Annotated in this window: 51 protein-coding genes (2 of these 51 cut by a window edge); 29 read left to right on the top strand and 22 right to left on the bottom strand. The window is 63.2% G+C overall.

Annotated elements, in window-relative coordinates:
• From xseA to leuA, 3 genes are all read left to right on the top strand, one after another.
• On the top strand, window positions 1-11 hold the end of the coding sequence (xseA, locus tag ACQKPS_RS09320) for an exodeoxyribonuclease VII large subunit (protein ID WP_427603737.1). It extends 1,369 nt beyond the left edge of the window; 11 of the gene's 1,380 nt are visible here — the last part of the coding sequence; its start codon lies beyond the left edge, outside the window; the stop codon is at window positions 9-11.
• A gap of 3 nt (window positions 12-14) precedes the next feature.
• Window positions 15-842: a peptidoglycan DD-metalloendopeptidase family protein gene (locus tag ACQKPS_RS09315; protein WP_283725492.1), complete on the top strand. Its 828-nt coding sequence runs from the start codon at window positions 15-17 to the stop codon at window positions 840-842.
• A gap of 414 nt (window positions 843-1,256) precedes the next feature.
• Window positions 1,257-2,930, top strand: coding sequence for a 2-isopropylmalate synthase (gene leuA, locus ACQKPS_RS09310; protein WP_254483452.1), 1,674 nt, complete (start codon window positions 1,257-1,259; stop codon window positions 2,928-2,930).
• 152 nt (window positions 2,931-3,082) lie between these two features.
• Here the strand turns inward: leuA and ACQKPS_RS09305 are convergent, their stop codons facing one another.
• Genes ACQKPS_RS09305 through zwf form a run of 3 tightly spaced genes read right to left on the bottom strand, consistent with a single transcriptional unit; the run spans window position 3,083 to window position 5,950 of the window.
• Window positions 3,083-3,763, bottom strand: a complete 681-nt coding sequence (locus ACQKPS_RS09305) for a bifunctional 4-hydroxy-2-oxoglutarate aldolase/2-dehydro-3-deoxy-phosphogluconate aldolase (RefSeq protein ID WP_427603734.1) — start codon at window positions 3,761-3,763, stop codon at window positions 3,083-3,085.
• Window positions 3,764-3,780: 17 nt separating this feature from the next.
• Window positions 3,781-4,494, bottom strand: a complete 714-nt coding sequence (pgl, locus tag ACQKPS_RS09300; protein ID WP_427603732.1) for a 6-phosphogluconolactonase — start codon at window positions 4,492-4,494, stop codon at window positions 3,781-3,783.
• Window positions 4,481-5,950, bottom strand: coding sequence for a glucose-6-phosphate dehydrogenase (zwf, locus tag ACQKPS_RS09295; RefSeq protein WP_283725489.1), 1,470 nt, complete (start codon window positions 5,948-5,950; stop codon window positions 4,481-4,483). Before zwf ends, pgl begins: the two co-directional genes overlap by 14 nt.
• Window positions 5,951-6,161: 211 nt before the next feature.
• On the opposite strand from zwf, the gene hexR reads away from it, so the two are divergent.
• Window positions 6,162-7,025: a DNA-binding transcriptional regulator HexR gene (gene hexR, locus ACQKPS_RS09290; protein WP_176510233.1), complete on the top strand. Its 864-nt coding sequence runs from the start codon at window positions 6,162-6,164 to the stop codon at window positions 7,023-7,025.
• Here hexR and ACQKPS_RS09285 read toward each other — a convergent pair.
• The 11 genes from ACQKPS_RS09285 to edd all read right to left on the bottom strand — a co-directional run bounded on the left by ACQKPS_RS09285 (window position 7,018) and on the right by edd (window position 20,164).
• Window positions 7,018-7,872 carry a D-hexose-6-phosphate mutarotase gene (locus tag ACQKPS_RS09285; RefSeq protein ID WP_427603730.1) on the bottom strand — a complete coding sequence of 285 codons (855 nt, stop codon included), beginning with the start codon at window positions 7,870-7,872 and terminating at the stop codon, window positions 7,018-7,020. The two genes, hexR and ACQKPS_RS09285, sit on opposite strands and share 8 nt — an antisense overlap.
• 117 nt (window positions 7,873-7,989) lie before the next feature.
• Window positions 7,990-9,333 carry a carbohydrate porin gene (locus ACQKPS_RS09280; RefSeq protein WP_254483447.1) on the bottom strand — a complete coding sequence of 448 codons (1,344 nt, stop codon included), beginning with the start codon at window positions 9,331-9,333 and terminating at the stop codon, window positions 7,990-7,992.
• Between the two features lie 41 nt (window positions 9,334-9,374).
• Window positions 9,375-10,529 (bottom strand): ABC transporter ATP-binding protein, encoded by a 1,155-nt coding sequence (locus ACQKPS_RS09275; protein ID WP_254483446.1) that lies wholly within the window; start codon window positions 10,527-10,529, stop codon window positions 9,375-9,377.
• A gap of 3 nt (window positions 10,530-10,532) precedes the next feature.
• Entirely contained in the window at window positions 10,533-11,378 is an 846-nt protein-coding gene (locus ACQKPS_RS09270; protein WP_254483445.1) for a carbohydrate ABC transporter permease, read from the bottom strand.
• Window positions 11,371-12,279 (bottom strand): carbohydrate ABC transporter permease, encoded by a 909-nt coding sequence (locus ACQKPS_RS09265; protein ID WP_085673494.1) that lies wholly within the window; start codon window positions 12,277-12,279, stop codon window positions 11,371-11,373. The genes ACQKPS_RS09270 and ACQKPS_RS09265 overlap by 8 nt, the downstream gene beginning before the upstream one ends.
• Before the next feature lie 130 nt (window positions 12,280-12,409).
• Window positions 12,410-13,696 carry an ABC transporter substrate-binding protein gene (locus ACQKPS_RS09260; protein ID WP_427603726.1) on the bottom strand — a complete coding sequence of 429 codons (1,287 nt, stop codon included), beginning with the start codon at window positions 13,694-13,696 and terminating at the stop codon, window positions 12,410-12,412.
• Between the two features lie 104 nt (window positions 13,697-13,800).
• Complete coding sequence (locus ACQKPS_RS09255; RefSeq protein WP_313201381.1) at window positions 13,801-15,051, bottom strand: AGE family epimerase/isomerase; 1,251 nt, start codon at window positions 15,049-15,051, stop codon at window positions 13,801-13,803.
• Window positions 15,052-15,152: 101 nt separating this feature from the next.
• Window positions 15,153-16,607 carry an ATP-binding protein gene (locus ACQKPS_RS09250; protein WP_254483440.1) on the bottom strand — a complete coding sequence of 485 codons (1,455 nt, stop codon included), beginning with the start codon at window positions 16,605-16,607 and terminating at the stop codon, window positions 15,153-15,155.
• Entirely contained in the window at window positions 16,588-17,313 is a 726-nt protein-coding gene (gltR, locus tag ACQKPS_RS09245) for a two-component system response regulator GltR (RefSeq protein WP_254483438.1), read from the bottom strand. Before gltR ends, ACQKPS_RS09250 begins: the two co-directional genes overlap by 20 nt.
• A 68-nt stretch (window positions 17,314-17,381) precedes the next feature.
• Window positions 17,382-18,341 carry a glucokinase gene (locus ACQKPS_RS09240; RefSeq protein WP_254483436.1) on the bottom strand — a complete coding sequence of 320 codons (960 nt, stop codon included), beginning with the start codon at window positions 18,339-18,341 and terminating at the stop codon, window positions 17,382-17,384.
• The gene (gene edd, locus ACQKPS_RS09235; RefSeq protein WP_313201378.1) at window positions 18,338-20,164 is read right to left on the bottom strand and encodes a phosphogluconate dehydratase; all 1,827 of its coding nucleotides are present in this window, start codon (window positions 20,162-20,164) and stop codon (window positions 18,338-18,340) included. The genes ACQKPS_RS09240 and edd overlap by 4 nt, the downstream gene beginning before the upstream one ends.
• Before the next feature lie 265 nt (window positions 20,165-20,429).
• On the opposite strand from edd, the gene gap reads away from it, so the two are divergent.
• The 6 genes from gap to ACQKPS_RS09205 all read left to right on the top strand — a co-directional run bounded on the left by gap (window position 20,430) and on the right by ACQKPS_RS09205 (window position 27,132).
• On the top strand, window positions 20,430-21,431 hold the full coding sequence (gene gap / locus ACQKPS_RS09230; RefSeq protein ID WP_427603722.1) for a type I glyceraldehyde-3-phosphate dehydrogenase: 1,002 nt from the start codon (window positions 20,430-20,432) through the stop codon (window positions 21,429-21,431).
• A gap of 226 nt (window positions 21,432-21,657) precedes the next feature.
• Window positions 21,658-22,170 (top strand): RNA polymerase sigma factor, encoded by a 513-nt coding sequence (locus ACQKPS_RS09225; RefSeq protein WP_254483432.1) that lies wholly within the window; start codon window positions 21,658-21,660, stop codon window positions 22,168-22,170.
• 90 nt (window positions 22,171-22,260) lie between these two features.
• Window positions 22,261-23,223: a FecR family protein gene (locus ACQKPS_RS09220; protein WP_427603719.1), complete on the top strand. Its 963-nt coding sequence runs from the start codon at window positions 22,261-22,263 to the stop codon at window positions 23,221-23,223.
• Window positions 23,224-23,349: 126 nt separating this feature from the next.
• Window positions 23,350-25,935: a TonB-dependent receptor gene (locus ACQKPS_RS09215; RefSeq protein WP_427603718.1), complete on the top strand. Its 2,586-nt coding sequence runs from the start codon at window positions 23,350-23,352 to the stop codon at window positions 25,933-25,935.
• A gap of 136 nt (window positions 25,936-26,071) precedes the next feature.
• Entirely contained in the window at window positions 26,072-26,665 is a 594-nt protein-coding gene (locus tag ACQKPS_RS09210; protein WP_427603716.1) for a biliverdin-producing heme oxygenase, read from the top strand.
• Window positions 26,666-26,718: 53 nt separating this feature from the next.
• Window positions 26,719-27,132, top strand: coding sequence for a YbaN family protein (locus ACQKPS_RS09205; RefSeq protein WP_254483428.1), 414 nt, complete (start codon window positions 26,719-26,721; stop codon window positions 27,130-27,132).
• Here the strand turns inward: ACQKPS_RS09205 and arcD (ACQKPS_RS09200) are convergent.
• On the bottom strand, window positions 27,112-28,539 hold the full coding sequence (gene arcD, locus ACQKPS_RS09200) for an arginine-ornithine antiporter (protein WP_283725477.1): 1,428 nt from the start codon (window positions 28,537-28,539) through the stop codon (window positions 27,112-27,114). The two genes, ACQKPS_RS09205 and arcD (ACQKPS_RS09200), sit on opposite strands and share 21 nt — an antisense overlap.
• A gap of 431 nt (window positions 28,540-28,970) precedes the next feature.
• Here arcD (ACQKPS_RS09200) and arcD (ACQKPS_RS09195) point away from each other — a divergent pair, with 431 nt between their 5' ends.
• From arcD (ACQKPS_RS09195) to ACQKPS_RS09135, 13 genes are all read left to right on the top strand, one after another.
• A complete protein-coding gene (gene arcD / locus ACQKPS_RS09195) occupies window positions 28,971-30,398 on the top strand; it encodes an arginine-ornithine antiporter (RefSeq protein WP_176508667.1) in 1,428 nt (475 codons plus the stop codon).
• A gap of 33 nt (window positions 30,399-30,431) precedes the next feature.
• Entirely contained in the window at window positions 30,432-31,685 is a 1,254-nt protein-coding gene (gene arcA, locus ACQKPS_RS09190; protein WP_176508668.1) for an arginine deiminase, read from the top strand.
• A gap of 70 nt (window positions 31,686-31,755) precedes the next feature.
• On the top strand, window positions 31,756-32,766 hold the full coding sequence (locus ACQKPS_RS09185; RefSeq protein WP_254483422.1) for an ornithine carbamoyltransferase: 1,011 nt from the start codon (window positions 31,756-31,758) through the stop codon (window positions 32,764-32,766).
• A 180-nt stretch (window positions 32,767-32,946) separates the two neighbouring features.
• Complete coding sequence (arcC, locus tag ACQKPS_RS09180) at window positions 32,947-33,876, top strand: carbamate kinase (RefSeq protein ID WP_054885982.1); 930 nt, start codon at window positions 32,947-32,949, stop codon at window positions 33,874-33,876.
• A 55-nt stretch (window positions 33,877-33,931) separates the two neighbouring features.
• Entirely contained in the window at window positions 33,932-34,300 is a 369-nt protein-coding gene (locus tag ACQKPS_RS09175) for a DUF5064 family protein (RefSeq protein ID WP_427603712.1), read from the top strand.
• An 84-nt stretch (window positions 34,301-34,384) separates the two neighbouring features.
• Window positions 34,385-35,893 (top strand): sigma-54-dependent transcriptional regulator, encoded by a 1,509-nt coding sequence (locus ACQKPS_RS09170; protein WP_283725476.1) that lies wholly within the window; start codon window positions 34,385-34,387, stop codon window positions 35,891-35,893.
• Window positions 35,894-36,004: 111 nt separating this feature from the next.
• The gene (gene gltS, locus ACQKPS_RS09165) at window positions 36,005-37,210 is read left to right on the top strand and encodes a sodium/glutamate symporter (RefSeq protein ID WP_254483417.1); all 1,206 of its coding nucleotides are present in this window, start codon (window positions 36,005-36,007) and stop codon (window positions 37,208-37,210) included.
• A 277-nt stretch (window positions 37,211-37,487) separates the two neighbouring features.
• Entirely contained in the window at window positions 37,488-37,871 is a 384-nt protein-coding gene (gene gcvH / locus ACQKPS_RS09160) for a glycine cleavage system protein GcvH (RefSeq protein ID WP_254483415.1), read from the top strand.
• 11 nt (window positions 37,872-37,882) lie between these two features.
• The gene (gene gcvP, locus ACQKPS_RS09155) at window positions 37,883-40,738 is read left to right on the top strand and encodes an aminomethyl-transferring glycine dehydrogenase (RefSeq protein ID WP_283725474.1); all 2,856 of its coding nucleotides are present in this window, start codon (window positions 37,883-37,885) and stop codon (window positions 40,736-40,738) included.
• 155 nt (window positions 40,739-40,893) lie between these two features.
• Window positions 40,894-42,270 carry an L-serine ammonia-lyase gene (locus ACQKPS_RS09150; protein WP_313201368.1) on the top strand — a complete coding sequence of 459 codons (1,377 nt, stop codon included), beginning with the start codon at window positions 40,894-40,896 and terminating at the stop codon, window positions 42,268-42,270.
• A gap of 25 nt (window positions 42,271-42,295) precedes the next feature.
• Window positions 42,296-43,417, top strand: coding sequence for a glycine cleavage system aminomethyltransferase GcvT (gene gcvT, locus ACQKPS_RS09145; protein WP_427603709.1), 1,122 nt, complete (start codon window positions 42,296-42,298; stop codon window positions 43,415-43,417).
• 357 nt (window positions 43,418-43,774) lie between these two features.
• Window positions 43,775-43,987, top strand: a complete 213-nt coding sequence (locus ACQKPS_RS09140) for a cold-shock protein (protein WP_003257941.1) — start codon at window positions 43,775-43,777, stop codon at window positions 43,985-43,987.
• A 90-nt stretch (window positions 43,988-44,077) separates the two neighbouring features.
• Window positions 44,078-44,566: an RDD family protein gene (locus ACQKPS_RS09135; protein WP_186603609.1), complete on the top strand. Its 489-nt coding sequence runs from the start codon at window positions 44,078-44,080 to the stop codon at window positions 44,564-44,566.
• A 48-nt stretch (window positions 44,567-44,614) separates the two neighbouring features.
• On the opposite strand, the gene lptG is transcribed toward ACQKPS_RS09135, so the two are convergent.
• Window positions 44,615-45,676 (bottom strand): LPS export ABC transporter permease LptG, encoded by a 1,062-nt coding sequence (lptG, locus tag ACQKPS_RS09130; RefSeq protein ID WP_254483407.1) that lies wholly within the window; start codon window positions 45,674-45,676, stop codon window positions 44,615-44,617.
• Window positions 45,669-46,784: an LPS export ABC transporter permease LptF gene (gene lptF, locus ACQKPS_RS09125; protein WP_254483405.1), complete on the bottom strand. Its 1,116-nt coding sequence runs from the start codon at window positions 46,782-46,784 to the stop codon at window positions 45,669-45,671. The genes lptG and lptF overlap by 8 nt, the downstream gene beginning before the upstream one ends.
• 289 nt (window positions 46,785-47,073) lie before the next feature.
• On the opposite strand from lptF, the gene ACQKPS_RS09120 reads away from it, so the two are divergent.
• The 5 genes from ACQKPS_RS09120 (at window position 47,074) to rlmF (ending at window position 53,512) form a co-directional block, all read left to right on the top strand.
• Window positions 47,074-48,567 carry a leucyl aminopeptidase gene (locus ACQKPS_RS09120; RefSeq protein ID WP_254483403.1) on the top strand — a complete coding sequence of 498 codons (1,494 nt, stop codon included), beginning with the start codon at window positions 47,074-47,076 and terminating at the stop codon, window positions 48,565-48,567.
• A gap of 50 nt (window positions 48,568-48,617) precedes the next feature.
• Window positions 48,618-49,046: a DNA polymerase III subunit chi gene (locus ACQKPS_RS09115; RefSeq protein ID WP_254483401.1), complete on the top strand. Its 429-nt coding sequence runs from the start codon at window positions 48,618-48,620 to the stop codon at window positions 49,044-49,046.
• A gap of 5 nt (window positions 49,047-49,051) precedes the next feature.
• Entirely contained in the window at window positions 49,052-49,423 is a 372-nt protein-coding gene (locus ACQKPS_RS09110) for a DNA polymerase III subunit chi (protein ID WP_254483400.1), read from the top strand.
• Between the two features lie 130 nt (window positions 49,424-49,553).
• Window positions 49,554-52,400 carry a valine--tRNA ligase gene (locus ACQKPS_RS09105; RefSeq protein ID WP_254483398.1) on the top strand — a complete coding sequence of 949 codons (2,847 nt, stop codon included), beginning with the start codon at window positions 49,554-49,556 and terminating at the stop codon, window positions 52,398-52,400.
• A gap of 161 nt (window positions 52,401-52,561) precedes the next feature.
• The gene (rlmF, locus tag ACQKPS_RS09100) at window positions 52,562-53,512 is read left to right on the top strand and encodes a 23S rRNA (adenine(1618)-N(6))-methyltransferase RlmF (RefSeq protein WP_313201363.1); all 951 of its coding nucleotides are present in this window, start codon (window positions 52,562-52,564) and stop codon (window positions 53,510-53,512) included.
• Between the two features lie 51 nt (window positions 53,513-53,563).
• Here the strand turns inward: rlmF and ACQKPS_RS09095 are convergent, their stop codons facing one another.
• Window positions 53,564-53,845, bottom strand: coding sequence for an HU family DNA-binding protein (locus ACQKPS_RS09095; RefSeq protein ID WP_027920195.1), 282 nt, complete (start codon window positions 53,843-53,845; stop codon window positions 53,564-53,566).
• A gap of 391 nt (window positions 53,846-54,236) precedes the next feature.
• Between ACQKPS_RS09095 and yejK the strand changes: the two genes are divergently transcribed.
• Window positions 54,237-55,244: a nucleoid-associated protein YejK gene (gene yejK / locus ACQKPS_RS09090; RefSeq protein WP_054885967.1), complete on the top strand. Its 1,008-nt coding sequence runs from the start codon at window positions 54,237-54,239 to the stop codon at window positions 55,242-55,244.
• Here yejK and ACQKPS_RS09085 read toward each other — a convergent pair whose 3' ends face one another.
• The 4 genes from ACQKPS_RS09085 to ACQKPS_RS09070 all read right to left on the bottom strand — a co-directional run.
• Window positions 55,245-55,538, bottom strand: coding sequence for a GIY-YIG nuclease family protein (locus ACQKPS_RS09085; RefSeq protein WP_254483394.1), 294 nt, complete (start codon window positions 55,536-55,538; stop codon window positions 55,245-55,247).
• 18 nt (window positions 55,539-55,556) lie between these two features.
• Window positions 55,557-56,027 carry a nuclear transport factor 2 family protein gene (locus tag ACQKPS_RS09080; RefSeq protein ID WP_427603704.1) on the bottom strand — a complete coding sequence of 157 codons (471 nt, stop codon included), beginning with the start codon at window positions 56,025-56,027 and terminating at the stop codon, window positions 55,557-55,559.
• A gap of 180 nt (window positions 56,028-56,207) precedes the next feature.
• Window positions 56,208-57,488, bottom strand: coding sequence for a CynX/NimT family MFS transporter (locus tag ACQKPS_RS09075; RefSeq protein ID WP_427603702.1), 1,281 nt, complete (start codon window positions 57,486-57,488; stop codon window positions 56,208-56,210).
• A gap of 13 nt (window positions 57,489-57,501) precedes the next feature.
• Window positions 57,502-57,671, bottom strand: partial view of a FadR/GntR family transcriptional regulator gene (locus ACQKPS_RS09070; protein ID WP_254483388.1) — the end only. Its footprint extends 481 nt past the window's final position; the window shows 170 of its 651 coding nt (coding positions 482-651); its start codon lies off the right edge, out of view; it ends in the stop codon at window positions 57,502-57,504.

The raw sequence follows: 57,671 nt of genomic DNA, 5'->3' as shown, positions 1-57,671 counted from the left end.
TACTGGACTGACACATGCCCCGCCTGTTCGCGCCCTTGCTCGCCCTCTCCCTCACGCTGCTGGCCGCAGGCGCCCAGGCCAGCTACATCACCCGCACCCTGAACAAGCCCGTGCCGGGTGGCGTCGCGGTGGTCGACCTCGGCCCGGCGGCCACGGCGCCGAGCGCGCGCTTCGATGGCAAACCGGTGATGGTGGTCAAGGAGCAGGACAACTGGCTAGCCATCGTCGGCATCCCGCTGACCCAGAAGCCCGGCACCGCCGTGCTGACCCAGGGCGGCCGCAGCCTGCCATTCAGCGTCGGCAGCAAGAAGTACCCCGAACAGCACATCACCTTGAAGAACACCCGCCAGGTCAACCCGAACCCGGACGACCTCAAGCGCATCGACCGCGAACTGGCCGAGCAGATCAAGGCATATCGCAGTTTCAGCCCGACATTGCCGAGCAACCTGATCCTCGACAAACCGGTCAGCGGGCCGCTTTCGAGCAAGTTCGGCGTGCGTCGCTTCTTCAATGGCGAGGAACGCAACCCGCATGCCGGGCTGGACTTCGCCGTGCCGGCGGGAACACCGATCAAGACGCCAGCCAATGGCAAGGTGATCCTGGTGGGTGACTACTTTTTCAATGGCCGAACGGTGTTCGTCGACCATGGGCAAGGGTTCATCAGCATGTTCTGCCACATGTCGAAGATTGATGTTCAGCCTGGTCAGCAACTGCGCCGTGGCGACGTGGTCGGGCGCGTGGGCTCGACCGGGCGCGCCACCGGGCCGCACATGCACTGGAATGTCAGCCTGAACGATGCGCGGGTGGATCCGGCGATCTTCATTGGCGCGTTCCAGCCCTGAGAGCGGCGCCGCCTGCTTCGCGGGCATGCCCGCTCCCACAGGGACCGCGAAACCCTGTAGGAGCGGGTTCACCCGCGAAGAGGCCAGCACAGCCAGCATCCACTTCCACTGTGTTGCGCCATCGAAAAATACTGAGCAAATAACACAAATCAAAACCCTGATATCAGCGATAAAATCTCGCAATCCGGTTTTTTTTAAGCATTTCTCTCAATTTTTTCCCAGCGCTTGCCATCCCCCAACCCACTGGTTAGGGTTGAGGGCATGAAAACCTTCAGCACCCTCATCCTGCTCCGACAACACCGCAGCCTCTGCCTGGTCAGCGCCCGACTACCAGGTTGATCGCATCGCCTCGCCTGTTCATCTCGTTATCGCTCGGCAGGCCCGATCTCGGCCGCACACAAAAGGATTGCTTCCATGACCATGCTCAAAGACCCATCGAAGAAATACCGCGCTTTCCCGACCATCGACCTGCCTGACCGCACCTGGCCGTCGAAGACCATCACCCAGGCGCCAATCTGGTGCAGTTCGGACCTGCGTGATGGCAACCAGTCGCTGATCGAGCCGATGGACTCGGAGAAGAAGCTGCGCTTCTGGAAGACCCTGGTGCAGGTAGGTGTGAAGGAAATCGAAGCCTCGTTCCCGTCGGCCTCGCAGACCGACTTCGACTTCGTGCGCATGCTGATCGAAGACGGCCATATCCCGGACGACACCACCATCCAGGTGCTCACCCAGGCCCGTGAAGACCTGATCGCCCGCACCTTCGAGTCGCTGCGCGGGGCGAAGAAGGCCATCGTCCACCTGTACAACGCCACCAGCCCGTCGTTCCGCCGCATCGTCTTCAACCAGGACAAGCAAGGGGTCAAGGACATCGCGGTTAACGCGGCCAAGCTGTTCGTCAAATATGCCGCCCAGCAGCCGGAAACCCAGTGGACCTTCCAGTACTCGCCAGAAACCTTCAGCGCCACCGAGATGGAGTTCGCCAAGGAAGTCTGTGACGCGGTCATCGAAGTGTGGAACCCGACCCCCGAGCACAAGATCATCCTCAACCTGCCGGCCACCGTGGAAGTGTCCACGCCAAACATCTACGCCGACCAGATCGAATGGTTCTGCCGCAACGTCAGCCGTCGTGACAGCGTGATCATCAGCCTGCACTGCCACAACGACCGTGGCACCGGTATCGCCGCCACCGAGCTGGGCCTGATGGCCGGCGCCGACCGTGCCGAAGGCTGCCTGTTCGGCAACGGCGAGCGTACCGGTAACGTTGATCTGGTGACCCTGGCGCTGAACCTCTACACCCAAGGCATCGACCCGCTGCTGGACTTTTCCGACATCGACGGCGTGCGCAAGGTGGTGGAAGAATGCAACCAGCTGCCAGTACACCCACGTCACCCGTACGTCGGCGACCTGGTCCACACCGCGTTTTCCGGCTCGCACCAGGACGCCATCCGCAAGGGCTTCGCCAAGCAGCAGGAAGGCGAGCTGTGGGAAGTGCCATACCTGCCGATCGACCCGGCCGACATCGGCCGCAGCTACGAGGCGGTGATCCGCGTCAACAGCCAGTCCGGCAAAGGCGGCATCACCTACCTGCTCGAACAGGAATACGGCATCAGCCTGCCACGTCGCATGCAGATCGAGTTCAGCCAGGTGGTGCAAGGAGAAACCGACCGCCTGGGCCTGGAAATGACCGCCCAGCAGATCTACAGCCTGCTGCACAAGGAATACCTCCAGGCCAACGCGCCGTATGCGCTGGTCAGCCACCGCCTGAAGGAAGAAAACGGCAACAGTGCCGTGGAAGTGGAAGTTGCCGGCGAAGGCGAAACCACCCTGCATTGGCACGGCAAGGGCAATGGTGCCCTGGAAGCCCTTGTTGCCGGCCTGCCGGTACCGGTAGAGATCATGGACTACAACGAGCACGCCATCAGTGCCGGCACCAATGCCAAAGCGGCGGCCTACATTGAACTGCGCGTGGCCGGCGGCCGCCCGGTGCACGGCGTGGGTATCGACGAGAACATCACCACTGCCAGCTTCAAGGCCCTGTTCAGCGCACTGAACCGCTCACTGAGCCAGCAGGAAGCCAAGGCCGCCTGAGCCGCACCGCAATAGACGAAAGCCCGCATCGTTTGATGCGGGCTTTTTTGTTGCCTGTACCCGCGAAGAGGCGGCACAGGCACTGCAATAAATCCAGGCAAAAAAAAGGGCGCCGACCAAGCGCCCCATAAGCCGTAAAGCACACAACAGATTCAGTTGGCGTCCAGCAGTGCAATCGCCTCGGCGCTGCATGCTTCGATACGCGCCCAGTCGCCGTTCTTGATCCAGCTGCTGTCGAGCATCCAGGTGCCCCCCACGCACATCACGTTTGCCAGTGCCATGTAATTGCGCACGTTGGCCGGGTTGACACCGCCAGTCGGGCAGAAGCGAATGTCACCGAACGGGCCGGCAAAGGCCTTGATCGCCGCCACACCGCCGCTGATTTCCGCCGGGAACAGCTTGAAGCGACGGTAGCCCAAGGCATAACCCATCATGATTTCGGACGGCGTGCTGATGCCTGGCAGCAGCGGGATCTCACTCTCGACACCGGCTTCGAGGATGTCCTGGGTGATGCCGGGCGTGACGACGAACTGCGCGCCAGCGGCCTCCACCGCCGCGAACATGCTGCGATCGAGCACAGTGCCGGCGCCGACGCACAGCTCCGGGCGTTGCTCGCGCAGCACCTGGATAGCCTTCAGGCCATGCTGCGAGCGCAAGGTCACTTCCAGGGTGCGGATACCGCCAGCAGCCAGGGCGTCAGCCAACGGCAGGATGTCTTGCTCACGGGCGATGGTGATTACCGGCAGGATGCGCGCCTTTTCGCAGATGGCATCGATCCGGGCGGCTTTATCTGCCATCGAAAGCTTGGGCTGTGGGCGTTCAAGGGTGGTCATGACTGTGGATCCTTGGCTCATGGGCACCAGTAGATGTCCAGGGGGTCGTGAAGAAAGGCGCGAATCGGCATTTCGGAAAGGTCGTTGCCCGCCAGCGCGGCGCGCAGGGTAGCGAGTTTGCCGGGGCCTTGCACGGACAGCGCGATGAATGCCGCACTGGCCAGCAACGAGCGCGTCATCGACAGGCGCTGGTGCGGCACACTCGGGGCCAGCATCGGCAGGCAACGGCGCGTGCTGTTCAGCGCCAGGCCTTCGGCAAGGTTGGGGCTATCGGGGAACAGCGAGGCGGTATGGCCGTCATCCCCCATGCCCAGCACCAGCACATCGATCGGCGGCAACTCTGCCAGGGCCTGGTCGGCGCTGGCCGCGGCCGCCTCGAGGTTACCCGCCTGCTGATAGAGCCCGACGAAGCGGGCCTTGGCGGCAGCGCCCTTGAGCAGATGGCGGGCCAGCAGCCCGGCATTGCTGTCGTCGTGCTCCACCGGCACCCAACGCTCGTCAGCGAGGCTGACGGTGACCTTGGGCCAGTCCAGCGGCTCGCCGGCCAGCCGTTCGAGGAAGGGCACCGGGCTGCGACCGCCAGACAACACCACGCAGGCCTGCCCCGTGGCGGCAATGGCTGCACGCAGGCGTTCGGCCACATCATGGGCCAGGGTTGCGGACAGCGCCTTAGCATCAGGCAGGTCGTGCGCCTGCACCGCCGCAGGCAGTTTCAATTCAGATATCGCCATACCACGCCCTCCCATCACGCGTGATCAATGCAATCGAGCTCATCGGCCCCCAGGAACCCGCCGCGTAAGGCTTGGGCGCATCGCCCGCGTTACGCCAGCCGGCGATCAACTGGTCACACCACTTCCAGGCATACTCGATCTCGTCCTTGCGCACGAACAGGTTCTGGTTGCCGCGCATCACTTCGAGCAGCAAACGCTCGTAGGCATCCGGGATCCGCGAACTGCGCCAGGCATCGGAAAAATTCAGTTGCAGCGGGCCACTGCGCAGTTGCATGCCCTTGTCCAGGCCCTGCTCCTTGGTCATCACCCGCAACGATATGCCTTCGTCCGGTTGCAGGCGGATGATCAGCTTGTTACCGATCTGCAGACGCTGTTCCGGGGCGAAGATGTAGTGCGGGGTTTCCTTGAAGTGGATGACGATCTGCGACAGCTTCTGCGGCATGCGCTTGCCGGTACGCAGGTAGAACGGCACACCCGACCAGCGCCAGTTGCGGATGTCGGCGCGCAGGGCGACGAAGGTTTCGGTGTCGCTCTGCGCGTTGGAGTTTTCTTCTTCCAGGTAGCCTGGCACCGGCTTGCCATCGCTGTAGCCGGCGATGTACTGGCCGCGCACCACGCGGGTGCTCAACCCTTCCCCGGTGATGGGCGCCAGCGCCTTGAGCACCTTGACCTTTTCGTCACGGATGCTGTCGGCCGACAACTCGCTGGGCGGGTCCATGGCGATCAGACACAGCAGCTGCAGCAAGTGGTTCTGGATCATGTCGCGCAGCTGGCCGGCCTTGTCGAAGTAGCCCCAGCGGCCCTCGATGCCGACCTTCTCGGCCACGGTGATCTCCACGTGGGAGATGGAGTTCTGGTTCCACTGGGTTTCGAACAGGCTGTTGGCAAAACGCAGTGCGATCAGGTTCTGCACGGTCTCCTTGCCCAGGTAGTGGTCGATGCGATAGACGCGGCTTTCCGGGAAGAAGCGCGCCACGGCATCGTTGACCCGCCGCGACGACTCCAGGTCATGGCCGATGGGTTTTTCCAGCACCACTCGCGTGCGCGGCGCCAGGCCGGCCTTGTCGAGGTTTTCGCAGATTGCACCGTAGACGGCCGCAGCAGTGGCGAAGTAGGCGATCAGTGGCTGCTCGCCGGTCAGTTGTTCGGCCAGCGCCTGGTAGCCCTCGGGCTGCAGGAAGTCCAGGTGTTGGTAGCGCAGGCGGCCAAGGAAACGCCCCAATGCAGCGGGCTCGATGTCAGCCTCGGCCACATGCCGGCGCAGGTGCGCTTCGATGGTGTTCAGGTGATCTTCGGCACTTCCGGCCTCGCGGGCCAGCGCCAACAGACGGGTGTCGGCGTGCAGGAGGTTGGCACGGTCGAGCTGGTAGAGCGCAGGAAACAGCTTGCGCAAGGCCAGGTCGCCGAGTGCGCCAAACAGGGCAAAGGTGCAAGGTTCGACACTGATCGCAGCCATGATGTTGGTTCTTTCCTAAAGTTGGTCTAGGAATACCGCTTTCACACACGGTTTTCAAGGAATAATGTAGTAAAAACCACAACATTACACATCAACATTACAGACAAGTGGTACGTCAATCGCGCCGACAGTACGATAGACGACCGTGCAAAAAGCCTGCTGCTCCCACAGCCGGCTGTCTTCCCGACCCAAGGACACACCCATGGACCGCGTGCGAAACCTCCTGGAACAGATCCAGGGACGCCTCGACGAGCTGAACAAGGCCGAACGCAAAGTCGCCGAAGTCATCCTGCTCAATCCCCAACAAGCCACCCGCTTCAGCATCGCCGCGCTGGCCCAGGCGGCCAAGGTCAGCGAACCGACCGTCAACCGCTTCTGCCGTTCGTTCGGCGTCAGCGGCTACCCGGAGCTCAAGCTGCAACTGGCGCAGAGCCTGGCCAGCGGTGCAGCTTACGTGAGCCGCGCAGTGGAAGCCGACGATGACCCGGCAGCCTACACCCAGAAGATCTTCGGCAGTGCCATCGCCTCGCTTGACAGCGCCTGCCAGCAACTGGACCCGCAACAGGTCAGCCGTGCCGTGGACATGATGATCCAGGCCCGGCAGATCCACTTCTTCGGCCTCGGCGCCTCGGCACCGGTGGCGCTCGATGCCCAGCACAAATTCTTCCGCTTCAACCTCGCGGTATCGGCCCATGCCGATGTACTGATGCAACGCATGCTGGCCTCGGTGGCACACACCGGCGATCTGTTCGTCATCATCTCCTACACCGGGCGCACCCGCGAACTGGTCGATGTGGCACGCCTGGCCCGGGAAAACGGCGCCTCGGTGCTCGGCCTGACGGCTGCCGGCTCGCCGCTGGCCCAGGCCTGCAGCCTTAGCCTGCACATTCCGTTGCCGGAGGACACCGACATCTACATGCCGATGACCTCGCGGATCATCCAGCTGACCGTGCTCGATGTGCTGGCCACCGGCATGACCCTGCGCCGCGGCGTGGACTTCCAGCCGCATCTGCGCAAGATCAAGGAAAGCCTCAACGCCAGCCGCTACCCGATCGAGGACGACGAACTCAACTGAGCCGGTGCGCCTGCAACCGCAGGTGTGCACTCTGCCCCGGTGCCAGGCTCAGGCCCTCACCACTGCCGCTGGCCGCCTCGACACAGACGAAGCCCTGGCACTCACGACCGCTGACGCCCATCAGCGGCCGATTGCCTGGGTGCCAGACCACGGTGTCGTCGCTGTCACCCGTGTCAATGCACAGCTCACGCTCCCAAGCCGGGTCCTGCAACTGCACCCGTGGCGTGCCTGGGTAAACCTTCTGGCAGCCACCCTTGAGCTTGAGCGCACCGTCTTCACGGCAGGCCTGGCGACTCAGGCGGTCATAGCCTTCGATATCCTCAAGCCCGGACAGCGCTATCTCGGAAACGTCACTGATGCGCCAATAGGCCAGCAGCGCATGGCTCAGTTGGCAAGGTTCGCTGTCCTGGTGCTCGGTGCTCAGGCTCAGTTCCATGCGGCTGCCAAGCCTGGCGTGCAGGTCTACTTGCCAATCGCACAGGTCCAGCCGCCACTTCAGGCTGACGCCCTCATCGTCTTCGCGGCTGTCCACCAGTTTCCAGTCCAGCAAACGCGCCCAGCCATGGGCAGGCCACAGGTCTTCACTGGGGTGACGGCCATACCAGGGCCAGCACACCGGTACTCCTCCGCGAATCGCCCCCACCTGTGGCCATTGCTCGGCGCACCACAGCCAGGGCCGCTCCCCGGTTGGCTGGAAATGCAGCAGTTGCGCGCCCTGGCGGCTGAACACCGCCTGGCAACGGGGATGGTCGATGATCAGCACATCGCGCTGCTGGTAACGCTCCCACCCGAATGTCGGCCGGGGCCGCTGCGAGGAAAAGAAGCGATGTAGCGGATGTTCGGGCATGGTTCCAAGCTCTTGTTTTTTGAGATAGCGCTGTCTCGGCCTGTTCCCGACAACCACTGCAAGCCAGTGGGTGCCGGGAGCCGAAATTGGATTGGCGTAAATTTACAACAAGTGTGCTTAGAAAGACGACTGAATCTTCAAACCTGCGACCAGCGCGTTGTCCACTTCGTCCACACCGCCCGGGCTCTTGATGTACTGCAGGTTGGGCCGTACGGTCAGCCAGTTGGTGACATGGAAGCCGTAGTAGAGCTCGGCGTTGTACTCGGTGCGCTGCAGCGGCACGAAGCCTGGGTTGTCGTAGTCATCGATACCGCTCTGGGTGTTGAGCAGTTCGGCGCGCTTCTTGACGTCGTCATTTACATGGATGCGCGCCACGCCGAAACCGATATCGTCCTTGGGCCGGGCGTCGAAGGCACCTTTGTAGACCAGGCCGACCTGCTGGTAGTTGTCGACCACGTTGGTGGCCTTGTCATGCACGGTGAAGTTGGCGAACAGGCTCAGGCCACGGTTGATGTCGCCGCCATGGGCGGTGACCTGCTGCTGCGCCACTACCCACCAGCCGTGCTTGCTCGAGTGCGACTTGAAGGCCTCGCCGGTGACCGCCTGCGGGTTGCCGTTGAGGTCCTCGAACACGTCGTCGGCCTTGGCCGTGCTGTAGTAATAACCCAGGCGGTACTCGCCCGGCAGGCCATTGACCTTGGGTGACCAGACCATTTCCACCGGCAGGATCGCGCCTTTCGTGCCGCTGCCGCTGAGCTTGAAGCCGTTGCCGGTCTCCAGGTTGGACGGGTTCTGTTCGAAGGCACCGACCTGAACGAAAAATTCCGGGGTGATGTTGTACTTCACCCGCAGCGCCCACTGGCTGACTGGCCAGTTGTACCAGATACCACCGACCCAGTTGCCCACCTGCGAGCCACAGAAGGCCAGGTTCTGGAAGTCGCAAGGGAAGCTGTTGAAGTCCTCACCTTCACCGAAGCGGCCGACTTTCACGTCCAGCGCGCCGTCGAAGTACTTCTGCTTGACCCACATCTGTGTCAGCCGCCAGGTCTGGCCACGGCCCCACACTTCCTGCACCGAGCTGAACTGCCCGGCACGCGGGTCGCTGATGCGGTCATTGGACAGGTTGCGACCACTGCGCTCAGTGATCGCCAGCTTGAACTCGGCATCATGCCAGCCGAGGATCTTCTGCAGGTCCAGGTGCGCGCCAAGGGCGAACTGGTCGCTGTAGCGTGCGGTCTTGTCGTCGTTGTAGCCGCCGTGCAGGTTGCCGGCCACCTCGCCCACATAATCGAGGGTGAAGTCGTAGCCCTTGTCCAGCAGCTCGGTGCGGGTGCCGCCCCAGTCGCCGGTCATCCATTTCGACTCGCTGGAAAATGCTTCGGCAGCCTGCACCCCGCTGCTGCCAACCACGGCGAGCAGGGCCAGGGAGCCCAAGGTCCTGATGCGATTGCGCTGTTCCATCCCTTTGCGTCCTCTTTTTTCTTATTGATGGTGTAGACGAGTTAGCGGCCCTTGAAGTGAGCCACGTTGTCCTTTATGGCGGTATTGCTGCTGGCCAGGTGCAGACGTTCGCCGCTGTCGGCGTCGAACAGCAGCACCCGCGCCGGGTCGAACTGCAGGTTCAGGCTGTCGCCTACCCGGCAGGCAATGTCCGGCGCCAGGCGACAACAGACCTTGGTCTGGTTGAAGGTAACGAACACCAGCAGGTCCGGCCCGGTGGGCTCGGTCACCTGCACTTCGGCGCGGATTCCCGGTAGGCCATTGCCCTCGTTTGCGCCCAAGGCGATCTGTTCGGGGCGAATGCCGAGGATGATCTCGCGACCGTCCAAATCATCACTGGCCGGCCCCAACGGCAATTCGCAGCGTGCCTGGCCGCTGTCGAGCACCGCCAACAGGCGCCCGTCCTGTTTGGTCAGGCGTACCGGAATGAAGTTCATCGGCGGCGAACCGATGAAGCTGGCGACGAACTGGTTGGCCGGGTCGTTGTAGATTTGCTGTGGCGTCCCGAACTGCTGGATGATGCCGTCCTTCATCACCGCCACCTTGTCCCCCAGGGTCATGGCCTCGATCTGGTCGTGGGTCACATACACCGTGGTGGTCTTGAGGCGCTGGTGCATCAGCTTCATTTCAGTGCGCATCTCGACCCGCAGCTTGGCATCGAGGTTGGACAGCGGTTCGTCGAACAGGTAGATCTTCGGTCGCCGCGCCAGCGCACGGCCCATGGCCACACGCTGTTGCTGGCCACCGGACAGCTGCGCCGGCTTGCGCGCCAGCAGGTGCTCGATCTGCAGCAACTTGGCCACCCGCGCCACCTCCTCATCGATGGCGGCCTGCGGCATCTTGCGAATCTTCAGGCCGAATTCGATGTTCTCGCGCACGCTCATGGTCGGGTACAGCGCGTAGGACTGGAACACCATGGCGATGTCACGATCCTTGGGGCTCATGCCGCTGACGTCCTGTTCGTCGATGAGGATTGCACCACCGCTGATGCTCTCCAGGCCGGCAATGCAGTTCATCAAGGTCGACTTGCCGCAGCCGGAGGGGCCGACCAGGATCAGGAACTCACCGTCCTTGATCGACAGCTGGATATCCTTGAGCGTGTCTGGCAGGCCGCTGCCGTAGGTCTTGTTCACATTGCGAAGTTCAAGCGTTGCCATGACTTACCCCTTGACCGCGCCGGCGGTGAGCCCGCGGACGAAATATTTGCCTGCCACCACGTAGACCAGCAGGGTTGGCAAGCCAGCGATCATCGCCGCCGCCATGTCGACGTTGTATTCCTTGGCCCCGGTGCTGGTGTTGACCAGGTTGTTCAGGGCCACGGTGATCGGTTGCGAGTCGCCGCTGGAGAACACCACGCCGAACAGGAAGTCGTTCCAGATCTGGGTGAACTGCCAGATCAGGCAGACCATGATGATCGGCGTCGACATCGGCAGGATGATGCGGCGGAAGATGGTGAAGAAGCCGGCGCCATCCAGGCGCGCAGCCTTGACCAGCGCATCGGGAATGCTCACGTAGAAATTGCGGAAGAACAGGGTGGTGAAAGCCAGGCCGTAGACCACGTGCACCAGCACCAGGCCGGTGGTAGTACTGGCCAGGCCCAGCTTGCCGAGGGTGAACGAGGCCGGCAGTAGCACGGTCTGGAACGGCAGGAAGCAGCCAAACAGCAGCAGGCCGAAGAACAGCTGCGAGCCGCGAAAGCGCCACATCGACAGCACATAGCCATTCAGCGCGCCGATGGTGGTGGATATCAGTACCGCCGGGACGGTGATCATGATCGAGTTCCAGAAGTAGCCACTGACCGTACCCCAGGCCTTGACCCAGCCGATACCGGTGATCACGGCGGGCCAGCTCAGCAAGTTGCCGGTGCTGATGTCTTCGGGCGATTTGAAGCTGGTGAGCAGCATCACCACCAACGGCACCAGGTACAACAGCACGGCGATCAGCAGCACCGCATGGATCGCGACGCGGCTCAGGCTGAGCGCCGGTTTTTCCGAAAGACTACGCATGGCGCTTGCTCCGCAGTTCCGAGTACAGGTACGGCACGAGGATCGCCAGGATCGCCCCAAGCATCAGGATGGCACTGGCCGAACCCATGCCCATCTGGCCGCGGCTGAAGGTGAAGGAGTACATGAACATCGCCGGCAGGTCGGAGGAGTAACCCGGGCCACCGGCCGTCATGGCTGCCACCAGGTCGAAGCTCTTGATGGCAATGTGCGCCAGGATCATCAGCGAGCTGAAGAACACCGGGCGCAGGCTCGGCAGCACCACGGTCCAGTAGATGCGCGGCAGGCTGGCACCGTCGATCTGTGCGGCGCGAATGATCGACTGGTCGACCCCGCGCAGGCCGGCGAGGAACATCGCCATGATGAAGCCCGAGGCCTGCCACACGGCGGCGATCACCAGGCAGTACACCACCCGGTCAGGGTCGATCAGCCAGTCCAGGCGAAAGCCCTCCCAGCCCCAGTCACGCAGCAGCTTGTCCAGGCCCATGCCGGGGTTGAGCAGCCACTTCCAGGCGGTGCCGGTGACGATCATCGACAGCGCCATGGGGTACAGGTAGATGGTGCGGATGAAGCCTTCGCGGCGGATACGCTGGTCCAGCAGCACGGCCAGCAGCACGCCGATGGCCAGGCTGATTGCAATGAACAGGCCGCCGAACAGCATCAGGTTCTTGCTCGCCACCCACCAACGGTCGTTGTCGAACAGCCGGGCGTACTGCGCCAGGCCCGCCCACTTGTAGGTCGGCAGGAAGGTCGAAGTGGTGAAGGACAGGACGAAGGTCCAGAGGATGTAGCCGTAGAAGCCCACCAGAACGATGAACATGCTGGGGGCCAGCACCAGTTTCGGTAGCCAGCGCTGCAGCGCGTCCAGGGGGGAGGCCCGCAGTTGTGCGGTTGCTGTTGTCATGTTGTGGATCTCGAGGTAAAGGCGGTGCGTTGCACCGCTTCGCGGGCAGGCCCGCTCCCACAGGGTGCCTGCTCACACAGGCCCCGGGCAGAAGCCGAACCTGTGGGAGCGGGCTTGCCCGCGAATGGCTTTACTTGGCCGCCTTGATCGCCGCCGCCAGCTTCTTCGCCGCATCGGCCGGGTCGGCCTTGGGGTCGTTGATGTAGTTGGTCACCACATCGAAGAATGCGCCCTGCACGGCCAGCGTGGTGGCCATGTTGTGCGCCATGCTCGGCTGCAGGCCGCCGGTCTTGGCGTCGGCCAGGAAGTCCTTGGCGGACGTCTGGGCGCAGGCGTCGAAGCCATGCTTGCCCATGTCGGCGAGCATGTCGTTACGCACCGGGATCGAGCCCTTGTTGATGCTGAAGACCTTCTGGAAGTTCTCGCCCAGGACCTGCTTGGCGATGTCCTGCTGACCGGCAGCAGTGCCCTTGTCGTTCTGCTTGAACACCACCAGCGAATCGATGTTGTAGAGGAATGCCTTGTCAGTCCCGGGGAACGGCACGCACTGGTAATCCTCGCCGGCCGTTTTCTTGGCCAGGGTCCACTCGCTCTTGGCCCAGTCGCCCATGATCTGCATGCCGGCCTTGCCGTTGATGACCTTGGCCGCTTCCAGGTTCCAGTCCTGGCCCTTGCCGTCAGGGTCCATGTAGGTGGCGACCTTCTTCAGCTCGGTGAGCGCCTTGACCATCTCGGGGCCGGTCAGCGCCGAAGCGTCCAGGTCGACCAGGGCCTTCTTGTAGCCCTCTGGCCCCATGACCGCCAGCACCACGCTCTCGAACACGGTGCTGTCCTGCCATGGCTGACCGCCATGGGCGAGCGGGATGAAACCGGCAGCCTTGAGCTTGTCGGCAGCGGCGTAGAATTCTTCGAGGGTGGTCGGCGCCTTGTCGATGCCGGCCTTCTTGAACACCTCAGGGTTGATCCACAGCCAGTTGATGCGGTGGATATTGACCGGCACGGCCACATAGTCGCCTTCGTACTTCACGGTATCGGCAACCTTCTTGTCGAGCAGCGCGTCCCACTGTTCTGCCTTGGCGACATCCTTGAGAACGTCAGCATCCAGCAGCCCGGTAGCGGCCCAGTCCTGGATGTCCGGCCCCTTGATCTGCGCGACGCCAGGCGGGTTGCCCGCCACTGCGCGGCTTTTGAGCACGGTCATGGCCGTGGCGCCACCGCCACCGGCAACGGCGCCATCCTTCCAGGTGAAGCCATCCTTCTCGACCTGGGCCCTGAGCACATCCACAGCGGCTTTTTCACCGCCGGAGGTCCACCAGTGCACCACTTCGACACTGCCTTTGGAGTCGGCGGCGGAGGCACTGAGCGGCAGGAGCGAGGCGAGGGAAATCGCGGCGGCGAGGCGGAGAGTCGAATTCATCGGAGTACCTTTCTTGTTGTTATGCCGGGCAAGTCGGTCGCTTGCATTGCATGGAGTCTAATCAGCGCGCCCGCCTCGTCAGGTAACGAAGCGATGCGCGAATGTCATCGTTTGGTTACATAACGCGAAATGGCTGTCGCCAGGCTGGGGGCCAATGGCAAACCTGGCAGCAGAACTGCCTGATAAGCGTGATAGAGGTCCGGCTTGCCCGTCCAGATGGTCGCGGCTGGCCGGTTTTCCGTGTCGAGTTGGTGATGCCAGCTGCCGCCGACCCGGTCGATGAAATGGCTGTCGATGAAGTCCCAGAAGCAACGGTACCAACGCTCATACTGCGCTTCGCCGGTACGCCGCAGCAGCGCTGCCGCACTGGCGCAGGCCTCGGCATGCACCCAGTGCAGGCGTTCGCGCACCACCGGACGATTGTCCCAGTCCAGGGTGTAGACGATGCCTTTGCCGCCATCGACGTTCCAGGCGTCGCGGCAGGCGCTGTCGAACAGACCACGGGCACAATCCAGCAGCCATTGCGGTACGTGCAAGCCAGCCAGTTCGCGAGCTGCTTCCAGATGCAGCAGCAGCCGTGCCCATTCGAAGGCATGGCCAGGCGTGGTGCCAAACGGCCGGAAGTGATCGGCGGGATCATCGCGATTGTAGTGCGGCAGCGGTTGCCAGTCGGCGTCGAAATGCTCGATCACGCGATAGCCGTTGGCAGCGGCGTGGGTGTGGATGATGCGTTCGGCGATCCGCAGGGCGCGATCGAGCCACAGCGTATCGCCGGTGACATCGGCCAGGGCCAGGAACGCCTCGGTGGCGTGCATGTTGCTGTTGGCGCCGCGATAGCCTTCCGCCTGCTGCCAGTCGCTGGAGAACGACTCACGCAGGGCGCCCTGCTCCTCACTCCAGAACCGCGCTTCGAGGGTATGGATGGCATCCACCAGCAAGCCCTGGCCCCCCACGGCGCCAGCGACCACTGCAGAGCTCGCGGCCAGCGCGACGAAGGCATGCAGGTAGGCAGCCTTGGTGCTGTCGCCCTGCCCTGGCGGGTGTGCGAACCAGCCGCCGTGGCGGCTGTCGTGCAAGGTACCCCGCAGGGCATTGACGCCATGCTCGACCAACGGCAGGCAGCCGGGCACACCTTGAAGATGGGCCAGGGCGAAGCTGTGGGTCATACGGGTGGTCTGCAGGGTTTCGCTGCCGGCCGCGGGCGGCAGGCGGCCCTGTGTATCGAGGCAACCGAAGCCGTCTGGCAGCCGCGAAGCCCTGGCGAACGCCAGCAGGCGCTGCCCTTCTGCCTGCAGCCAGGCGGCATGTACGGTGGAACCCAGCCAACTGCCAGGGGCCAGATCGGGGGTGATCATGGGGTAGCGCGTTCCTTGCGTGTGGTCGGTGAAGTCTAGCCAGCCGTCCTGGCCGGGATGTCACGAAGAGGGGCGGTTATGTCACCAGCTTGTGACATCAGTCAATCCACACCTCTTGGTAGATAGAGCGTTACCCGCAAGCCACCCTCGCGCAGGTTGAGCAGGCTCACCTCGCCGCCGTGGCTGTGGGCGATATTGCGCGCGATACCCAGGCCCAGCCCATAACCCTGCTGCTTGCCGGCCAGGCGAAAATGCGGCTCGAACACCTGTTCCATCTGCTGCTGCGGCACGCCAGGGCCCTGGTCATCCACCTGCAGGACGAAACCCTCGGCGCTGTCGATGATGCGCAGGCGTGCCCGCTCGCCATACTTGATGGCATTGTCGATCAGGTTGCCGATACAGCGGCGCAGGGCCAGCGGCTTGCCTGGGTACGGCAACACGGCTCGCCCTTCGAGGGTGATCCTGCCGTCACCCAGGTACGGCTCGGCGAGCATCTCCAGCACCTGATTGAGGTCGATCGGCTCGATGTTCTCGTGGATGTCGGTGTCTTTCACACACTGCAGCGCCCCTTTGACCAGCAGTTCCAGCTCGTCGAGGTCCTGGCTGAACTTGGCCTGCAGGCGCTCGTCCTCGAGCAGCTCCACTCGCAGGCGTAACCGCGTGATCGGTGTGCGCAAGTCGTGGGAAATGGCGCTGAACAACTGGGAACGCTCGGTCAGGTAACGGCTGATACGCTCGCGCATGCTGTTGAACGCCCGCCCCACTTCGACCACCTCGCTGCCACCGCCCTCGGCTACCGGCGCCACATCGGCGCCCAAGGACAACTCACGTGCAGCACGCGCCAGGCGCTTGAGCGGCCAGCTCTGCCAGTGCACCAGCAAACCGATGAACAGCAGCAGCAAGGCGGTGGTCAGGACGATGAAGCCGATCTGCTGACGCGGCAGGCGTTCGGTTTCGAGGCTGGTATAGGGCTCGGGCAGCAAGGAGGCGATGTACAGCCATTCACCCTGGCCCAGGCGGATCTGGGTCACCAGCACCGGCGGGTTGAGCGGCTCCAGGGTCAGCGAATAATGTGCCCATGAACGCGGCAGTTCATCGAGCTTCAGGCCGCTGTTGAAGATGCGCAGGTCATCAGGGGCGACGAACTCGACAGAAATCTCCATCTGCTCGCCGAGGCGTTCGTGCAGTACTTGCCGGAACACGTCGATCACCACCTGCTTGCGCGGCGTGATGGGCAACACCGGCATGTCCAGCGGCTTGTCGTTGAGCGAAACGAAAAAACGCGTCCCACCCATGCTGCGCAGTTGATCGAGCACCATGGGCCGATAGGCCACCGGCAGCGAGCGGAAGTAGCTGACGCTGGCACTCATGGAATGGGCCAGGCTCGAGGCACTGGCGCGCAGGCCCTGCAACTGGCTGGCGCGCAGCTGGGCGACCCAGATCAGGCTCGACAGGCCCTGAGCCAACAGCACCACGAGCAGGGTCAGCAGCAGCATGCGCCCCAGCAGCGAGCGCGGCAGCAAGCGCCAGCGCCGCTCAGGAAGCGCAGCAGACATGAGCCGCCAGCAGGTAACCGCTGCCACGCACGGTACGGATCAGCCGCGGCGGTTTGCCGGTGTCGCGCAGGCGCTGGCGCAGGCGGCTGACGGCCATGTCGACGATGCGGTCCAGTGGCATCGGCTCACGGCCTCGCGTGGCGTTGCCGATGGTGTCGCGGTCCAGAATCTGCTGCGGATGATCGAGAAACAGCTTGAGCAGGGCGAAGTCGGCCCCGGACAGCATCACCTCTTCACCATCGCGGTGGAACAAGCGGTGGCTGATCGTATCCAGGCGCCAGTCATCGAAGGCCAGCACGGCACTGGCTGGCGCCGCCAGGCCGAACTCGCTGCGGCGCAACAGGGCCTTGATACGCGCCTGCAGTTCACGGGGGCTGAACGGTTTGCCCAGGTAATCATCGGCGCCCAGTTCCAGGCCAATGACGCGGTCGGCTTCGTCGGAGCTGGCGGTCAGCATGATGATCGGTACCCGCGACTGGCGCGGGTGTTGACGCACCCAGCGGCACAGGCTGAAGCCGTCTTCGTCGGGCAGCATGACATCGAGGATCACCAGGTCGCAGGGGGTGTTTTCCAATGCGCGGCGAAAACCCTGGCCATCGGCTTCGGCGTGGACCTGGAAGCCGGCGCGGCTCAGGTAGGTTTGCAGCAGTTCACGAATTTCCTGATCGTCATCGACCATCAGGATTGATTTTCCGGCAGTGCTCAAGGTATCCCGCCCTCATGGTTGTCGCAGGTCTTCTCGCCTGCTGTCGCGGTGCAGCCCGATCGAGAGTATCAGTGATCCAGTGTTTGCTGCAGGGCTACCCCGGCACCGATCAGGCCGGAAAACTCGGCTGTCACCAGCCACACCGGCACACCGGCGAAGTAGCCACTCATGCAACCCTTGTCGGCAAAGCTGGCGGCAAACCCGCTGCGCAGGAACAGCTCGGCAAATCGCGGTATCACGCCGCCGACAATATAGACCCCGCCACGCGCGCCCAGGGTCAGCACATTGTTACCAGCCACGCGCCCGAGGAACCGGCAGAACTGCTCGATCACCGCCAGCGCCCGTGGTTCGCCGCTCAACGCAGCATCGGTGATCTGCGCCGGGGATGTGTGTCGGGGCGTGTCGCCGTCCAGCGCGCACATGGCCTGATACAACCGCACCAGGCCACCGCCGCTGAGTACGGTCTCGGCGCTGACGTGGCCGATCTGGCTGTGTATCTGCTGATGGATCGCCGCCTCCCGGGCATTGCCCACCGGCAGGTCGACATGCCCGCCCTCACCCGGCAGCGCTTGCCAGTGCTGCTCGCCCAGGCGCAACAGGCTGCCGACGCCAAGGCCAGTGCCCGGGCCAATCACCAGCGCCGGCCGCAGCGGGTCCGCCCGGCCTGCGCAGACCTCACGGTACTCACCGGGTTGCAGGCGGGTCATGCCCAACGCCTGGGCCGAAAAATCGTTGATCAGCAGCAGCCGCTCGACCTGCAACGTCTGGCAAAACGCCTTGTGGCTGAGCCGCCAATGGTTGTTGGTGAAGCGGAATTCATCACCATCGACCGGCCCGGCCACCGCCAGGCACACCGCTGCCAGGCCGCCACGGGCGATGCCGTGGCTTTCCAGGTAAGCTTCGATGGCCTGCTCCGGGCTGGTGTAGTCGGCCGCGGCGAAGACCTTCACCTGGCACAGCTGGTTGTCACGCCACAACGCAAAACGGGCATTGGTGCCACCGATGTCGCCAACCAGCAGGTCCTTCATTTGAGGTTCTCCAAGGCCGAGGTGAAGGCACTTGCGCCCTGCTCTGCCGGGCTGAACGCCATGCGCATGAAGCCGAACAGCTCACGGCCGCAGCCCAGGTCGTTGCCCTGGGGCGCGGGCGGCAGGTCACGGCTGGCCAGTTCTTCTGCCGACACCATCACCCGCAGCGTGCCTTCGACGCCATCGACCCGCACGATATCACCTTCTTGCACGCGTGCCAGCGGGCCACCATCGAACGCTTCGGGGCAGACGTGGATGGCCGCCGGGATCTTGCCCGAGGCCCCCGACATGCGCCCGTCGGTCACCAGCGCGACCTTGTAACCACGATCCTGCAGCACGCCAAGGAACGGCGTCAGCTTGTGCAGCTCGGGCATGCCGTTGCAACGCGGGCCCTGGAAGCGCACCACGGCAACGAAATCGCACTCCAGTTCACCGGCCTTGAAGGCATCGGCCAGCGACTGCTGGTCATGGAACACTCGCGCCGGTGCTTCGACTACCCGATGCTCAGGCGCCACTGCCGAGACCTTCATCACGCCACGGCCGAGGTTGCCTTCCATCACCCGCAGGCCACCTTCGGCCGAGAATGGCCGCGCCACCGGGCGCAGGATGCTCTCGTCCAGGCTCTGCTGCGGCCCTTCGCGCCATACCAGCTTGCCGTCGTCGAGGAACGGTTCCTGGGTGTAGCGGCGCAGACCATGGCCAGCCACGGTGTTGACGTCCTCGTGCAGCAGGCCGGCATCGAGCAGCTCGCGAATCAGGAAGGCCATGCCGCCAGCGGCCTGGAAGTGGTTGATGTCGGCCTTGCCGTTGGGGTAGACGTGGGACAGGGTCGGCACCACCTCGGAAAGGTCGGCCATGTCCTGCCAGGTCAGCTGGATGCCGGCCGCCTGGGCGATTGCCGGTATGTGCAGAGTGTGGTTGGTCGAGCCACCCGTGGCGTGAAGGGCCACGATGGCGTTGACCAATGCCTTCTCGTCGACGATCTCGCCCAGTGGCATGAAGCTGCCGCTGGCCTTGGTCATGCGCGTGACCTGTTGCGCCGCTTCGGCGGTGAGGGCATCACGCAGCGGTGTGTACGGGTTGACGAACGAGGCGCCGGGCAGGTGCAGGCCCATGACCTCCATCACCAGTTGGTTGGTGTTGGCGGTGCCATAGAAGGTACAGGTGCCGGGGCTGTGGTAGGACTTCATTTCCGACTCCAGCAGCTCCTCGCGGCTGGCCTTGCCTTCGGCATAGCGCTGGCGCACGTCGGCCTTCTCTTTGTTGGAAATACCGGAGACCATCGGCCCGCCCGGGACGAAGATGGTGGGCAAGTGGCCGAAGCGCAGCGCGCCCATCATCAGGCCAGGGACGATCTTGTCGCAGATGCCGAGCATCAGTGCCGCGTCGAACATGTTGTGCGACAGCGCTACCGCCGTGGACATGGCGATGACTTCGCGGCTGGCGATCGCCAGTTCCATACCCGGCTCGCCCTGGGTCACGCCATCGCACATGGCCGGCACGCCGCCGGCGAACTGGCCGACCGAGCCGACCTCGCGCAGGGCCTGCTTGATCTGATCAGGGAAATGCAGATACGGCTGGTGCGCCGAGAGCATGTCGTTGTAGGACGAGACGATGGCGACGTTGGCCGCATTCATCAACCGCAGGGTCTGCTTGTCCTCGGCACCGCAGCCGGCCACGCCATGGGCGAAGTTGGCGCATTGCAGGCTGGCACGCATGGGCCCGTCACTGGCCGCGCCACGAATCAGCTGCAAGTAGCGTTCGCGGGTGGCACGGCTGCGTTCGATCAGCCGCTGGGTGACCTCAAGGATGCGCGGATGCATGTACTGGACTCCAGGCTAATTGTAAGGGCGGTTTACCGGGCGTTTCCCCTCCAAACGATTGCGGCCTAGGCTCAGGGCAGAGGGGCTCGCGATATCGGGGGAGGCACTGCGCACAACCACTCGTTGTATGTTTAAACAAAATACTGCCATCAAAAGGGCTTGTTTTCTATCGCCCAGTGAATAATCTTGTAATTCCAACAACAAAACCGTTTCAGTGAAGCTCCTTTTTGCCACAGGTTTCACTCGGACCGCCAGAGGTACTGCCATGACCCTACGTATCGCCATCAACGGATTCGGCCGCATCGGGCGCAACATCCTGCGCGCACTGTATACCCAAGGCTACCGCCAGGACCTGCAGGTCGTCGCCATCAACGACCTGGGTGACAGCGCGATGAACGCCCACCTGCTCAAATATGACAGCGTACACGGCACATTCGATGCGCAGGTCGAGGCCGACCATGAAAGCCTGACGGTCAATGGTGACCGTATCGCGGTCAGTGCCATCCGCAACCCGGCCGAACTGCCCTGGAAGGCCGAAGCGATTGACGTGGTGTTCGAGTGCACCGGGCTGTTCACCGACCGCGCCAAGGCCGCCGCACACCTGGCTGCGGGCGCCGGCAAGGTGATCGTCTCGGCGCCGGGCAAGGGCGTCGATGCCACCGTGGTCTATGGGGTCAACCACGATATCCTGCGGGCTTCGCACCAGGTCATCTCCAACGCCTCGTGCACCACCAACTGCCTGGCGCCGATCGCCCAGGTGCTGCACCGCGAGTTCGGCATCGAACAGGGGCTGATGACCACCATTCACGCCTACACCAACGATCAGGTGTTGACCGACGTCTATCACAGCGACCCCTACCGTGCCCGTTCGGCCACCCAGTCGATGATCCCGAGCAAGACCGGCGCCGCCGAGGCCGTGGGCCTGGTGCTGCCGGAGCTGGCCGGCAAGCTCACCGGCATGGCCGTGCGGGTACCGGTGATCAATGTGTCGCTGGTCGACCTGACCGTAAACCTCAAGCGCGAAGCCACCGTCGAACAGGTCAACCAACTGTTCCTTGAAGCCAGCCGGCACTCCAAGGTGCTCGGCTACAACGCGCTACCGCTGGTGTCGTGCGACTTCAACCATAACCCGCTGTCGTCGATCTTCGATGCCAACCATACCCGGGCCAACGGGCGGATGCTCAAGGTGCTGGCCTGGTATGACAACGAGTGGGGGTTCTCCAACCGCATGCTGGATAACTGTCTGGCGTTGGCTAGTGCGCGCTAGTGCACCATCGAGAAGGTGACGCGATCAGTATGGGAGCGGGCTTGCCCGCGAACACGGGCGGAGCCCGTGCCATCCACCGCGTCGCCTGCTTCGCGGGCAAGCCCGCTCCCACAGGGACCGCGCAAGCGCCGATGACAATCTTTACCTTTTCCTAACATTTCCAAGCTTGACCTGACCGGCAGATGATAAGCATTATCATTTCACCTTTCGTCGGCCAGGTCCCCCCGTGAGTCAGTCCCGGTTCAATTCCGTCTTCCTCGTCCAGCGTCTTTCCCTGCTGCGCACCCTGCAGCGCATGGTGGGCAACCACAGCACCGCCGAGGACCTGCTGCAGGAAACCTACCTGCGGGTATCCCGTGCCTTGGGCGAGCGCCCGATCGAACATCTCGAGCCCTTTGTGTTCCAGACCGCCCGCAACCTAGCGCTGGACCACCTGCGCACGCGGCGGGTGCGGTCGCGCATGCTGGTCGACGATGTGCCCGACGAGGTGCTGCACAATGTCGCGTCTGCGCACGGCAGCAGCGAAGACGCCGCACACGCCGAACAACTGCTCAAGCACCTGAGCGTCAGCCTCAACCAACTGACTGAGCGCCAGCAGCGCATCTTCATCCTCAGCCGCCTGCACGGCGCCAGCTACCTGGAGATCGCCGAGCAACTGCACGTCTCGGCCAGCACCGTTCAGAAGGAACTGAAACTGATCATGGCGATCTGCATGGGCGTGGCCGACAGGCTCAAATGAGCCGACCGCAGGCGTGCAGAATAGGGCGTAATCCTTGCCATGCTTCGCCCCAGCCTTGATCATTCGCCAAAATTGCTGCAAGGACCCACCGTGACCGACAGCCCCGTCACTCGCCCGTCAGCTACCGGGCCCGACGCCCGCGCCCGTGCGCTGGACGAGGCGCTGGACTGGCTCGTGCGCCTGCAATGCGCCAGCGAGGCCGACACCCTCGCCTTCGAACAATGGCTCAGCGCAGCCCCGGAAAACGCCGAAGCCTACGTCGAGGCCGAAGCCTTGTGGAACGGCACCCCGCTGCGCCAGGCCGCCCTGCACCTGCACCAGCATCAACGCCGCTCGCTGCGCGGGCGCCTGCGTGCGCACTGGAAGCCACTGGCGACCGCCGCCGTGCTGCTGGTCGGGCTGTTGACGTTCGGCAACCTGCCGATGCGCCTGCAGGCGGACCACCTGACCGTGGTCGGTGAGCGCCAGCGCCTGGAGCTGGGGGGCGGCGCCAAGGTTCTGCTCAACACCAATTCCGCCTTCGCCAGTGACCAGCAGGGCGGCCGCCAGGTCGCACGCCTGCTGCAAGGCGAAGCGTACTTCCAGGTACCCGGTGGCGCCCGGCTGCCGCTGGAAGTGCAGGCGGGGCCCGTGCGCGCGCAAGTGCGCGACACTGATTTCGCCGTGCGCTACCTGGACGGCGAGGCTCAGGTTCGCGTGCAACGCGGCGACGTCGACCTGCAAGCCGCCAGCGACCAGCGCATTCGCCTCAGTGCCGGCGACAGCATCAGTGTCGGCCCGCACGGTTTCGGCCAGCGCCAGCGCCCGGACATGCACAAGGACCTGGCCTGGGTCGACGGCCGCCTGGTGTTCGAGAACTGCCCGCTGAGCCAGGTGCTGGCGGAAGTGCGGCGCTATTACCCCGGCTGGATCATCAACCGTAACGACCAGCTCGGCGACATGGCGGTGACCGGCAACTACCGCCTCGACCAGCCGCTGGAAACGCTGCGTGCCCTGGCCCACATCACCTCGGCGCAGCTGCACGAATTCCCCGCCGTCGTGATCATCAACTGACTGACAAAGTTTTTTTACGCGATCGCGCAACCCCGCCCGTCTCGTTATAGCCAATGCAACTGATTCTTGTTTGAAAACGAGAACGGTCATCACCTATAGCAGTTCGCGCGTCAGGGAGCGCTTTCGATGTTCACAGGTCCATCTCGCCCGTCCACACTTCCTCGCCGTACCGGTCAGCTGTCGCTGCTGACCCTGGCGCTGCTCGCCAGCGGTGCCTGCAGCCTGCCGGCGCTGGCCGCCGAACCGGCCCAGGCCAGCAGCCCTCGCATGGGCAATTACCGCTTCAGCATCGCCCAGCAGCCTCTGGTCGAAGCGATCAATGCCTTCAGCAAGGTCACCGGCTGGCAGGTTGGCTTCAGCGCCGAACTGGCCGACGGCGTGGCATCGCCGGGCGTTCAGGGAGCGCTGCCAGCGGAGGCCGCACTCAAGCGCCTGCTCCAGGGTACGGGCCTGAGCTTCCGTAAGATCAGCAACGGTAACGTGGTGCTCGAACGCCAGACGGCGGGCAACATCATCGCCCTGCAGCAGATGACCGTCAGCGCCACCCGTAACGCCCAGGACGTGAGCCAGGTACCGAGCACCGTGACCGTGCAGACCCGCGAGCAACTGGACCGGCAGAACGTCAACAACATCCAGGAACTGGTGCGCTACGAGCCGGGTGTGTCAGTGGGGGGTACCGGCCAGCGCAGTGGCCTGAACGGCTACAACATCCGCGGCATCGACGGCGAGCGCGTGCTCACCCAGGTAGACGGCGTGTCGATCCCCGACAGCTTCTTCTACGGCCCCTACGCCCAGACCCAGCGCAATTATGTCGACCCCGAGATCGTCAAGCGCGTGGAAATCCTTCGCGGCCCGGCTTCCGTGCTGTACGGCAGCAACGCCATCGGCGGCGCGGTGAGCTACTTCACCCTCGACCCGGACGACATCATCAAGCCAGGCAAGGATGTCGGCGCGCGCCTCAAGACCGGCTACAGCTCGGCCGATGACAGCTGGCTGACCTCGGCAACGGTGGCAGGCCGCACGGGTGACTTCGACGGCCTGCTGCACCTGAGCCAGCGCAACGGCCACGAGACCGAGTCTTACGGTAGCCACGGCGGCACGGGCCTGTCGCGCACCGAGGCCAACCCGGAAGACGTGCGCACCACCAACGTGCTGGCCAAGCTGGGCTGGAATTACGCCGACGATGCCCGCCTGGGGCTGACCTACGAACGTTACAAGGATGACCGCGACCAGAACATCCTCAGCGCCGTCGGTGGACCGTTCACCAACGGCAGCGGCCTGGGCATGTACCGCAGCCGCAGCGGCAACGACACCGTGACCCGCGAGCGCTTCGGCATCAACCATGAGTTCGGCCTGGAGTCGCTGGTCGCCGACCACGCCAAATGGAGCCTGAACTACCAGGTGGCCAAGACCGACCAGAGCACCGAGGAAGTCTACTTCCCGTTCAGCCGCACCGTGCTGCGCACCCGCGACACCACCTACAAGGACCGCCAATGGGTCTTCGACGCCCAGCTGGACAAGGCTTTCAACATCGGCGCCACTGACCACCTGCTGACCTACGGCACCACCCTCAAGCACGAGAAAGTCACGGGTTCGCGCAGCGGTACCGGCACCTGCCTGGCAGTCGGTGGCACCTGCCGCGCCATCGGCCAGGTCAGCACCAGCGATGCCCAGGTGCTGGTCAGCGATTTCCCTGACCCGACCGTGAACACCTACAGCCTGTTCGTGCAGGATGAAATCCGCTGGAACAACTGGACCTTCATGCCCGGCGCGCGCTACGACTACACGCGCATGGAGCCGAAATTCACCGAGGAATTCCTGCGCGGCATCCAGGGCTCAGGCACCGCCCCGAGCAGCCTCGACGACTCGGACAAGAAGTGGCACCGCGTCTCGCCCAAGTTCGGCCTGACCTACGCCTTCAACGACAACTACACCTGGTATGGCCAGTACGCCGAAGGCTTCCGCACCCCGACAGCCAAGTCGATGTACGGGCGCTTCGATAACCCGACCTTGGGTTACAGCGTGCAGGGCAACCCCGGGCTCGAACCGGAAAAGAGCAAGAGCTACGAAACCGGCCTGCGTGGCAACTTCGACGCCGGCAACTTCGACGTGGCGGTGTTCTACAACAAGTACCGCGACTTCATCGACGAAGACGCCGTGCAGTCGGCCAACCTGGAAACCACGTTCCAGGCCAACAACATCAAGCACGCCACCATCAAGGGCGCCGAGCTCAAGGGCCGCCTGAACCTCGACCACTTCGGTGCGCCGCAGGGCCTGTATACCCAGGGTTCGATCGCCTATGCCCATGGCCGCAACGATGACAACGGCCAGCCACTGAACAGCGTCAACCCGCTGACCGGCGTGTTCGGTCTGGGTTACGAGCAGGCGAACTATGGCAGCCTGCTGAGCTGGACCCTGGTCAAGCGCAAGACCCGGGTCGACGACAGCACATTCTTCGCGCCGGACGGTCAGAGTTCGCAGTTCCGCACCCCAGGCTACGGCGTGCTCGACCTGAGCGGCTTCTACAAAGTGACCGACGACGTCACCATCAACGCCGGGCTGTACAACCTGACCGACAAGAAATACTGGCAATGGGATTCGGTGCGTGGCTACGACGGCCAGGGTGAAGCGGGCGTGACCCAGCCGGCCAACCTCGACCGCCTGACCATGCCGGGGCGCAATTTCGCCGTCAATGTGGTGTGGGATATCTGACCGCAGGTCTGGCCTCTTCGCGGGTTCACCCGCGAAAGGGGCCATCAGAACAGCCACAGAAACCCAGTTTTTTTACTGTCCCCGCCCCGCTGTTTCGTCTTGTCACTAGACGCCCTCATTTACCAAGGACACCCCCATGACTGCCCGCCCAGCCCTGCGCTCGCAACGCCTGAACCAGGCCACCCACGCTCCGCACAGCGAGCTCGACGCCCTGGTCAAGTCCCACGCGCCGTTCGACAGCCGTGAGAGCTTCGCCCGCTTCGTCGTCGCCCAGTACCTGTTCCAGGCCGAACTGCAAGCGCTGTACAACGACCCGCAACTGAACGCCATCGTCCCCGATTTGGCCGAGCGCTGCCGCGCCGAACAGGCTCGCCTGGACCTCGCCGACCTGAACACCGATATCCCGGCCGCCCTACCCGGCGCCCTGCACAATCCAACCCTGGGTGAAGCCATGGGCTGGATCTTCGTCTCGGAAGGCTCCAAACTTGGCGCTGCGTTTCTGATCAAGCGTGCCGCGGCCCTGCAACTGTCCGACAGTTTCGGCGCCCGTCACCTCGGCGAGCCGGCCGGTGGCCGTGCCGAAGGCTGGAAGCAGTTCACCCGCATCCTCGATGACCTGGCGTTGTCGCCGGAGGAAGATGCCGCCGCCGAGCGCGCCGCAGTGGCCGCCTTCGAGCGCTTCACCGAACTGCTCAAGCATGCCTACGCCGCCGATGCCGCACTGGCCTGAGATGCATCAACCGGCCACCTCCCCGGTGGCCGGACGTTTTTTGCAGTGAGACCATGACCCGACCTGCCCGCTCGAAACTGTCCCGCCTGCTGTACGGCATCCTGGCTTACGTAAGCTTGGGGATAGGCCTGGTCGCCATAGTCATCCCCGGCCTGCCGACTACCGAGTTCATCCTGCTGGCTGCCTGGGCGGCGACGCGCAGCTCGCCGCGCCTGTCCGCCTGGCTGGAGAACCATCGCCTGTTCGGGCCGATTCTGTACAACTGGCGCAATGGCAAGGTGATCCAGCGCCGAGCCAAGGTCAGTGCTACCGTCAGCATGCTGCTGTGCGCAGGCCTGATGCTGGTCTTTCTCGATCACCATTGGCCAGTGTTTCTGGCAATTACCGGCATGACCCTCGGCAACCTGTGGATCTGGTCGCGCCCGGAGCAGCCCTGCCCCGCTGCTTCACAGGCTCAACAGCCCTGAATACAGCAGGTAGGCAGCCAGTGCCGCACCTGCCAGCACTGCCGCGAAAATCAGCTTTTCCCAGGCGGTGAACAGCGCCTGCCCTTGCTCGTGCTTGGCCCGGGCAAACAGGATGACCCCTGGGGCGTAGAGCAGTGCCGACAGCAGCAAGTACTTGAGGCCGCCCGCGTACAGCAGCCACACCGCGTAGAGCAGTGCCAGCGCCGCCACCAGCAGGTCCTTGCGCCGCAGCCCTGCCTGCCCCTCATAGCTTTCCCCGCGCCAGGCCAGCAGCACTGCATAGGCGGCCGACCACAGGTAGGGCACCAGAATCATCGACGACGCCAGGTAGATCAGGCTCGTGTAAGTGCCCGCTGAAACCAGCGTGATCAGCAGGAAGCCCTGGATCATGCAGTTGGTCAGCCACAGGGCGTTGGCCGGGACGTGGTTGGCGTTTTCCTTGGCCAGGAAGCGCGGCATGGTCTTGTCGCGTGCTGTGGCATAGAGGATCTCGGCACACAACAGTGCCCACGAGAGCAACGCCCCCAGCAACGACACGGCCAGGCCAAGGCTGATCAACAGGCCGCCCCAGGGGCCGACGATATGCTCCAGCACCGAGGCCAACGACGGATTCTGCAACCCGGCCAGCTCCGGCTGGGTCATCACGCCCAGCGACAGCACGTTGACCAGCACCAGCAGCGCCAGCACGCCGAGAAAGCCGATCACCGTGGCCTTGCCGACGTCGGAACGGCGCTGAGCCCGCCCGGAATACACACTGGCCCCTTCGATACCGATGAACACGAACACCGTGACCAGCATCATGTTGCGCACCTGGTCGAGCACATTGCCGAACTGTGGATTGCTCACGCCCCAGATATCACGGGTGAAGATGTCTGCGCGGAAAGCAAAGGCGGCAATGACCACGAAGATCAGCAGCGGCACCACCTTGGCCACGGTGGTCACCTGGTTGATGAACGCCGCTTCCTTGATGCCCCGCAGCACCAAAAAATGCACCGCCCACAACAACAATGAAGCGCAGCCGATGGCAATCGGCGTGTTGCCTTCTCCAAACACCGGAAAGTAGAAGCCCAGGGTACTGAACAGCAGCACGAAGTAGCCGACGTTGCCCAGCCAGGCGCTGATCCAGTAACCCCAGGCCGAGGAGAACCCCATGTACTCGCCAAAACCGGCCTTGGCGTAGGCGTAGACCCCCGAGTCCAGTTCGGGCTTGCGGTTGGCCAGGGTCTGGAACACGAACGCCAGCGCCAGCATGCCCACCGCAGTGATCGCCCAGCCGATCAGCACGGCTCCAACGTCGGCGCGTGCTGCCATGTTCTGCGGCAGCGAGAAGATCCCGCCGCCGATCATCGAGCCGACCACCAGTGCGATCAGTGCACCCAGACGCAGCTTTTGTCCCGGTTCGCTCATGTGGCTCCCTTTTTTCCGAGCTGTCATGCGTTTGCAACAGACATGGGCGCCATATAAACACGGTTACTTATATGGCTAAAACCCTTACGCCTATAGCACTCATAACCACAATGTCTATCAACGTAGCCCTTAAAAACTAGCACCTGCCAAGCAACTAGCAAAGCATCTGATAAAACTCGATATTTTTGTGAAAAATTTGCGAAAGCGCTAAAAGCGGCTAGCTTCAAAAATCGCAGGCTAAACAGAGCGTTTGCTCTAGTCGTACATGGAGGTGCCAGTTCGCAAGGCCTGCAGCATGGCTATCGGCACTTCCAGGAGCCGCGCGAAGGAAATTTCCTACCCTCGCGTAGCCAAGAACTGACGCAAGTCAGGTCGTGGCCCCGGCGTCGGATTTATTCTGTCGTCAACTTTCTCCTGGCAGGAGTTGTTAAATGTCTGATTCATCCGGAAAACTAAAGCTCGGCGCGTTAGTTGCACTTGTGGTCGGCTCGATGATCGGCGGCGGAATTTTCTCGCTGCCGCAAAACATGGCCGCCAGTGCTGGCGTGGGTGCAGTCCTGATCGGCTGGGCGATCACCGCAGTCGGTATGCTGACCCTCGCCTTCGTGTTCCAGACCCTGGCCAACCGCAAGCCTGACCTGGATGGCGGGGTGTACGCCTATGCCAAGGCCGGCTTCGGCGATTACATGGGCTTTTCTTCAGCCTGGGGTTACTGGATCAGTGCCTGGCTGGGCAACGTCGGTTACTTCGTGCTGCTGTTCAGCACCCTCGGCTACTTCTTCCCGATCTTCGGCGAAGGCAACACCCCGGCGGCGATCATCGGCGCCTCGGTGCTGCTCTGGGCCGTTCATTTCCTGGTGCTGCGTGGCATCAAGGAAGCGGCGTTCATCAACCTGATCACCACCGTGGCCAAGGTCGTGCCGCTGCTGCTGTTCGCCTTGATCTGCCTGTTCGCCTTCAAGCTCGACATCTTCACCGCCGACATCTGGGCGGTGGGCACACCAGACCTGGGCAGCGTGATGAACCAGGTGCGCAACATGATGCTGGTCACCGTGTGGGTGTTCATCGGCATCGAGGGTGCGAGCATCTTCTCGTCGCGGGCAGAAAAACGCTCCGACGTGGGCAAGGCCACGGTCATCGGCTTCGTCACCGTGTTGCTGTTCCTGGTGCTGGTCAACGTGCTGTCGCTGGGCATCATGACCCAACCGGAACTGGCCAAGCTTCAGAACCCGTCGATGGCCGCGGTGCTTGAACACGTGGTCGGCCACTGGGGCGCGGTGCTGATCAGCGTCGGCCTGATCATCTCGTTGCTCGGGGCCCTGCTGTCGTGGGTGCTGCTGTGCGCCGAGATCATGTTCGCCGCCGCCAAGGACCACACCATGCCGGAGTTCCTGCGCCGCGAGAACGCCAACCATGTGCCGGCCAACGCCCTGTGGCTGACCAACGCCATGGTGCAGATCTTCCTGGTCATCACCCTGTTCTCCAACAGTACCTACCTGTCGCTGATCTACCTCGCCACCTCGATGATCCTGGTGCCTTACCTGTGGTCGGCGGCTTATGCCTTCCTGCTGGCACTGCGCAGCGAAACCTATGAACAGGCCCTTGCCGAGCGGCAGAAGGACCTGATCATCGGCGGCATCGCACTGCTATACGCCATTTGGCTGCTGTATGCCGGCGGCGTGAAATACCTGCTGCTCTCGGCCCTGCTCTATGCCCCTGGCGCAATCCTGTTCGCCAAGGCCAAGCGCGAGGTGGGCCAACCCATCTTCACCAACGTGGAAAAACTGATCTTCGCAGCCGTGGTCATCGGTGCCCTGGTGGCAGCCTTCGGCCTGTATGACGGCTTCCTGACCCTTTGACCCACGTCTTCGTTCAATTGGAGGAATGAAACCATGTCCGCTGAAAAACAGAAGTACGGTGTCCACTCCGAAGCCGGCAAGCTGCGCAAAGTGATGGTTTGCGCCCCTGGCCTGGCGCACAAGCGGCTGACGCCAAGCAACTGTGACGAGCTGCTGTTCGACGACGTGATCTGGGTCGACCAGGCCAAGCGTGACCATTTCGACTTCGTCACCAAGATGCGCGAGCGTGGCGTCGATGTGCTGGAGATGCACAACCTGCTGACCGACATCGTCCAGCAGCCCGAAGCCCTGAAGTGGATCCTCGACCGCAAGATCACCGATGACACCGTTGGCGTGGGCCTGAACAACGAGGTTCGCAGCTGGCTCGAAGGCCAGGAGCCCCGCCACCTGGCCGAGTTCCTGATCGGCGGCGTGGCCGGCCAGGACCTGCCACAGAGCGCAGGTGCCGACGTGGTCAAGATGTACAACGACTACCTGGGCCATTCCAGTTTCATCCTGCCTCCACTGCCCAACACCCAGTTCACCCGTGATACCACCTGCTGGATCTACGGCGGGGTGACCCTCAACCCGATGTACTGGCCGGCGCGACGCCAGGAAACCCTGCTGACCACCGCCATCTACAAGTTCCACAAGGAATTCACCAACGCCGATTTCCAGGTGTGGTATGGCGACCCGGACAAGGACCACGGTCAATCCACCCTCGAAGGCGGTGACGTGATGCCGATCGGCAAGGGCATCGTGCTAATCGGCATGGGCGAGCGCACCTCGCGCCAGGCTATCGGCCAACTGGCACGCAACCTGTTCGCCAAGGGCGCGGTCAAGGAAGTCATCGTCGCCGGCCTGCCGAAGTCGCGTGCCGCCATGCACCTGGACACCGTGTTCAGCTTCTGCGACCGCGACCTGGTCACGGTCTTCCCGGAAGTGGTGAAGGAGATCGTGCCGTTCATCATCCGCCCGGACGAAAGCAAGCCCTACGGCATGGACGTGCGGCGCATCGACAAGTCGTTCATCGAGGTGGTGGGCGAGCAACTGGGCGTCAAGCTGCGGGTGGTCGAGACCGGCGGCAACAGCTTCGCCGCCGAGCGCGAACAGTGGGATGACGGCAACAACGTGGTGGCCATCGAGCCCGGCGTGGTCATCGGCTACGACCGCAACACCTACACCAACACGCTGCTGCGCAAGGCCGGCATCGAGGTCATCACCATCAGCGCTGGCGAGCTGGGCCGGGGCCGTGGCGGCGGCCACTGCATGACCTGCCCGATCGTGCGCGACCCAATCGACTACTAACGCCCATCGCACACCCGGCCGCACTCACGAAGCAGCGGCCGGGACATCACCGAATTCAAGGAGAAAAGTCATGGCGTTCAACATTCACAACCGCAACCTGCTCAGCCTCGAACACCACACCACCCGCGAGCTGAAGTACCTGCTGGACCTGTCCCGCGACCTCAAGCGCGCCAAGTACACCGGCACCGAGCAGCAGCACCTGAAGGGCAACAACATCGCCCTGATCTTCGAAAAGACCTCCACCCGTACCCGCTGCGCCTTCGAAGTCGCCGCCTATGACCAGGGCGCCAACGTCACCTACATCGACCCCACCTCCTCGCAGATCGGCCACAAGGAAAGCATGAAAGACACCGCCCGCGTACTCGGGCGCATGTACGATGCCATCGAGTACCGCGGCTTCAAGCAGGAAATCGTCGAAGAGCTGGCCAAGTTCGCCGGTGTGCCGGTGTTCAACGGCCTGACCGATGAATACCACCCGACCCAGATGATCGCCGACGTGCTGACCATGCGCGAGCACAGCGACAAGCCACTGCACGACATCAGCTACGCCTACCTGGGCGATGCCCGCAACAACATGGGCAACTCGCTGCTGTTGATCGGCGCCAAGCTGGGCATGGACGTGCGCATCGCCGCGCCCAAGGCGCTGTGGCCCCATGAAGACCTGGTCGAGCGTTGCCACAAGTACGCCGAAGAGAGCGGCGCGCGCATTACCCTGACCGAAGATCCAAAGGCTGCGGTCAAGGGCGTCGATTTCATCCACACCGACGTCTGGGTATCGATGGGCGAGCCGATCGAAGCCTGGGGCGAGCGCATCAAGCTGCTCAAGCCCTACCAGGTGAACAAGGAGTTGATGAAGGCCAGCGGCAACCCACGGACCAAGTTCATGCACTGCCTGCCGGCCTTCCATAACTCCGAGACCAAGGTCGGCAAACAGATCGCCGAACAGTACCCGGACCTGGCCAACGGCATCGAGGTGACCGATGACGTGTTCGAGTCGCCGGCGTGCATCGCCTTCGAGCAGGCGGAAAACCGCATGCACACCATCAAGGCGATCCTGGTTTCGACCCTGGCTGACCTGTAAGGGCTGACTCGCCAGGCCGGGCAACCCGGATCCCTGTGGGAGCGGGTTCACCCGCGAATGCGTCGGCAGCACCAGCATCGTTAACTGGGCTGACGCCTTCGCGGGTAAACCCGCTCCCACAGGGGGCGGTGATACCCGACCAAGAGCAGCGCTCCCCTCTTTCGTTAAAGGACATTCCCCATGCGTATCGTTGTTGCACTGGGCGGCAACGCCCTCCTGCGCCGTGGCGAACCCATGACCGCTGACAACCAGCGCGCCAATATCCGCACGGCCACCGAACAGATCGCCAAGATCCATCCTGGCAACGAACTGGTCATCGCCCACGGCAACGGCCCGCAGGTTGGCCTGCTGGCCCTGCAAGGCCTGTCGTACAAGCCCGACGAGGCCTACCCGCTAGACGTGCTCGGCGCCGAGACCGAAGGCATGATCGGCTACATGATCGAACAGGAACTGGGCAACCTGCTGGACTTCGAAGTGCCGTTCGCCACCCTGCTGACCCAGGTTGAAGTGGACGCCAACGACCCGGCCTTCAAGGATCCGAGCAAGTTCATCGGCCCGGTCTACAGCAAGGAAGAGGCCGAGCGCCTGGCCAAGGAGAAAGGCTGGGTGGTCAAGGCCGACGGCGACAAGTACCGCCGCGTGGTCGCCAGCCCGAAACCCAAGCGCATCTTCGAAATCCGCCCGATCAAGTGGCTGCTGGAAAAGAGCAGCATCGTGATCTGCGCCGGTGGTGGTGGCATCCCCACCATGTACGACGAGAACAAGAAGCTCAAAGGCATCGAGGCGGTGATCGACAAGGACCTGTGTTCGGCGCTGCTGGCCGAACAGCTGGAAGCCGACCTTCTGGTGATCGCCACCGATGTCGATGGCGCCTACATTGACTGGGGCAAGCCGACGCAGAAAGCCATTGCCCAGGCCCACCCCGACGAACTCGAACGCCTTGGCTTTGCGGCCGGCTCGATGGGGCCGAAGGTGCAAGCAGCCTGCGACTTCGCCCGCCACACTGGCAAAGTGGCGGTGATCAGCTCGCTGGAGAACATCGAGGGCATCGTCAAAGGCACTGCCGGCACCCGCGTGAGCACCGAAAAGCCAGGTATCAGCTACCGTTGAATGCAATGGGCGGGCTTGCGGGGCCCGCCATTTTCACCTTCCGGAGGAGTTTGCCATGGCCCAGTTCCACCCCGGTCATGTACATATCGAGCGCACTGCGCTGACCAAGAACGACCACAGTTACGACCTCAACATCGAGTACGAAGCGTTTTCAGACCCCAAGGAAGGCAGAGGCATCCAGTTCCGCATGCATGGCAGCATCGAGGGCAAGACCGTCGATGAAAGGTTTTTCCTGGCCAAGGACCAGGTGCTGCCAAGCTTCCTCATGGTCGCCTCGCGCAAGGCCCAGTCCTATCTCGCCCCACACCAGAAGTTCGAGACGCTGGGTTCGCCACACAAGCTATACGACGCCATGTTCGAAGACATTCGCCAGAAGCTGGATGTGAAATCGGGCGATCCGATCAAGCCTGAACACCTCGAGTGAATTCAAGATCCGGGGCTGCAAAGCGGCCCCGGCGATGTTAAGGCATACTACCGCCATCCCAGGCCACCACTTTCACCGTTCCCCATGCGCATCCACGTCAGCTTTATCGACCGCGTCGGCATCACCCAGGAAGTCCTCGCCCTGCTCGGTGCCCGCAACCTCAACCTGGACGCTGTGGAAATGGTCCCGCCAAACGTCTACATCGACGCCCCGACCCTCAGCCCGGCAGTGCTCGAAGAACTCCACGACGCCCTGTTCGAAGTCCGTGGCGTGCAATCGGTGGACGTGGTCGACATCCTCCCCGGCCAGCGCCGCCACCTGCAGCTCGACGCCCTGCTCGCCGCCATGAGCGACCCGGTGCTGGCGGTCGATAGCGCCGGCACGGTGCTGCTGGCCAACCCGGCGCTGATCGCCCTGTGCGGACGCGAGTCCGCCGGGCGTTCCGTGAGTGAGCTGTTTGGCGACCCCGGCCTGCTGCAGGCGCTGCTGGACAATAACTTCCACCTGCCGATGCGCGAGATGCAGCTCAACGGCCAGAGCCTGCTGCTGGATGCCTCGCCGATCACCAACGCAGGTGGCCTGCTGACCCTGTACCCGCCCAACCGCATGGGCGAGCGCCTGTCCGCCCTGCACCACGACCATGCCGAAGGCTTCGATGCCCTGCTGGGCGAGTCCCCGGCGATCCGCACCCTCAAGGCCCGCGCCCTGCGCGTGGCGGCCCTTGACGCGCCGCTGCTGGTGCATGGCGAAACCGGCACCGGCAAGGAACTGGTGGCCCGCGCCTGCCATGCCATCAGCAGCCGCCAGGCAGCGCCATTCCTTGCCCTGAACTGCGCCGCGCTGCCCGAAAGCCTGGCCGAGAGCGAACTGTTCGGCTACGCCCCAGGCGCTTTCACCGGCGCCCAACGCGGCGGCAAGCCGGGGCTGATGGAGCTGGCCAACCAAGGCACGGTATTTCTCGACGAGATTGGCGAAATGTCGCCCTACCTGCAGGCCAAGCTGCTGCGCTTTCTCAGCGACGGCAGCTTCCGCCGGGTCGGTGGCGACCGCGAGGTGAAGGTGGACGTGCGCATCATCAGCGCCACCCACCGCGATCTGGAACGCATGGTCGCCGAAGGCACCTTCCGTGAAGACCTGTTCTACCGGCTGAATGTGCTCAACCTGCAGGTACCGCCGCTGCGTGATCGTGGCCAGGACATCCTCATGCTGGCGCACTACTTCATGCAGCAGGCCTGCACGCAGATCCAGCGCCCACTTTGCCGCCTCACCCCGGCCACCCATGCGGCGCTGCTGGCCAACCCTTGGCCAGGCAACGTGCGGCAACTGCAGAACGTCATTTTCCGCGCGGCGGCGATCTGCGAGAGCAATCTGGTGGATATCGGAGATCTGGACATTGCCGGGACATCGGTGGCGCGTGGGCAGGACGGCGACGTGGCGAGCCTGGAGCAAGCGGTAGGGGATTTCGAGCGTGAGCTGTTGCAACGGTTATACGCCAGTTATCCGTCGACACGGCAACTGGCGGGGCGACTGCAGACTTCGCACACCGCCATTGCGCAACGTTTGCGCAAATACGGCATCCCAGGCAGAAGCTAAGGTTTTTTTACCACTTAACTTCAGATTATCCCTACGGGTCTGGCCAATACTTCAACAATCACTGCTGCGAAAATGGCGCTCATCTATGTTGATGGAGAGAGAGCGCCTCTCATGCTTGAACTCGACTTCTATGGCACCTTGGTCGCCGCCTCATTGGTCCTGTTATTGGGCCACGGGCTGGTGACCCGTGTCACTGTCCTGCGAACCTACAATATCCCCGAACCTGTTGCAGGCGGCCTGGTCGTTGCCCTGATCTTGCTGGCATTACGCAGTTTCGATCTGAAAGTGCAATTCGATACTTCATTGCAGGCACCCTTGATGCTGGCGTTCTTCGCCACCATCGGGCTCAACGCAGACTTCGCCAGTCTGAAAAAAGGCGGGCGCGTGGTCGGCATCTTCCTGGTCGTGGTGACCGGCTTGTTGCTGGTGCAGAACGCCATGGGCATCGGCCTGGCCACGGTGTTGGGGCTGGACCCGCTGATGGGCCTGCTGACCGGCTCCATCACGCTGTCCGGCGGCCACGGCACCGGCGCGGCCTGGAGCAGCACCTTCAGCGAAAAGTATGGCCTGGCCTCTGCCTCGGAACTGGCTTTGGCCTCCGCTACCTTTGGCTTGGTGCTGGGCGGCCTGATCGGCGGCCCGGTCGCCCGCCTGCTGATCAAGCGCGTGCAGACGCCCGGCGTGGTTCAGGCAACAGGGCACTTGCCAAAAGGCTTTGAAGAGCCTGAAAAAGAACGCCTGATTACACCGTTTTCATTCATCGAAACTTTGGCACTGATCTCGGTCAGCCTGCTTGGCGGCACCTTGTTGAACAGCCAACTGCATGGCACGGCGTTCGAATTGCCGACATTCGTCTGCGTGTTGTTTGTAGGCGTCTTGTTGCGCAACGGGCTCTCTGCACTGGGTGTGTATCAAGTGTTCGAACGCGAAGTATCGGTGTTGGGCAACGTCAGCCTGTCGCTGTTCCTGGCCATCGCACTGATGTCACTCAAATTGTGGGACCTGGCGGCCCTGGCCCTGCCCTTCCTGATTATCCTGGCCGCACAGACGTTGCTCATGGCGTTGTTCGCCATCTTCATCACCTTCCGGGTCATGGGCAGCAACTACGATGCAGCGGTCCTGGCAGCCGGGCATTGCGGGTTCGGCCTGGGTGCCACGCCAACCGCAATCGCCAACATGCAAGCCGTGACTCACCGCTTCGGGCCTTCTCAGCTGGCGTTCCTGGTGGTGCCGATGGTGGGTGCATTCTTCATCGACATCATCAATGTCATCATCATCAAGCTGTACCTGGCACTGCCGTTTTTCGTCGCAAACTGAGCCAGCAGCCCTTGCTGTATTGATTTCAATACATCGTATCGAAATCAATACATGCTCCTACATATCCCTCTGCACAAGGGTTTGATCCCCAAACCCTTTTACCCTTCTCGCCGACTGTAGCGTTTTCATTCCAAGAAAATTACAGTGCGATTTCTGAATTAATGTAAGTAATTGATTAATAACGTATTTTTCAGAATGGCCGCATTATTGCTTAAGGAATCCCAACCCAAGAGCGCGGACGCACCGCGCCCAACGCCCTGCTTCCCGAGGATTCCCCATGAGCGAGTTGCGTTTCACTGAAGATCACGAATGGCTGCGCGTCGAAGCCGACGGCAGTGTCACTGTAGGCATCACCGCCTACGCCCAGAATGCCCTTGGCGATGTGGTTTTCGTGCAACTGCCTGAGTTGCAGCAGTATGAAAAAGGCAGCGAAGCGTCCACCGTCGAGTCGGTAAAAGCCGCCAGCGGGGTGTACATGCCCCTGACCGGCGAAGTGCTCGAAGTCAACGAAGGCCTCAATGACAGCCCCGAGCTGGTCAACGAGGACCCACTGGGCGAAGGCTGGTTCTTCCGCTTCAAGCCTGCCGACATGGCCGAAGTCGAAGCCCTGCTCGACCAGGACGCCTACGACCGCCTGATCAAAGCCAACGACGACGCCTGAGGAATCCGATCATGACCATCAACCTCGGCACCGCCAACGAATTCATCGCCCGTCACATCGGCCCGCGCGCCGCTGACGAGCAAGCCATGCTCGCCACCCTCGGCTTCGAGTCGCTGGAAGCCATGAGCGCCGCCGTCATCCCCGACAGCATCAAAGGCACCAGCGTGCTCGGCTCGGAAGACGGCCAGAGCGAGGCCGATGCCCTCGCCGCGCTGAAAGCCATCGCCGGCAAGAACGAACTGTTCAAGAGCTACATCGGCCAGGGCTACTACAACACCCACACACCGGCCCCCATCCTGCGCAACCTGCTGGAAAACCCAGCCTGGTACACCGCCTATACCCCGTACCAGCCGGAAATTTCCCAGGGCCGCCTGGAAGCACTGCTTAATTTCCAGACGTTGATCAGCGACCTCACCGGCCTGCCGATCGCCAACGCATCCTTGCTCGACGAAGCGACTGCCGCTGCCGAAGCCATGACCTTCTGCAAACGCCTGTCGAAGAACAAGGCCAGCCACGCCTTCTTTGCCTCTGTGCACTGCCACCCGCAGACCCTCGACGTGCTGCGTACCCGTGCCGAGCCGCTGGGCATCGAGATCGTGGTCGGCGACGAACGTGAACTGGGCGATGTCAGTGCCTTCTTCGGCGCCCTGCTGCAATACCCGGCCAGCAACGGCGAAGTGTTCGACTACCGCGAAGTGGTCGAGCGTTTCCACGCCGCCAACGCCCTGGTCGCGGTTGCGGCCGATCTGTTGGCGCTGACCCTGCTGACCCCGCCGGGCGAATTCGACGCCGACGTGGCCATCGGCAGCGCCCAGCGCTTCGGCGTGCCACTGGGCTTCGGTGGCCCACACGCGGCCTACTTTGCCACGCGTGATGCCTTCAAGCGCGACATGCCGGGCCGCCTGGTCGGCGTGTCGATCGATCGCTTCGGCAAGACCGCTCTGCGCCTGGCCATGCAAACCCGTGAACAGCACATTCGCCGCGAGAAGGCCACCAGCAACATCTGCACCGCCCAGGTGCTGCTGGCCAACATCGCCAGCATGTTCGCCGTGTACCACGGCCCGGCCGGCCTCAAGCGCATTGCCGAACGCACCCACGCGCTGACTTCGATTCTGGCTGCCGGCCTGAAAACCCTGGGCCTGGAAGTGGTGGGCGAAACCGCCTTCGACACCCTGACCCTGGCCACCGGCAGCGCCACCGCCAGCCTTCATGACAAGGCCCGCGCCCAGCGCATCAACCTGCGCCAGATCGACGCTGCCCACCTGGGCCTGTCGCTCGACGAAACCAGCACCCAGGCCGACGTCGAGGCCCTCTGGCAATTGTTCGGTGCCGAGCAGGCCCAGCCTGATTTCACCGCCCTGGCCGCCAGCACCGGTTCGCGCCTGCCGGCCGCCCTGCTGCGCCAGTCGGCGATCCTCGAGCACCCGGTGTTCAACCGCTACCACAGCGAAACCGAGCTGATGCGCTACCTGCGCCGCCTGGCCGACAAGGACCTGGCGCTGGACCGCAGCATGATCCCGCTGGGCTCGTGCACCATGAAGCTCAACGCTGCCAGCGAAATGATCCCGGTGACCTGGGCCGAATTCGGCAACCTGCACCCGTTCGCCCCGGCCGCGCAGAGCCAGGGCTACCTGCAGATGACCAACGAGCTGGAGGCCATGCTCTGCGCCGCCACCGGCTACGACGCCGTGTCGCTGCAGCCCAACGCCGGCTCCCAGGGTGAGTACGCAGGCCTCTTGGCCATCCGCGCCTACCACCGCAGCCGTGGCGAAGGCCACCGCGACATCTGCCTGATCCCGTCTTCGGCCCACGGCACCAACCCGGCGACCGCGCACATGGCCGGCATGCGCGTGGTGGTCACCGCCTGTGATGCCCGTGGCAACGTCGATGTCGAAGACCTGCGGGCCAAGGCCATCGAACACCGCGAGCGCCTGGCTGCGATCATGATCACCTACCCTTCGACCCATGGCGTGTTCGAGGAAGCGATCGGCGAAATCTGCGCGATCATTCACGACAATGGCGGCCAGGTTTACATCGACGGCGCCAACATGAATGCCATGGTCGGCCTCTGCGCGCCAGGCAAGTTCGGCGGCGACGTGTCGCACCTGAACCTGCACAAGACGTTCTGCATCCCGCACGGCGGTGGCGGTCCGGGCGTCGGCCCGATCGGCGTCAAGTCGCACCTGGCGCCATTCCTGCCAGGCCACGCTGCGCTTGAAAACACCGAGGGCGCAGTGTGCGCCGCGCCGTTCGGCAGCGCCAGCATCCTGCCTATCACCTGGATGTACATTCGCATGATGGGCGGTGCTGGCCTCAAGCGTGCCTCGCAAATGGCGATCCTCAACGCCAACTACATCGCCCGCCGCCTGGAAGAGCACTATCCTGTCCTCTACACCGGCGGCAATGGCCTGGTCGCCCACGAGTGCATCCTCGACCTGCGCCCGCTCAAGGAGACCAGCGGCATCAGCGTCGATGACGTGGCCAAGCGCCTGATCGACTTCGGTTTCCATGCACCGACCATGTCGTTCCCGGTGGCCGGTACGCTGATGATCGAACCGACCGAAAGCGAGTCCAAGGAAGAACTGGATCGCTTCTGCGATGCAATGATCCAGATTCGCGAAGAGATTCGCGCGGTGGAAAACGGCAGCCTGGACAAGGACGACAACCCGCTGAAGAACGCACCTCACACCGCGGCCGAGCTGGTTGGCGAATGGGCCCATGGCTACAGCCGCGAGCAGGCGGTATACCCACTGCCGAGCCTGGTGGAAAGCAAGTACTGGCCGCCGGTCGGCCGGGTCGACAACGTGTTCGGCGACCGCAACCTGGTCTGCGCCTGCCCGTCGATCGAGAGCTATCAGGACGCCTGATAGCCCTCGGCCCTGCATTCACACTGTGGATGCTGGAGCACTGTGGGAGCGGGCTTGCCCCGCGAATGCGATGGTGGCTTTACCGACGCTTTCGCGGGTCAAGCCCGCTCCCACACAGTTCACCTAAACCTTTCAGAACTGGTTAGGAGGTTCCCATGTCTTTGAGCGTCTTCGACCTGTTCAAGATCGGCATCGGCCCCTCCAGCTCGCACACGGTCGGCCCGATGCGCGCCGCTGCACGCTTTGCCGAAGGGCTGCGCCGCGATGGCCTGCTGACCAGCACCGTTTGCGTCAAGGCCGAGCTGTATGGCTCCCTTGGTGCCACCGGTAAGGGCCACGGCAGCGACAAGGCGGTATTGCTCGGCCTGGAAGGCGAGCATCCGGATACCGTCGACACCGAAGCCATCCCCGCCCGCCTGCAGGCCATCCGCACCCGCGGCCAGCTCAGCCTGCTGGGTGAGCAGACCATCGCCTTCAATGAAAAGCAACACCTGGCGATGATCCGCAAGCCCTTGGCCTACCACCCCAACGGCATGATCTTTCGTGCATTCGATGCTGCCGGGTTGCAAATCCGCAGCCGCGAGTACTACTCGGTGGGCGGCGGGTTCGTGGTCGACGAGGGCGCCGCCGGCCAGGACCGAATCGTCGAGGACAGCACGCTGCTGGCCTACCCGTTCAAGACCGCCAAGGAACTGCTCGGCCACTGCACCGCACAGCACCTGTCGATCAGCCAGGTGATGCTGGCCAACGAGGCCGCCTGGCGCCCGGAAGCCGAGACCCGCGCCGGGTTGCTGCGCATCTGGCAAGTCATGCAGGACTGCGTCGAGGCCGGCTGCCGCCATGAGGGCATCTTGCCCGGTGGGCTGAAGGTCAAGCGCCGCGCGCCGGCGTTGTACCGCCAGCTCAGCCGTCACCCGGAAGCCAGCCTGCGTGATGCCCTGTCGGTACTCGACTGGGTCAACCTCTACGCGCTGGCGGTCAATGAGGAAAATGCCTACGGCGGGCGTGTGGTCACTGCACCGACCAACGGCGCGGCGGGTATCGTCCCTGCGGTACTGCACTACTACATGCGCTTCGTCCCGGGTGCCAGCGAGGACGGCGTTGTGCGCTTCCTGCTTACCGCTGCCGCGATCGGCATCCTCTACAAGGAGAATGCCTCGATTTCCGGGGCCGAGGTCGGCTGCCAGGGTGAGGTCGGCGTGGCCTGTTCGATGGCCGCAGGCGCCCTGTGCGAAGTGATGGGCGGTACTGCGCAGCAAGTGGAGAACGCCGCCGAAATCGGCATGGAACACAACCTCGGCCTGACCTGCGACCCCATCGGCGGCCTGGTTCAGGTGCCCTGCATCGAGCGCAACGCCATGGGCTCGGTGAAAGCCATCAATGCCGTGCGCATGGCCCTGCGCGGCGACGGGCAGCACTACGTGTCGCTCGACAAGGTGATCCGCACCATGCGCCAGACTGGCGCCGACATGAAAAGCAAATACAAGGAGACCGCCCGCGGCGGTCTGGCCGTCAACATCATCGAATGTTGACCCGACAATAACCAAGGAGTCATCGATGTCCGAAACACTGCAAAAGACCCCGCTGCACGCCCTGCACCTGGAACTGGGCGCGCGCATGGTGCCATTCGCCGGCTTCGACATGCCGGTGCAGTACCCGCTGGGCGTGCTCAAGGAGCACCTGCATACCCGCGAACAGGCCGGCCTGTTCGACGTCTCGCACATGGGCCAGATCATCCTGCGTGGCGCCGATGCAGCCAAGGCGCTGGAGTCGCTGGTACCGGTGGACATCATCGACTTGCCTGAAGGGATGCAGCGCTATGCCATGTTTACCAACGAACAAGGCGGTATCCTCGACGACCTGATGGTTGCCAACCTCGGTGACGATACCCTGTTCCTGGTAGTCAATGCCGCCTGCAAGGATCAGGACCTGGCGCACCTGCAGAAGCACATCGGCGCACGATGCGAAGTAAAACCGCTGTTCGAGGCCCGCGCTCTGCTTGCCCTGCAGGGCCCGGCTGCGGTCAAGGTGCTGGAACGCCTGGCGCCGGAAGTGGCTGGCATGACCTTCATGCAGTTCCGTCCGGTGAAACTGCTGGGCGAAGACTGCTTCGTCAGCCGCTCGGGCTATACCGGCGAAGACGGCTACGAGATCTCGGTGCCGGCCGGCGCTGCCGAAGCCCTGGCGCGTCGCCTGCTGGCCGAACCCGAGGTGCAGCCTATCGGCCTGGGTGCCCGTGACTCGTTGCGCCTGGAAGCGGGCCTGTGCCTTTATGGCCACGACATGAACACCGAGACCACCCCGGTCGAAGCCAGCCTGCTGTGGGCAATTTCCAAAGTACGCCGTGCCGATGGCGCACGTGCCGCAGGCTTTCCGGGTGCCGAGGCGATATTTGCCCAGCAGCGCGATGGCGTGGCGCGTAAACGCGTGGGCTTGCTGCCACAGGAACGTACGCCAGTACGTGAAGGCGCGGATATTGTCGATGCAGACGATAAACACGTCGGCAAAGTATGCAGCGGCGGCTTTGGGCCGACACTCGGCGCCCCTGTAGCAATGGGTTATATCGATAGTGATCTGGCTGTAATCGACACCCCACTGTTTGCCGTGGTGCGCGGCAAGAAGGTTGCCTTGAAAGTCAGCAAAATGCCTTTCGTTGCACAGCGTTACTACCGTGGCTGAAGGTAGCGCCTGAGGTGTGCGGGCAGGTGCTTCATATTCGATTTCGAACCTGCCCAATAACTTTTGAACATGGCGCCAGGCCAGGCGCCACGGCGTTTCCGACAAATTTGTCGGTTATCGGCAAAAGGCGAATTTTCTATACGACCAAGGGCTTGTTTTTTTCGCGGGAGTTGGCGTAGAGTCAACGCACTGTGTTTGCATGGGTCGCAACAGTTCGTGACCTGGGCCAGTAGCCGAGATTTGCTACAACCCGTTCGACGTCTCTTACTTTCCTGCAACCCAGCCCAGTACTCTTTCACTCATATATAACGTGAAAGAAACTGTCATCAAAATTCAAGCTTCATAGGAAATAAGACAATGGCTGAGCGTCAGAACGGTACCGTCAAGTGGTTCAATGACGAGAAAGGTTACGGTTTCATCACCCCAGAAAGCGGTCCGGATCTGTTCGTGCACTTCCGTGCCATCGAAGGTAACGGCTTCAAGAGCCTGAAAGAAGGCCAGAAGGTCACCTTCGAAGCAGTCCAAGGCCAGAAAGGCATGCAGGCTGACAAGGTTCAAGTCGCCGGCTAAGGCTCCCGACTTCGAAGAAAAGCCCCTGCCCGGTGCAGGGGTTTTTTTTTGCCCGTAGAATAGCGGCTTCGCCATTCGGAGCTGTTCTGCATGTCCAAGCCTCTGCTTTCCCCCCAGGGTGATTTCCCACCGGTCGGCCTGGGCCGACGCCTGGCGGCGATGTTCTACGACTTCCTGCTGTGCACGGCGCTGCTGATCGTCACCGCCGGGGCTTACAAGTTGATCCAGATGGCGATCATCGGCGAAGCCCGCATGCGTGAACTGACCGAAGCCGGCGCACTGGATGGTGACCCACTGCTCTCGACCGTTCTGCTGTTCGCCCTGTTCGGCTTCTTCGCCAAGTTCTGGACCCACGGTGGTCAGACCTTGGGCATGCAGGTGTGGGGCGTGCGCGTGCAGAATGCCGATGGCAGCGCGATCAGCCTGTGGCAGGCACTGCTGCGCTTCGTGGTATCGATTGCCTCCTGGCTGTGCCTGGGGCTTGGGTTCTTCTGGTCGCTGATCGACAAGCGCAAGCGCGGTTGGCACGACATCTACTCTGAAACCCAGTTGGTACGGGTGCCGAAGCAGAAAAAGTAGACACAAAAAAGCCGACCCTGAGGTCGGCTTTTCAGCTATTGCGAACCGTCAACCGGCGCGACGCAACAACCACACGCCAGCCAGGGCACAGATGCCCGCCGGGATCACTACCGCCAGCAGTGGCGGGAAGCCGAACACCTGGCTCGACGGGCCCAGCAGATCCTGGCCAATGCGGAATGCAAAGCCCACCAGCACACCGGTGAACACGCGCTGGCCGAGGGTGACCGAACGCAGCGGGCCGAAGATGAAGGAAATGGCCATCAATACCAGCGCTGCGGTCACCAGCGGCTGCATCACCTTGGTCCAGAACGCCAGCCAGTAACGGGCGTTGTTCAGGCCCTGGTCGGACAGGTAATGGATGTAGTCCCACAACCCGGTGATCGACAACGAATCGGGGGCCATGATCACTGTATTGAGCAGTTGCGGCGTCAGCGAAACATCCCAGCGCTCGGTCGGTGCCTTCACCACTTCGGTGTGATCACCGCGGAAAAACGTGGTGCTGATGTCGCTGAGCGTCCAGTGGTCATCGTTGTACTGGGCGCGACGGGCAAAACTCGACGTCTGGATCTTGCGCTCGTTGTCGAAGGTGTAGCGAGTAACGCCCAGCAGCAGGCCGTTAGGCTGCACCGAGTTGATGTGCACGAACTCCTCGCCCTGGCGGTGCCACATGCCATGTTTGGAGCTTTGCGCTTCTCCACCGCCCTGGGCCAGGGAGCGGTCGGCCTGGGCCTTGTTCTCGGTGACCGGGGCAACGTATTCACCAATCAGCACGCCGACCAGCATCAGCACCAGCATTGGCTTCATCACCGCCCAGACGATGCGGCCGATGGAGACACCGGCAGCGCGCATGATGGTCAGCTCGCTGTTGCTGGCCAGGCTGCCGAGGCCGATCAGGCAGCCGATCAGCGCCGCCATCGGCAGCATTTCGTACAGCCGGCGAGGTGCCGTCAGCAGGACGAAATTACCCGCGTCCAGCAAGGTGTAGGTATCGCTCAGTTCACCCATCTCGTCGATGAAGGCGAACAGCGAGGCCAGGCCGAGGATGATCCCCAGCACGGCCAGAATGGCCAGCAGCACGCTCATGCCGATGTAGCGGTCGAGTTTAGCCACGGGCCACCTCCGCACGACGAGCAGCCATTTTCAGGCGCAGCGGTTCCCAATACATCAGGGCCAGGCCGATCATCAGGAACAGGCCATGCACCCACCAGATACCCAGGCCAATCGGCAATTTGCCTTTCTCCAGGGCGCCGCGTACGGAAATCAGCATTGTCAGGTAGGCCATGTACAGAAGAATCGCCGGCAGCAGCTTGAGGAAGCGGCCCTGGCGCGGGTTGACCTTGGCCAGCGGGACCGCCATCAGGGTCACGATGAACACCAGGATCGGCAGCGAAAGGCGCCATTGCAGCTCGGCACGCTCACGCAGGTCGCTCTTGCCGAACAGCTCAAGGGTCGGGATCGCTTCGCGATCGGTCACGTCTTCGGCCACTTCCGGCTTTGGCAGCAAGACACCATAGGTGTCGTACTTGATGGCGCGGTAATCGGCCTGGCCCGGGTTACCGTCGTAGCGGTAGCCGTTCTCCAGCACCAGGTAGCGATTGCCATCGGCCTGGATTTCCTGGTGGCCTTTTTCCGCGACCAGCACCGACGGCGCACGGTCCTTGGTCTTGTCCTGGTTGAAGCGCTTCTCGGAAATGAACACCCCGCCCAGCTTGACGCGGTCGTCCGACAGTTGCTCGGTGTAGGTGACCCGCGAGCCGTCGCGCAAGGTCTGGAAGCGCCCCGGCACCAAGGTGTCGAACTCGGTCATGGCATCTTGCTGGGCAACGATCTTCTGCACCTGGGCAACGCCCAGTGGTGACAGGCTCAGGCTCAGCCAGGCAACCAGCAGAGCGACCAGTGCCGCCGGCGCCATGGTCAGGGCCAGCAGACGCTGCTGGCTCATGCCGGTCGCCGACAGGACGGTCATTTCGCTTTCCAGGTACAGCCGGCCGTAGGCCAGGAGAATGCCGAGGAACAGACCCAACGGCAAAATCAGCTGCAGGAAACCTGGCATGCGGAAACCCATGATCAGGAACAGCACGCCTGGGTCGAGGATGCCCTGGGCCGCCTGGGCCAGGTACTTGATGAAGCGCCCGCTCATGATGATCACCAGCAGCACGGCGCTGACGGCGCTCAAGGTCACCAGGACCTCGCGGGACAGATAACGAAAGACGATCAAACCAGACACTCCTGGGTTGTCAGGGGCGGACTGCCAAACATTGGCCTGTGACAGCCAGGACCAAAGCCGGTTCGCCTGAGGCGAACCTCCATGTAAAGTGCGCGCATTATCCTGTGATTGGCCGCGCCTGTCACTTGGCTGCGCATGAAGGCCAACATCGGGGTTGTCAGCACGCTGGCGGGAGGCTCAAACTGGCAGCTTTTCCACTGGCACGCGGCAACGCGGCCAGGCCCGTCCAGAGCGCGAAAACGCATAGCGCCAACTGCATAGATCATTCGGGGACCCTGACATGGAACTGGTTGTAAAAAGCGTAGCTGCTGCATCCGTAAAAACCGCCACTCTGGTCGTACCGGTGGGTGAAGGGCGCAAGCTCGGGGCCGTTGCCAAGGCCGTCGACCAAGCCAGCGAAGGCGCCATCAGCGCGGTACTCAAGCGTGGCGACCTGGCCGGCAAGCCTGGCCAGACCCTGTTGCTGCAGAGCGTGCCGGGCCTGAAGGCCGAGCGCGTGCTGCTGGTCGGCAGCGGCAAGGACGATGCCCTCGGTGACCGCGCATGGCGCAAACTGGTCGCCAGCGTGGCCGGCGTGCTCAAGGGCCTCAACGGCGGCGATGCCGTGCTGGCCCTGGACGATATCGCGGTCAGCCACCGCGACGCCCACTACGGCAAGTACCGCCTGCTGGCCGAGACCCTGCTCGACGGCGAATACGTGTTCGATCGTTTCAAGAGCCAGAAGGCCGAGCCGCGCGCCCTGAAGAAGGTCACCCTGCTGGCCGACAAGGCCGGCCTGGCCGAGGTCGAACGCGCCGTAAGGCACGCCAGCGCCATTGCCACCGGCATGGCCTTCACCCGCGACCTGGGCAACCTGCCGCCTAACCTGTGCCACCCGAGCTACCTGGCCGAGCAGGCCAGGGAACTGGGCAAGGCCCACAAGGGCCTGAAGGTCGAAGTGCTGGACGAGAAGAAGATCAAGGACCTGGGCATGGGCGCGTTCTATGCCGTGGGCCAGGGCAGCGACCAGCCACCACGCCTGATCGTGCTCAACTACCAGGGCGGCAAGAAGGCCGACAAGCCGTTCGTGCTGGTAGGCAAGGGCATCACCTTCGATACCGGCGGCATCAGCCTCAAGCCAGGCGCCGGCATGGATGAAATGAAATTCGACATGTGCGGCGCCGCCAGCGTGTTCGGCACCCTGCGCGCAGTCCTCGAACTGCAGCTGCCGATCAACCTGGTGTGCCTGCTGGCCTGCGCCGAAAACATGCCGAGCGGCGGTGCCACCCGCCCGGGCGACATCGTCACCACCATGAGTGGCCAGACCGTCGAAATCCTCAACACTGACGCCGAAGGCCGCCTGGTGCTGTGCGACACCCTCACCTACGCCGAGCGCTTCAAGCCACAGGCGGTGATCGACATCGCTACCCTGACCGGCGCCTGCATCGTCGCCCTGGGCAGCCACACTTCCGGCCTCATGGGCAACAACGACGACCTGGTCGGCCAACTGCTCGATGCCGGCAAGCGTGCCGATGACCGTGCCTGGCAGCTGCCGCTGTTCGACGAGTACCAGGAGCAACTGGACAGCCCGTTCGCTGACATGGGCAACATCGGTGGGCCCAAGGCGGGCACCATCACCGCTGGCTGCTTCCTGTCGCGCTTCGCCAAGGCCTACAACTGGGCGCACCTGGACATTGCCGGCACGGCCTGGATCAGTGGCGGCAAGGACAAGGGCGCTACCGGTCGCCCGGTCCCGCTGCTGACCCAGTACCTGCTGGACCGCGCTGGCGCCTGAAGCCGTGAAGCCGGCGATGCCCGTGGCATCGCCGGCTGGCAGAGCACACCATGAGCAAAGTCGATTTCTATATCCTGCCCACCGACGCGTTGTCGGCGCGGCTGGATTTCGCCTGCAAGCTGTGCGAGAAGGCCTGGCGCCTTGGCCACCGGGTCTACCTGCACTGCCAGGACGCCGAACAGCGTACCGAACTGGATCAACGCCTGTGGCGTTTCAAGGGCGAAGCCTTCGTGCCCCACGACCTCGCCGAAGTGCACCCAGATGCCACGGTAGCCTTGGGCCTTGCCGACGATGCTGGCGAGCACCGTGACCTGCTGATCAACCTCGGTGCCGGTGTGCCAGGGTTCGTCGGCCAGTTCGAGCGGGTTGCCGAGATCGTGGTCGAGGAACCCGGCATTCGCCAATCGGCCCGCGAGCGGTTCCGTTTCTACCGTGAACAGGGCTATGCTCTGCAAGACCACCGCTTACAGCGACTTTAACGACGATGGACAAGCCTTCCGCCCTACCCGATTCCGCTCATCTGCTGGACGATCTGGAGTCGATTCGCCAACTGCTCGGCGATGCCGACCTGCAGCCGCCGCTGCTGACCGAAACAGTCGAGCAGATTCCGTTGTTGCTCGATGTGCCCGCAGGTACCACCGCGCCAGCGCCTGCAGCCGAGCCCGTGGCCGCTGAGCCCGAGGATGATCCGCAAACCCGCCGCCAGGACACGCTGTTGCACCTGGAGAGCGAATTGCGTGCCGCTGCGCAGATGATCATGCAGGACGTGATCAACGACTTCACCCCGCATATCGAGAACGAAATCAAGCGCCGCCTGGATGCGCGGATCGAACGTCTGATCAAACGCTCCGAGTAAACTCAGAATCGGCGGCGCCTGCTTCGCGGGCGCCACTGTTCCGACAGTTGTCAGCAGCTTGTCGCCTGCGGCCCCCAGCTTGGTTATACTTCCCGGCTTTCCCGAATAAATGCACAGGGTCCCGCCGCGCATGGATAAGACCTACCAGCCGCACGCCATCGAAACTTCCTGGTACAACACCTGGGAGTCCGAGAACTATTTCGCTCCACAAGGTGCAGGCGAGTCCTACACCATCATGATCCCGCCACCGAACGTGACGGGCAGCCTGCACATGGGCCACGGCTTCAACAACGCGATCATGGACGCCCTGATCCGCTTCCGCCGCATGCAAGGCCGCGACACCCTGTGGCAGCCTGGTACCGACCACGCCGGTATCGCCACGCAGATGCTGGTCGAGCGCCAGCTCGAAGCCAAGGGCCAGAACCGCCACGACCTGGGCCGTGAAAAGTTTTTGGAAAAAGTCTGGGAGTGGAAGGATCAGTCCGGTGGCAACATCAGCCGCCAGATCCGCCGCCTGGGCTCGTCGGTCGACTGGAGCCGCGAGCGCTTCACCATGGACGACGGCCTGTCCGAAGCCGTCAAGGAAGCCTTCGTCCGCCTGCATGAGGACGGCCTGATCTACCGCGGCAAGCGCCTGGTCAACTGGGACACCAAGCTGCACACGGCCATCTCCGACCTCGAAGTGGAAAACCACGACGAGAAGGGCCACCTGTGGAACCTGCGCTACCCGCTTGCCGATGGCGCCAAGACCGCCGAGGGCAAGGACTACCTGGTAGTCGCCACCACCCGCCCGGAGACCCTGCTGGGTGACGCCGCCGTTGCCGTCAACCCGACCGACGAGCGCTACCAGGCCCTGATCGGCAAATTCGTCGAACTGCCGCTGGTTGGCCGTCGCATCCCGATTATCGCCGATGACTATTGCGATCCGGAGTTCGGCACCGGCTGCGTGAAGATCACCCCTGCCCACGACTTCAATGACTACGAAGTCGGCAAGCGCCACAACCTGCCGCTGCTGAACATTTTCGACAAGAACGCCCTGGTGCTGTCCGCCGCCCAGGCCTTCAACCTCGACGGCAGCGTCAACGAGCAGGTCGATACCAGCCTGCCGGCCCAGTACGCCGGCCTCGACCGCTTCGTCGCACGCAAGCAGATCGTGGCCGACCTGGACGCCCAGGGCCTGCTGGTGAGCATCGACGATCACGCCCTGAAAGTGCCGAAAGGCGACCGTTCGGGTACCGTCATCGAGCCGTGGCTGACCGACCAGTGGTACGTTTCCACCAAGCCGTTGGCAGAGCCGGCCATCGAAGCCGTGGAAGATGGCCGCATCCAGTTCGTGCCCAAGCAGTACGAGAACATGTACTTCTCCTGGATGCGTGACATCCAGGACTGGTGCATCAGCCGCCAGCTGTGGTGGGGCCACCGCATTCCGGCCTGGTACGACGAGGCCGGCCAGGTCTATGTCGGCCGCAATGAAGAAGAAGTCCGCGCCAAGCACAACCTCGGCAGCGAAGTGAAACTGCGCCAGGACGACGACGTGCTCGACACCTGGTTCAGCTCGGGCCTGTGGACCTTCTCGACCCTGGGCTGGCCGGAGCAGACCGAGTTCCTGAAGAAGTTCCACAGCACTGACGTGCTGGTGACTGGCTTCGATATCATCTTCTTCTGGGTTGCACGCATGATCATGCTGACCATGCACCTGATCAAGAACGAGGACGGCACCCCGCAGGTACCGTTCAAGACCGTGTACGTGCACGGCCTGGTGCGCGATGGCCAGGGCCAGAAGATGTCCAAGTCCAAGGGCAACGTGCTCGACCCGCTGGACATCGTCGACGGCATCACCCTCGATGCCCTGCTGGAGAAGCGCACCAGCGGCATGATGCAGCCCAAGCTGGCCGAAAAGATCGCCAAGCAGACCAAGGCCGAGTTCCCGGAGGGCATCGCCAGCTACGGCACCGACGCCCTGCGCTTCACCTTCTGCTCGCTGGCCTCCACCGGCCGCGACATCAAGTTCGACATGGGCCGCGTCGAAGGCTACCGCAACTTCTGCAACAAGATCTGGAACGCCGCCCGCTACGTGCTGGACAAGGGCGAGGACTGCGGCCAGAACGGCGAAGCTTACGAGCTGTCGCTGGCTGACCGCTGGATCATCTCGCAGTTGCAGCGCACCGAAGCCGAAGTGACCCGCCAGCTCGAGCAGTTCCGCTTCGACCTGGCCAGCCAGGCGCTGTACGAGTTCATCTGGAACCAGTATTGCGACTGGTATCTGGAGCTCTCCAAGCCGGTACTCTGGGACGAAAACGCTCCGGTCGAACGCGCCCGTGGCACCCGTCGCACCCTGGTACGCGTGCTGGAAGTGGCACTGCGCCTGGCGCACCCGTTCATGCCGTTCATCACCGAGGAAATCTGGCAGCGCATCGCGCCACTGGCCGGCATCGAAGGCAAGACCATCATGCTGCAACCATGGCCGGTGGCCAACGAAAGCCGCATCGATGCTGCCGCAGAAGGCGATATCGAATGGCTCAAGGAGCTGATGGTCGGCCTGCGCAACATCCGCGCCGAGATGAACATCGGCCCGGGCAAGCCACTGCCGCTGTTCCTGAAGAACGCCAACGCCGATGACCAGCGTCGCCTGCAGGAAAACGAAGCCCTGCTGAAGAAGCTGGCCAAGGTCGAATCGTTCACCGTGCTCGGCGATGCCGACGAAGCACCGCTGTCGGCCACCGCACTGGTTGGCGACCTGCAGGTGCTGGTGCCCATGGCCGGCCTGATCGACAAGGACGCCGAACTGGCTCGCCTGAGCAAAGAAATCCAGCGTCTGCAAGGTGAAGTCCAACGCGTGGGCGGCAAACTGTCGAACGCCGCCTTCGTCGACAAGGCACCGCCTGCGGTGATCGAGAAGGAGCGCGCCAAGCTGGCCGAGTCCGAGCAGGCTTTGGCCAACTTCACCGAGCAGCACGCGCGGATTGCAGCGCTGTAAATCTGATGGACCGCTGGGGCCGCGTTGCGGCCCTTTCGCGACACAAGGCCGCTCCTACAGGGACGGTGCCGGTTTGACAGGCGCCGCTATCCTGTAGGAGCGGCCTTGTGTCGCGATTGGGCTGCAAAGCAGCCCCACGGCCTGAAACACCGGATCCGACCATGACCGACAAACCCACCCTGCACCCGCGCAACCGCCACCAGGGCCGCTACGACTTCCCCAGCCTGATCAAGGCCCACCCTGATCTGGCCCGCTTCACCATCACCAACCCCCACGGCAAACCCAGTATCGACTTCGCCAACCCCGAAGCCGTGAGGGTGTTCAACCGAGCCCTGCTCAAAGCCCAATACGGCATCCAGCACTGGGACATCCCGGCCGACTACCTGTGCCCGCCAATTCCCGGCCGCGCCGACTACATCCACGTGGCCGCCGACCTGCTGGCCGAGGACAACGCCGGCGAAGTACCCGGAGGCGCCCAGGTTCGCGTGCTGGATATCGGCGTGGGCGCCAACTGCATCTACCCGCTGCTCGGTCATAGCGATTACCGTTGGCGCTTCATTGGCTCGGACATCGACCCGGTTGCGCTGGCCTCGGCCAAGGCCATCGTCCAGGCCAACGGCTTGAGCAAAGGCATCAGCCTGCGCCAGCAAGCCAACCGCAAGCACATCTTCAGCGGCCTGCTGCAAGAGGATGAACGCTTCGACCTGACCCTGTGCAACCCGCCCTTCCATGCCTCGCGCGAAGAAGCCACCCGTGGTAGCCAGCGCAAGTGGAAGAACCTTGGCAAGCAAGACCCCAAGCGCAAACTGCCGGTGCTCAACTTCGGCGGCCAGAACAACGAACTGTGGTGCGAGGGCGGCGAGATCCGCTTCGTCACCCAGCTGGTCGACGAAAGCGCGCAGTACGCACAACAGGTACTGTGGTTTACCAGCCTGGTGTCCAAGGCCAGTAACCTGCCTGGCATCGAGGCAGCGCTGAAAAAGGCCGGCGCCAAGGCCGTGCGCATCGCCGAGATGGGCCAGGGCCAGAAGCAAAGCCGCATGGTCGCCTGGAGCTTCCACGACGACAGCGCACGCCACGCCTGGCACGCCAGGCGCAAATCGCAGGCATGAAAAAACCGCGCCCGGGCAAGCCGGGCGCGGTTTCGTCAATGCGTCAGCAGATCACTTGTTGACGGCGTCGGTCAGGCCTTTGGCCGGAACGAACTTGACGACTTTCTTGGCAGCGATTTCGATGGCGGCGCCAGTCGAAGGGTTGCGACCGGTACGGGCAGGACGCTCGGAGACTTTCAGCTTGCCGATGCCTGGCAGGGTGATTTCGGCGCCGTTTTCCAGTTGGTCGGCAACGATCTGGCCCAGCTGCTCCAGCGCGTTACGAGCGGTGGTTTTTGGCGCGTCGATGGCTTCAGCGATATCGGCAATCAGTTGGTCTTTGGTCAATGCCATGGTGGTGTTCCTTCCCTATCATTCAGTAGTTATGCGGCGTGCTACGACGTTATCGGGCCAGCCCCTGTGTTCTGGAGGGCCGCGCCAATCGCGAATGTAGATACGTAAATCGGCGTTTGGTTCGACACGGCATGAGCACGCTGCCGGCAATGCGCCACATGAGGGGCGCAAGACGGCGCAAAGCTACCACAGGAATGGATAAATATCCGCTACCCGCTTCGATTTAGTGCAGGTTTTTCGGGGGTTTCAGCCGAAAACCTACAAATTTGAACAAAAAACGAACAACCGGCATTTCCGCCAACATCCGGCCACTGCAGCGCCTGTTCTCTGGGGTAAACTGGACGACTTTTGCAGCGCGGCCTGTGGCCGCCCCAGACTCACCGAGAATTCCATGCCAATCCGTCATTGCATCGTTCACCTGATCGACAAGAAGCCCGATGGCAGCCCCGCCGTGCTCCATGCACGGGATACCGAGCTGGGCGCATCGGACGCCATCGAAAACCTCCTGGCCGACCTCAACGAAAGCTACAACGCCAAGCAAGGCAAGGCCTGGGGCTTCTTCCACGGCGAGTCCGGCGCCTACCCGCTGAGCGGCTGGTTGAAGCAGTACCTGGAAGACGAAAAAGACTTCACCGCGTTCAGCCGGACGGCGGTCGAGCACCTGCAGAAACTGATGGAAGAGTCCAACCTCTCCACCGGCGGCCATATCCTGTTCGCCCATTACCAGCAAGGCATGACCGACTACCTGGCCATCGCCCTGCTGCACCACAGCGAGGGCGTGGCGGTGAACGCCGAGCTGGACGTGACGCCGTCGCGCCACCTCGACCTTGGCCAGCTGCACCTGGCAGCGCGCATCAACCTGTCCGAGTGGAAGAACAACCAGAACTCCAAGCAGTACATCTCGTTCATCAAAGGCAAGAACGGCAAGAAGGTGTCGGATTACTTCCGCGACTTCATCGGCTGCCAGGAAGGCGTCGACGGCCCGGGCGAAACGCGCACCCTGCTCAAGGCCTTCAGCGACTTCGTCGAAAGCGAGGACCTGCCGGAGGAAGCCGCCCGCGAGAAGACCCAGACCTTGGTCGAATACGCCACCACCCAGACCAAGCTGGGCGAACCGGTGACCCTGGAAGAGCTGTCGAGCCTGATCGATGAAGACCGCCCTAAGGCGTTCTACGACCACATCCGCAACAAGGACTACGGCCTGTCGCCGGAAATCCCCGCTGACAAGCGCACCCTCAACCAGTTCCGCCGCTTCACCGGGCGTGCCGAAGGCCTGTCGATCAGCTTCGAAGCGCACCTGCTGGGTGACAAGGTGGAGTATGACGAGGCCGCCGGCACCCTGATCATCAAAGGCCTGCCGACCACGCTGGTGGACCAGCTCAAGCGCCGCAAGGACTGATCAGTCGGCCACATAGGAGGCCACCAGCGCCTCCTTGGCCGACTTGCGCAATTTCTTCACCAGGCGCTCCTGGCGCAGCGCCTCGCCTTTGTCCGGCCACTGTTCGACATAGACCAGCGCCTGCGCCGGGCTGGTCTTGAAATAGCGCGCGCCCTGGCCTTTCTGGTGGGCAGCGAAACGCCGTTGCGGGTTATCGCTGATACCGCAGTACAGCGAGCCATTGGCCGCCCGCACCAGGTACACGTACCACGGTTTGCACTGCGGCGTTTCGGCGACTTCTTTGACGATGTTCATGGCCGACAGCTTAACCGCTCATCTGGCTTGCTGGAACGCTCGCAGCCCGTTGAAAGCCTGCTGGCGCACCTTGTTCTGCAGCATCGGCGACCACCCCAGCAACGCCCCTGGCGCACCCAGCGCCTGACGCGACCAGCGCCACAAGCTGAAGCTGTCGTCGTGCTGGCAGATCAGCCCATCGCGCATGACGAAGCGCGCCTGGATGTCGTTGACCACGGTACGGCCGGTCTGACTGAACAGGTAAGTGGCCACCCAGTGCGCGCAGCCGCTGCGCTCATCGGCACGGACCTGGTCGAAGGTCAGCGAGAAATCCTTGGCGCGGGCGGTCAGCATGCGCCACATGTCACCCGCGTCACGGCCGCGCAGGGTGCCGAACACCGGGTCGCTGAAGACGATGTCGTCGCTGTAGCAGGCCACCATGGCCTCGGCGTCCAGGCGCTGGAAGGCCTGGTAGAAGCGCGTGATCAGGTCGCGGTTGGCGTCAGTCATGGAAGCAGGTCCGTGCTGGGAGTGGGAAGCAGCACAATAATCTGCCCCACCTGCATACGCCAGTGCCGGCCTCTTCGCGGGTAAACCCGCTCCCACCGGGATCGTGCAAAACCCGAAGCTTGCAAGGAACCTGTGGGAGCGGGTTCACCCGCGAAGAGGCCCGGGAGACCGCCCTTGATGTCACAGTTTTTCGCTGGTCACCTGCACATGCATAGCCCGCCCGGCACCGAGCCCGAACACGATTGCACCGATGCCCAACACTGCGAAAATCCAGCCCACCGCCGCCCACCCCCCGGTCAGGTCATGCACCAGGCCAACCGCGAACGGGCCCATGGACGCCAAGGTATAACCCACGCCCTGGGCCATGCTCGACAGGTTCGCCGCCACATGGGCATCCTTCGAGCGCAGCACGATCAGCGTCAGGGCCAGGGCGAAAGTACCGCCTTGCCCCAGCCCCAGCAGCACCGCCCACCCCCACAGCCCGTCGAGGGGGGCGTACAGGCAACCGAACAGCCCTGCCAAGGTGATCAGCATGACCATCACGATGGCCAGCCGCTGGTCCTTGCCGCGGGTCGCCAGCCAGGGGGCGCCCAGCGAACTGATCAGCTGCACGATGACTGAGCCGGACAGTACCAGGCCCGCTTCGGTCGGGCTCAGGCCACGGCCAATGAGGATCGACGGCAGCCAGCCAAAGACGATGTACGCCAGCGACGACTGCAGCCCCATGTACAGTGTTACCTGCCACGCCAGTGGCTCACGCCACAGCCCGCGAACCCGGTAGGCGGCCTTGTGCAGCCCGTGGCCCTGGCGAGCTTGCAGTGACCAGACGAGCATGGCCAGCAGCGCCGGTAGCATCCAGAAACCCAGGCCAAAGGCCCAGCTACCGTCGAAATGTTGCGTCAGCGGCACGGTAGCCCCTGCCGCCATGGCCGCGCCCAGGCACAGGGCCATGGTGTAGACCCCGGTCAAGGTGCCCGCGTGCTGCGGGAAGTCGCGCTTGACGATACCGGGCAACAGCACACCGATGATGCCGATGCTGGCCCCGGCCAGAATGCTGCCGACGAACACGCCGACCGCTCCCAGGGCGCTGCGCACCAGGATCCCCAGCGCCAGGGTCAGGAGGATGCCGAGGATCACCCGCTCGCTGCCGAAGCGGCGCGCCAGGACGGGTGCCAGCGGTGCAAACAGCCCGAGGCAGAGCACCGGCAAGGTGGTCAGCAGGCCGGCCTCGGAGGCATTCAGGCCCAGCCCTGCAGAGACCTGCCCGAGCACCGGCGCCATGCTCGACAATGCCGGGCGCAGGTTCAATGCCACCAGCACCAGGCCCAGCAGCAATAGCCACGGGCGCTTGAGCATCGGCGGTTGTTGTTGCACCAGGGCATCGTCGGCCTCGGCGTCGATCAGCAGTTCTTCCAGTTCACGCTCGCGGGCAGGCGCGTCTCGGGTCAATGGTTCAGCCATGGCCTTCTCGTCTTCAAGATTCAATAAGCGTCCGGCTCAGGGCCTTGGCCCGCTCCGGATCGCGTTGTTCGATGGCGTCGAGGATCTGCCCGTGCAGGTCGAAGGTCGCCTGGCTGCGTGGCACGGTCGCCATGTTGTGTTGCAGCGCTGCGGCCACCACACCGGAAAAGTAGCGATACAGCT

This window comes from Pseudomonas sp. NPDC086566 (genome assembly GCF_050280885.1).
In the GTDB taxonomy this organism is placed as follows: domain Bacteria; phylum Pseudomonadota; class Gammaproteobacteria; order Pseudomonadales; family Pseudomonadaceae; genus Aquipseudomonas; species Aquipseudomonas vlassakiae.
This window is presented reverse-complemented; position numbering and strand designations above follow the sequence as displayed.

Coding starts and splice junctions, on each gene's coding strand:
- ACQKPS_RS09315 (WP_283725492.1), top strand. CDS start 15: ATGCCCCGCCTGTTCGCGCCCTTGCTCGCCCTCTCCCTCACGCTGCTG.
- leuA (WP_254483452.1), top strand. CDS start 1,257: ATGACCATGCTCAAAGACCCATCGAAGAAATACCGCGCTTTCCCGACC.
- ACQKPS_RS09305 (WP_427603734.1), bottom strand. CDS start 3,763: ATGACCACCCTTGAACGCCCACAGCCCAAGCTTTCGATGGCAGATAAA.
- pgl (WP_427603732.1), bottom strand. CDS start 4,494: ATGGCGATATCTGAATTGAAACTGCCTGCGGCGGTGCAGGCGCACGAC.
- zwf (WP_283725489.1), bottom strand. CDS start 5,950: ATGGCTGCGATCAGTGTCGAACCTTGCACCTTTGCCCTGTTTGGCGCA.
- ACQKPS_RS09285 (WP_427603730.1), bottom strand. CDS start 7,872: ATGCCCGAACATCCGCTACATCGCTTCTTTTCCTCGCAGCGGCCCCGG.
- ACQKPS_RS09280 (WP_254483447.1), bottom strand. CDS start 9,333: ATGGAACAGCGCAATCGCATCAGGACCTTGGGCTCCCTGGCCCTGCTC.
- ACQKPS_RS09275 (WP_254483446.1), bottom strand. CDS start 10,529: ATGGCAACGCTTGAACTTCGCAATGTGAACAAGACCTACGGCAGCGGC.
- ACQKPS_RS09270 (WP_254483445.1), bottom strand. CDS start 11,378: ATGCGTAGTCTTTCGGAAAAACCGGCGCTCAGCCTGAGCCGCGTCGCG.
- ACQKPS_RS09265 (WP_085673494.1), bottom strand. CDS start 12,279: ATGACAACAGCAACCGCACAACTGCGGGCCTCCCCCCTGGACGCGCTG.
- ACQKPS_RS09260 (WP_427603726.1), bottom strand. CDS start 13,696: ATGAATTCGACTCTCCGCCTCGCCGCCGCGATTTCCCTCGCCTCGCTC.
- ACQKPS_RS09255 (WP_313201381.1), bottom strand. CDS start 15,051: ATGATCACCCCCGATCTGGCCCCTGGCAGTTGGCTGGGTTCCACCGTA.
- ACQKPS_RS09250 (WP_254483440.1), bottom strand. CDS start 16,607: ATGTCTGCTGCGCTTCCTGAGCGGCGCTGGCGCTTGCTGCCGCGCTCG.
- ACQKPS_RS09240 (WP_254483436.1), bottom strand. CDS start 18,341: ATGAAGGACCTGCTGGTTGGCGACATCGGTGGCACCAATGCCCGTTTT.
- edd (WP_313201378.1), bottom strand. CDS start 20,164: ATGCATCCGCGCATCCTTGAGGTCACCCAGCGGCTGATCGAACGCAGC.
- gap (WP_427603722.1), top strand. CDS start 20,430: ATGACCCTACGTATCGCCATCAACGGATTCGGCCGCATCGGGCGCAAC.
- ACQKPS_RS09215 (WP_427603718.1), top strand. CDS start 23,350: ATGTTCACAGGTCCATCTCGCCCGTCCACACTTCCTCGCCGTACCGGT.
- ACQKPS_RS09210 (WP_427603716.1), top strand. CDS start 26,072: ATGACTGCCCGCCCAGCCCTGCGCTCGCAACGCCTGAACCAGGCCACC.
- ACQKPS_RS09205 (WP_254483428.1), top strand. CDS start 26,719: ATGACCCGACCTGCCCGCTCGAAACTGTCCCGCCTGCTGTACGGCATC.
- arcD (WP_283725477.1), bottom strand. CDS start 28,539: ATGAGCGAACCGGGACAAAAGCTGCGTCTGGGTGCACTGATCGCACTG.
- arcD (WP_176508667.1), top strand. CDS start 28,971: ATGTCTGATTCATCCGGAAAACTAAAGCTCGGCGCGTTAGTTGCACTT.
- arcA (WP_176508668.1), top strand. CDS start 30,432: ATGTCCGCTGAAAAACAGAAGTACGGTGTCCACTCCGAAGCCGGCAAG.
- ACQKPS_RS09185 (WP_254483422.1), top strand. CDS start 31,756: ATGGCGTTCAACATTCACAACCGCAACCTGCTCAGCCTCGAACACCAC.
- arcC (WP_054885982.1), top strand. CDS start 32,947: ATGCGTATCGTTGTTGCACTGGGCGGCAACGCCCTCCTGCGCCGTGGC.
- ACQKPS_RS09175 (WP_427603712.1), top strand. CDS start 33,932: ATGGCCCAGTTCCACCCCGGTCATGTACATATCGAGCGCACTGCGCTG.
- ACQKPS_RS09170 (WP_283725476.1), top strand. CDS start 34,385: ATGCGCATCCACGTCAGCTTTATCGACCGCGTCGGCATCACCCAGGAA.
- gltS (WP_254483417.1), top strand. CDS start 36,005: ATGCTTGAACTCGACTTCTATGGCACCTTGGTCGCCGCCTCATTGGTC.
- gcvH (WP_254483415.1), top strand. CDS start 37,488: ATGAGCGAGTTGCGTTTCACTGAAGATCACGAATGGCTGCGCGTCGAA.
- gcvP (WP_283725474.1), top strand. CDS start 37,883: ATGACCATCAACCTCGGCACCGCCAACGAATTCATCGCCCGTCACATC.
- ACQKPS_RS09150 (WP_313201368.1), top strand. CDS start 40,894: ATGTCTTTGAGCGTCTTCGACCTGTTCAAGATCGGCATCGGCCCCTCC.
- gcvT (WP_427603709.1), top strand. CDS start 42,296: ATGTCCGAAACACTGCAAAAGACCCCGCTGCACGCCCTGCACCTGGAA.
- ACQKPS_RS09140 (WP_003257941.1), top strand. CDS start 43,775: ATGGCTGAGCGTCAGAACGGTACCGTCAAGTGGTTCAATGACGAGAAA.
- ACQKPS_RS09135 (WP_186603609.1), top strand. CDS start 44,078: ATGTCCAAGCCTCTGCTTTCCCCCCAGGGTGATTTCCCACCGGTCGGC.
- ACQKPS_RS09120 (WP_254483403.1), top strand. CDS start 47,074: ATGGAACTGGTTGTAAAAAGCGTAGCTGCTGCATCCGTAAAAACCGCC.
- ACQKPS_RS09115 (WP_254483401.1), top strand. CDS start 48,618: ATGAGCAAAGTCGATTTCTATATCCTGCCCACCGACGCGTTGTCGGCG.
- ACQKPS_RS09110 (WP_254483400.1), top strand. CDS start 49,052: ATGGACAAGCCTTCCGCCCTACCCGATTCCGCTCATCTGCTGGACGAT.
- ACQKPS_RS09105 (WP_254483398.1), top strand. CDS start 49,554: ATGGATAAGACCTACCAGCCGCACGCCATCGAAACTTCCTGGTACAAC.
- rlmF (WP_313201363.1), top strand. CDS start 52,562: ATGACCGACAAACCCACCCTGCACCCGCGCAACCGCCACCAGGGCCGC.
- ACQKPS_RS09095 (WP_027920195.1), bottom strand. CDS start 53,845: ATGGCATTGACCAAAGACCAACTGATTGCCGATATCGCTGAAGCCATC.
- yejK (WP_054885967.1), top strand. CDS start 54,237: ATGCCAATCCGTCATTGCATCGTTCACCTGATCGACAAGAAGCCCGAT.
- ACQKPS_RS09085 (WP_254483394.1), bottom strand. CDS start 55,538: ATGAACATCGTCAAAGAAGTCGCCGAAACGCCGCAGTGCAAACCGTGG.
- ACQKPS_RS09080 (WP_427603704.1), bottom strand. CDS start 56,027: ATGACTGACGCCAACCGCGACCTGATCACGCGCTTCTACCAGGCCTTC.
- ACQKPS_RS09075 (WP_427603702.1), bottom strand. CDS start 57,488: ATGGCTGAACCATTGACCCGAGACGCGCCTGCCCGCGAGCGTGAACTG.